This window comes from Paenibacillus sp. MY03, from assembly GCF_002165585.1.
Classification (GTDB): domain Bacteria; phylum Bacillota; class Bacilli; order Paenibacillales; family Paenibacillaceae; genus Pristimantibacillus; species Pristimantibacillus agaridevorans.
Genome location: NZ_MXQD01000010.1, coordinates 115,344 through 173,014, shown reverse-complemented (window position 1 = coordinate 173,014; position 57,671 = coordinate 115,344). Strand labels below are relative to the sequence as shown.

General features: G+C 52.5%; 43 protein-coding genes (2 of these 43 cut by a window edge). 20 read left to right on the top strand and 23 right to left on the bottom strand.

What is annotated here, in order from left to right; genetic code table 11:
- From B1748_RS12345 to B1748_RS12335, 3 genes are all read left to right on the top strand, one after another.
- A protein-coding gene (locus B1748_RS12345; protein WP_087568215.1) for a glycoside hydrolase family 130 protein crosses the window boundary here: on the top strand, nucleotides 1-659 show its 3' portion. It extends 352 nt beyond the left edge of the window; only the last 659 of its 1,011 coding nucleotides appear in the window; the start codon falls outside the window, past its left edge; it ends in the stop codon at nucleotides 657-659.
- Between the two features lie 57 nt (nucleotides 660-716).
- A complete protein-coding gene (locus tag B1748_RS12340) occupies nucleotides 717-2,075 on the top strand; it encodes an FAD-dependent oxidoreductase (protein WP_087568214.1) in 1,359 nt (452 codons plus the stop codon).
- A 171-nt stretch (nucleotides 2,076-2,246) separates the two neighbouring features.
- A complete protein-coding gene (locus B1748_RS12335; protein WP_087568213.1) occupies nucleotides 2,247-3,089 on the top strand; it encodes a helix-turn-helix domain-containing protein in 843 nt (280 codons plus the stop codon).
- On the opposite strand, the gene B1748_RS12330 is transcribed toward B1748_RS12335, so the two are convergent.
- Nucleotides 3,086-4,582 (bottom strand): FAD-dependent oxidoreductase, encoded by a 1,497-nt coding sequence (locus B1748_RS12330; RefSeq protein ID WP_087568212.1) that lies wholly within the window; start codon nucleotides 4,580-4,582, stop codon nucleotides 3,086-3,088. The genes B1748_RS12335 and B1748_RS12330 overlap by 4 nt on opposite strands.
- A gap of 265 nt (nucleotides 4,583-4,847) precedes the next feature.
- Between B1748_RS12330 and pepT the strand changes: the two genes are divergently transcribed.
- Complete coding sequence (gene pepT / locus B1748_RS12325) at nucleotides 4,848-6,080, top strand: peptidase T (protein ID WP_087568288.1); 1,233 nt, start codon at nucleotides 4,848-4,850, stop codon at nucleotides 6,078-6,080.
- Nucleotides 6,081-6,152: 72 nt separating this feature from the next.
- Here the strand turns inward: pepT and B1748_RS12320 are convergent, their stop codons facing one another.
- The 9 genes from B1748_RS12320 to B1748_RS12285 all read right to left on the bottom strand — a co-directional run bounded on the left by B1748_RS12320 (nucleotide 6,153) and on the right by B1748_RS12285 (nucleotide 17,388).
- The gene (locus B1748_RS12320; RefSeq protein WP_087568211.1) at nucleotides 6,153-6,818 is read right to left on the bottom strand and encodes a hypothetical protein; all 666 of its coding nucleotides are present in this window, start codon (nucleotides 6,816-6,818) and stop codon (nucleotides 6,153-6,155) included.
- Nucleotides 6,819-7,061: 243 nt separating this feature from the next.
- The gene (locus B1748_RS12315; protein WP_087568210.1) at nucleotides 7,062-7,802 is read right to left on the bottom strand and encodes a lysoplasmalogenase; all 741 of its coding nucleotides are present in this window, start codon (nucleotides 7,800-7,802) and stop codon (nucleotides 7,062-7,064) included.
- Nucleotides 7,784-8,005, bottom strand: a complete 222-nt coding sequence (locus tag B1748_RS12310) for a hypothetical protein (protein ID WP_143810291.1) — start codon at nucleotides 8,003-8,005, stop codon at nucleotides 7,784-7,786. The genes B1748_RS12315 and B1748_RS12310 overlap by 19 nt, the downstream gene beginning before the upstream one ends.
- Nucleotides 8,006-8,627: 622 nt before the next feature.
- Entirely contained in the window at nucleotides 8,628-10,430 is a 1,803-nt protein-coding gene (locus tag B1748_RS12305) for an ABC transporter ATP-binding protein (protein ID WP_087568208.1), read from the bottom strand.
- Nucleotides 10,431-10,482: 52 nt separating this feature from the next.
- Nucleotides 10,483-11,454, bottom strand: coding sequence for a phosphoenolpyruvate carboxykinase (ATP) (locus B1748_RS12300; RefSeq protein ID WP_087568207.1), 972 nt, complete (start codon nucleotides 11,452-11,454; stop codon nucleotides 10,483-10,485).
- A 133-nt stretch (nucleotides 11,455-11,587) separates the two neighbouring features.
- The gene (locus B1748_RS36400; RefSeq protein ID WP_179215553.1) at nucleotides 11,588-11,743 is read right to left on the bottom strand and encodes a paeninodin family lasso peptide; all 156 of its coding nucleotides are present in this window, start codon (nucleotides 11,741-11,743) and stop codon (nucleotides 11,588-11,590) included.
- A 438-nt stretch (nucleotides 11,744-12,181) separates the two neighbouring features.
- Entirely contained in the window at nucleotides 12,182-16,261 is a 4,080-nt protein-coding gene (locus B1748_RS12295) for an S-layer homology domain-containing protein (protein WP_143810290.1), read from the bottom strand.
- A 303-nt stretch (nucleotides 16,262-16,564) separates the two neighbouring features.
- Entirely contained in the window at nucleotides 16,565-16,942 is a 378-nt protein-coding gene (locus B1748_RS12290; RefSeq protein ID WP_087568205.1) for a DUF4180 domain-containing protein, read from the bottom strand.
- Nucleotides 16,939-17,388: a DUF1284 domain-containing protein gene (locus B1748_RS12285; RefSeq protein WP_087568204.1), complete on the bottom strand. Its 450-nt coding sequence runs from the start codon at nucleotides 17,386-17,388 to the stop codon at nucleotides 16,939-16,941. Before B1748_RS12285 ends, B1748_RS12290 begins: the two co-directional genes overlap by 4 nt.
- Nucleotides 17,389-17,576: 188 nt before the next feature.
- Here B1748_RS12285 and B1748_RS12280 point away from each other — a divergent pair, with 188 nt between their 5' ends.
- Entirely contained in the window at nucleotides 17,577-18,623 is a 1,047-nt protein-coding gene (locus tag B1748_RS12280) for an LLM class flavin-dependent oxidoreductase (RefSeq protein ID WP_087568203.1), read from the top strand.
- Nucleotides 18,624-18,862: 239 nt separating this feature from the next.
- Here B1748_RS12280 and B1748_RS12275 read toward each other — a convergent pair whose 3' ends face one another.
- The 6 genes from B1748_RS12275 to greA form a co-directional block, all read right to left on the bottom strand.
- Complete coding sequence (locus B1748_RS12275) at nucleotides 18,863-19,711, bottom strand: TolB family protein (RefSeq protein WP_087568202.1); 849 nt, start codon at nucleotides 19,709-19,711, stop codon at nucleotides 18,863-18,865.
- Between the two features lie 46 nt (nucleotides 19,712-19,757).
- Nucleotides 19,758-21,035, bottom strand: coding sequence for an MFS transporter (locus B1748_RS12270; protein ID WP_087568201.1), 1,278 nt, complete (start codon nucleotides 21,033-21,035; stop codon nucleotides 19,758-19,760).
- Nucleotides 21,036-21,095: 60 nt separating this feature from the next.
- A complete protein-coding gene (locus tag B1748_RS12265; protein ID WP_179215552.1) occupies nucleotides 21,096-22,259 on the bottom strand; it encodes a winged helix-turn-helix domain-containing protein in 1,164 nt (387 codons plus the stop codon).
- Nucleotides 22,260-22,518: 259 nt separating this feature from the next.
- Nucleotides 22,519-23,574, bottom strand: a complete 1,056-nt coding sequence (locus tag B1748_RS12260) for an NAD(P)/FAD-dependent oxidoreductase (RefSeq protein WP_087568287.1) — start codon at nucleotides 23,572-23,574, stop codon at nucleotides 22,519-22,521.
- Between the two features lie 161 nt (nucleotides 23,575-23,735).
- The gene (locus B1748_RS12255; RefSeq protein ID WP_087568199.1) at nucleotides 23,736-24,017 is read right to left on the bottom strand and encodes an alpha/beta-type small acid-soluble spore protein; all 282 of its coding nucleotides are present in this window, start codon (nucleotides 24,015-24,017) and stop codon (nucleotides 23,736-23,738) included.
- 88 nt (nucleotides 24,018-24,105) lie between these two features.
- Nucleotides 24,106-24,585 (bottom strand): transcription elongation factor GreA, encoded by a 480-nt coding sequence (gene greA, locus B1748_RS12250; protein ID WP_087568198.1) that lies wholly within the window; start codon nucleotides 24,583-24,585, stop codon nucleotides 24,106-24,108.
- Nucleotides 24,586-24,945: 360 nt separating this feature from the next.
- Here greA and B1748_RS12245 point away from each other — a divergent pair, with 360 nt between their 5' ends.
- Nucleotides 24,946-25,617, top strand: a complete 672-nt coding sequence (locus B1748_RS12245; RefSeq protein ID WP_087568197.1) for a DUF559 domain-containing protein — start codon at nucleotides 24,946-24,948, stop codon at nucleotides 25,615-25,617.
- A 1,282-nt stretch (nucleotides 25,618-26,899) separates the two neighbouring features.
- Here the strand turns inward: B1748_RS12245 and B1748_RS36820 are convergent.
- The 3 genes from B1748_RS36820 to B1748_RS12230 form a co-directional block, all read right to left on the bottom strand.
- On the bottom strand, nucleotides 26,900-27,478 hold the full coding sequence (locus B1748_RS36820) for a hypothetical protein (RefSeq protein ID WP_179215551.1): 579 nt from the start codon (nucleotides 27,476-27,478) through the stop codon (nucleotides 26,900-26,902).
- Nucleotides 27,479-27,531: 53 nt separating this feature from the next.
- A complete protein-coding gene (locus B1748_RS12235; protein WP_087568196.1) occupies nucleotides 27,532-28,728 on the bottom strand; it encodes a ParM/StbA family protein in 1,197 nt (398 codons plus the stop codon).
- Nucleotides 28,729-29,201: 473 nt separating this feature from the next.
- Nucleotides 29,202-29,669: an SRPBCC family protein gene (locus tag B1748_RS12230; RefSeq protein WP_087568195.1), complete on the bottom strand. Its 468-nt coding sequence runs from the start codon at nucleotides 29,667-29,669 to the stop codon at nucleotides 29,202-29,204.
- Between the two features lie 364 nt (nucleotides 29,670-30,033).
- On the opposite strand from B1748_RS12230, the gene B1748_RS12225 reads away from it, so the two are divergent.
- The 14 genes from B1748_RS12225 to B1748_RS12160 all read left to right on the top strand — a co-directional run bounded on the left by B1748_RS12225 (nucleotide 30,034) and on the right by B1748_RS12160 (nucleotide 51,543).
- Nucleotides 30,034-31,668 carry a spore germination protein gene (locus tag B1748_RS12225; protein ID WP_087568194.1) on the top strand — a complete coding sequence of 545 codons (1,635 nt, stop codon included), beginning with the start codon at nucleotides 30,034-30,036 and terminating at the stop codon, nucleotides 31,666-31,668.
- Nucleotides 31,669-31,688: 20 nt separating this feature from the next.
- Entirely contained in the window at nucleotides 31,689-32,789 is a 1,101-nt protein-coding gene (locus B1748_RS12220; protein WP_087568193.1) for a GerAB/ArcD/ProY family transporter, read from the top strand.
- Nucleotides 32,782-33,978 (top strand): Ger(x)C family spore germination protein, encoded by a 1,197-nt coding sequence (locus tag B1748_RS12215; protein WP_087568192.1) that lies wholly within the window; start codon nucleotides 32,782-32,784, stop codon nucleotides 33,976-33,978. The genes B1748_RS12220 and B1748_RS12215 overlap by 8 nt, the downstream gene beginning before the upstream one ends.
- Before the next feature lie 104 nt (nucleotides 33,979-34,082).
- A complete protein-coding gene (locus tag B1748_RS12210) occupies nucleotides 34,083-35,840 on the top strand; it encodes a sensor histidine kinase (RefSeq protein ID WP_179215550.1) in 1,758 nt (585 codons plus the stop codon).
- A complete protein-coding gene (locus B1748_RS12205) occupies nucleotides 35,837-37,510 on the top strand; it encodes a response regulator transcription factor (RefSeq protein WP_087568190.1) in 1,674 nt (557 codons plus the stop codon). The genes B1748_RS12210 and B1748_RS12205 overlap by 4 nt, the downstream gene beginning before the upstream one ends.
- 110 nt (nucleotides 37,511-37,620) lie before the next feature.
- A complete protein-coding gene (locus tag B1748_RS12200) occupies nucleotides 37,621-39,321 on the top strand; it encodes an extracellular solute-binding protein (RefSeq protein WP_087568189.1) in 1,701 nt (566 codons plus the stop codon).
- Nucleotides 39,322-39,405: 84 nt separating this feature from the next.
- Complete coding sequence (locus B1748_RS12195; RefSeq protein ID WP_087568188.1) at nucleotides 39,406-40,302, top strand: ABC transporter permease; 897 nt, start codon at nucleotides 39,406-39,408, stop codon at nucleotides 40,300-40,302.
- 12 nt (nucleotides 40,303-40,314) lie between these two features.
- Nucleotides 40,315-41,196: a carbohydrate ABC transporter permease gene (locus tag B1748_RS12190; RefSeq protein ID WP_087568187.1), complete on the top strand. Its 882-nt coding sequence runs from the start codon at nucleotides 40,315-40,317 to the stop codon at nucleotides 41,194-41,196.
- A 326-nt stretch (nucleotides 41,197-41,522) separates the two neighbouring features.
- Nucleotides 41,523-42,698 carry an amidohydrolase/deacetylase family metallohydrolase gene (locus B1748_RS12185; RefSeq protein WP_087568186.1) on the top strand — a complete coding sequence of 392 codons (1,176 nt, stop codon included), beginning with the start codon at nucleotides 41,523-41,525 and terminating at the stop codon, nucleotides 42,696-42,698.
- Entirely contained in the window at nucleotides 42,664-43,764 is a 1,101-nt protein-coding gene (locus B1748_RS12180) for a DgaE family pyridoxal phosphate-dependent ammonia lyase (RefSeq protein ID WP_087568185.1), read from the top strand. Before B1748_RS12185 ends, B1748_RS12180 begins: the two co-directional genes overlap by 35 nt.
- A gap of 150 nt (nucleotides 43,765-43,914) precedes the next feature.
- Nucleotides 43,915-44,670 carry a 2-dehydro-3-deoxy-phosphogluconate aldolase gene (gene dagF, locus B1748_RS12175; RefSeq protein WP_087568184.1) on the top strand — a complete coding sequence of 252 codons (756 nt, stop codon included), beginning with the start codon at nucleotides 43,915-43,917 and terminating at the stop codon, nucleotides 44,668-44,670.
- Nucleotides 44,663-45,679: a sugar kinase gene (locus B1748_RS12170; protein ID WP_087568183.1), complete on the top strand. Its 1,017-nt coding sequence runs from the start codon at nucleotides 44,663-44,665 to the stop codon at nucleotides 45,677-45,679. Before dagF ends, B1748_RS12170 begins: the two co-directional genes overlap by 8 nt.
- On the top strand, nucleotides 45,679-46,404 hold the full coding sequence (locus B1748_RS12165; protein WP_179215549.1) for a GntR family transcriptional regulator: 726 nt from the start codon (nucleotides 45,679-45,681) through the stop codon (nucleotides 46,402-46,404). Before B1748_RS12170 ends, B1748_RS12165 begins: the two co-directional genes overlap by 1 nt.
- Before the next feature lie 273 nt (nucleotides 46,405-46,677).
- Nucleotides 46,678-51,543, top strand: coding sequence for an S-layer homology domain-containing protein (locus B1748_RS12160; protein ID WP_087568181.1), 4,866 nt, complete (start codon nucleotides 46,678-46,680; stop codon nucleotides 51,541-51,543).
- Between the two features lie 75 nt (nucleotides 51,544-51,618).
- Here B1748_RS12160 and B1748_RS12155 read toward each other — a convergent pair whose 3' ends face one another.
- The 4 genes in view from B1748_RS12155 to B1748_RS12140 are tightly spaced (at most 45 nt apart) and all read right to left on the bottom strand, a layout consistent with a single transcriptional unit that may run on beyond the window.
- Nucleotides 51,619-53,976 (bottom strand): alpha-L-rhamnosidase-related protein, encoded by a 2,358-nt coding sequence (locus tag B1748_RS12155; RefSeq protein ID WP_087568180.1) that lies wholly within the window; start codon nucleotides 53,974-53,976, stop codon nucleotides 51,619-51,621.
- Between the two features lie 13 nt (nucleotides 53,977-53,989).
- Nucleotides 53,990-56,140 carry an alpha-galactosidase gene (locus B1748_RS12150; protein WP_179215548.1) on the bottom strand — a complete coding sequence of 717 codons (2,151 nt, stop codon included), beginning with the start codon at nucleotides 56,138-56,140 and terminating at the stop codon, nucleotides 53,990-53,992.
- A 45-nt stretch (nucleotides 56,141-56,185) separates the two neighbouring features.
- Nucleotides 56,186-57,064, bottom strand: coding sequence for a carbohydrate ABC transporter permease (locus B1748_RS12145; RefSeq protein ID WP_087568178.1), 879 nt, complete (start codon nucleotides 57,062-57,064; stop codon nucleotides 56,186-56,188).
- A gap of 17 nt (nucleotides 57,065-57,081) precedes the next feature.
- On the bottom strand, nucleotides 57,082-57,671 hold the 3' portion of the coding sequence (locus tag B1748_RS12140; protein ID WP_087568286.1) for an ABC transporter permease. The gene runs 295 nt beyond the window's last position; only the last 590 of its 885 coding nucleotides appear in the window; the start codon falls outside the window, past its right edge; it ends in the stop codon at nucleotides 57,082-57,084.

The following is a 57,671-nucleotide window of genomic DNA, read 5'->3' as shown; positions in this document are numbered from 1 at the left end:
CGGTCGATACGAAGCATGGCCTGCGAGGCGGCATCGCCGTTACCGAGGACTTCAGCTCCTTCGAGGTGCTTAGTCTGACGTTGCCGGACAACCGCAATATGGTATTGTTCCCGGAGCTGATCGGGGGCAAGTATATCCGTTTGGAACGCCCGATGCCCGTATATAGCCGGGGAGGCATTGACCGCTTCGACATGTGGATGAGCGACTCGCCCGACCTCAAATACTGGGGCAATTCCAAGCTGCTGCTCGCCGTTGAAGATGTAGCCTATGCCAACGACAAGGTAGGTCCGGGCGCTCCGCCCGTGAAGACGGACAAAGGTTGGCTGACCTTGTTTCATGCCGTCGATATCGACCGCAATCGGGGCAAGAATGGCTGGGAGCCGAGTTGGAAAAAAAGATATACTTCCGGCATTATGTTGCTGGATCTGGATGACCCTAGCCGGATCATCGGCAAGGCAGAAGCGCCGTTGCTAGCGCCTGAAGCCGCGTATGAGACAGATGGAGGCTTCCGCAACCATGTTATTTTTCCCGGGGGCATGATTCTGGAAGACTCCGGAGAAGTCAAAATCTACTACGGCGCCGCCGATACCGTAGAATGTTTGGCTACTGCCCACGTCGATGATTTACTGAAGCTTTGTCTGGATGGCGCAAACAAATAGCGCGCACCAATAAACCATAATGATAGGTTATACCTGTACAGAATTGGAGTGGTTGCTATGAACAAACAGATTACGTTGCCGTCCGCCAGCATCCCGGTTTCGAGCGAGGTCGATGTGCTGGTCATCGGCGGAGGCGCCTCCGGAATAGCCGCTGCTATTGCCGCGGCGAAAGGGGGAGCACGCACCATGCTGGTGGAGCAGAGAGGATTTCTTGGCGGCATGGGCACGGTAGCGCTCGTACCGGCGTTCTGCCCCTTCACGGATAAACGGAAGCCGATTATCCGCGGTCTAGGGCTTGCGTTAATGGAGCGGATGAAGCAGGCCTGCGATCCCGAGTTCCGCAAGGAATACGAGGAGATGCTGGATTGGGTGCCGATCGATCCCGAGGTGCTGAAACGCGTCTATGACGATGCCATTCTGGAAAGCGGCGTTATTCCTCTGTTTCACACCTTTGTATACGATGTGGTATTGTCCGAGGACCGGCGGACGGTAGAAGGCGTCATTGTCGTCAACAAAACGGGACGTTCCTTCATCTCCTGCCGGTATATTATAGACTGTTCGGGTGATGGAGACATTGCCGCGCTTTCGGGAGTTCCTTTCCAGAAGGGCGGAGAAGAAGGAGAGCTTCAGCCCGGCAGTATGTGTTATTTGCTTGCGAATGTGGATCGTCCGAGGTTCAACCGGTTTCTGCAGGAGAGCGGGGACACGGGTCAACTGCACAAGACGGTCGAGCGGGCAATCGAGGATGGTACACTGCCGGAAGGGCGCAAGTCGATCTCCGGTCTTGCTTGGGTCAGCGACTACCTGGTTGGCGTTAATTTCGGCCATGTATTCGGGGTAGACGGCACCCTCGCGGAGGATCTGACAAGGGGTGCGATCGAAGGACGGCGTACGGCGGAACGCCAGCTGCGGTTCTTCCGCCGTTATGTGCCGGGCTTTGAGCACGCTCATATGGTGGCAAGCGGAGAGCAGCTTGGTATCCGGGAGACTCGTCGTATACAAGGAGATTATATTCTTACGGTTGATGATTTCCTCGCTGCGCGCTCCTTCCCGGACGACATTGCCCGCAACGCGTACTACATCGATATTCATCTCGCCAACAGCAAGAGCGATATGACCTTCAATCACTTGCCTCCTGGCGTTTCGCACGGGGTACCGTACCGAATCATGCTGCCGGTCGGCATAGACAACCTGTGGGTTGCCGGACGCTGCGTATCCTCGGACCGAGCGGTGCAAGGCTCCCTGCGGGTGATGCCGAATTGTTTCTCTATGGGGCAAGCTGCTGGAACGGCAGCTACACTCGCGCTTCGTGACGGCGCGGGCTCGCGCGGCATTTCCGTGGCCGAGCTTCAACAGCGGCTGCTGGAGCAGGATGTATGGCTAGGAGAAAATGGAGTTGCGGTTGAGAGTCAGTAGGACGGGAAATGACCTGACCTATCACGGTTAAGAGTTAACGGCACGTAGCTAAAGGGATGGCGGTATAGGGGGGATGCCCTATGCCGCCATTTTTTGGTTTCGCCTGTCCATCACCCAGAAGAAAATATATAATCGGAGCAGAACGGTTATCTCCAGGAGGAACGTCCCAATATGACAAAAGCAGTCCAATACGGATCTTCCGTCATCTACGCCAATTATTTCACGCACACGAAGCCGCACTCCGTGAAGTACAAAGACGGGCTGAACTTCTACCTATTTCGGCTCCAGGCAGAGGGAACGTGCCGCGCGCTTGTGGCTGGAAAGTACGAAACCATTATCCCTGGCGACTTGCTTATCTATTCGCCCGATCAGCCGTATGAGCTGGATGTGCAGCCAAGAACCTCTCCGGCATCGGGTGCGATTCAACCCGTCAGGGACTATTTTATGACCGGCAAAGGGGAATGGCTGGATTCGTGGTGGAACTACAAAGACCTGCCAACCAAAACGAACATCGGCTTTGACGATACGGTCATAACCTTATGGAAACATTTGATCAGCGAAAAGAAAAAGGTGACGCAGCACCAGGAAGAGATTATGGATTATCTGCTTAGAACGCTTTGCCTGACATTGGAGCAAGCCATCCAAATCAATCAGCGCTCCAAGGGAGCCGATATCGCATACAAGCTCAAGCAATACATCGACAATCATGCCCATGAACCGCTTAGCTTGGAGAAAATATCGGCATCCGTCGGCCTTAGCGTCTCTCGATGCTCTTACTTGTTCAAGTCCGCTTTTGGCGGGTCGTTATTCGCCTACTGCATAGATGTTAGGCTGAATCTGGCAGAGCAGCAGGTGTTATACAGCAATCTTGCGCTGGAGCAGGTCGCCGACAAAACGGGCTTCCAGAGCTATGCGCATTTCTGCCGAGTGTTCCGGGAACGGTATGGACATCCCCCGGGCGAATACCGGCGCAAATTCGGATTCCGGTTCAATCAGTATGAAGACCTGGATTAGGCGTCCTCGTACAAAACCTGATTATCCCGTGTAAGTACGGTATGCAATTGCTCGACCTGTACATGCTGAACGATGCCGTCCCCATCAAGCGCCAGCGCGGCCGCGGTTGCGGCGGATTGGCCCAGAATCATAAATACGGGCTCCATCCGGATCGAGCCGTAGGCTGCATGGGTAGCGGAAACGCATACCGGTACAAGCAGATTGGTGCACTCCGATTGCTTCGGCACAATCGCCCGGTAGCTGATCGGATAAGGGGCCTTTAATTTAATGTAAAATCCGCCCTCGGTGCTTACATGACCGTCTTCATTGACATAATATTGCGTGTGGTGCGAATCTATGGCGAAGGAGCCCATTCCTATCGAATCCGCTACCGGGTTTTCCAGTCTGACATCATGCTCCGTCACGACATAATCCCCGATCATTCTGCGGGATTCTCTAATGTACAATTGGGGAGTCCAATGGCCGCTTTCGATAAATTCATCGCGCGGCAAGCCCCACGGCTTGTAAACCGCGGAAATTTCCTCCGGCACGCGGTGATGGTTCTGTATCGTCCACACATAACCTTGCTGATAGATACGGTGGGCATTCAAAATCTGTTCCCGAGTATGATAATCCGCTTCCGCATAGATATGGTTCATTCCGTTATAATCCGTAGAAATGCCGCTGTTGTTATTGGAATCCGTCTTATCCGAGGTTACCATGTTCAGCTTGAAAAACTTCGTGTTTTGTCCTTGCTCGATGGCACGGAACAATATTTCATAATCGGCCTCGTTATATCCCTCCGGCTTTTCAATCTCTATGCGGTTGTCCGGATTGTTCGTCAAACACATGCGAAAGTTATAAGCTTGAAGCTTGGTATCCCCGTCGCCTATGTTACCGCCGGGGTTTGGATTGACGCGCTGAATCAAGCCGCTCGAGGGATCCCCTTTAATGACGTAGGGATCGATTCCGCTCGGCAGCTCATTGCCGGGACGGATGCCGTTTAATGTTTCACCATATTGCGAATTCGACTCCCGCCCTACAAAATAAGAGACGCCGGCATTGCCCAACAGATCCCCTTCGTAAGAAGCATCTATAAACATCTTGCCTCTATAAACGTTTCCGGATTCCGCACGAATGGAGGTAATTGTGGAACCTTGTTTGACCACGCCATCCTTTAAATCCAGCCTTTCTCCATAGATAACCTCGATGTTGTGTTCCCGCACCAAATCATGTAAAACCTCGAGCGCCACCTTAGGTTCAAACAGCCAACGGGCATCGTCTTGCGAATATTTGCGGGCTACCCGCTGGTAGAATTCCAAGGACAAGCCGCCGATCGCTTGTTTCATCCCCACATCTGTATCTCCCAGGCCTCCGCTGGTCAAACCCCCAATTCGCTGGCCTTGCTCTATGACTACCGTGCTTTTTCCCATTATCTTCGCTTGAACAGCCGCTGTAATAGCTGCAGCCGTCCCTCCGTAAATTACAATATCATACTGTTTCTCTTGATTCACATGAATCCTCCTCAATATGCTATTTTTCTTACAATAGCCATTATAAACCGCATGCTGCTATGACGAGAATGATGGATCTTCCTCTTACACTTGATGAATCTTACTGTTTTTATGAAATGCTGTTTTTATGGAAAAATCGTTTTGAAAAAACGGAATGACCATGATAAATTGATTTCAGTGCTTCGCCGCAATGCATTTCGGCTTGGATCCATTTTGTATTATACTTGGAGCAAGAACGGTAACAGGAGCTGATTAACGAATGAGCATGAAGCAAGAGCTAATCTCAAGGCTGACTACATACGTGCAAGTAGATACGCAATCCGACGAGAACAGCGAGAGCTGTCCTTCCACGCCGGGACAAATGACGCTGTTGCGCATGCTGGTGGAAGAACTGAAGAGCATCGGCATGGCAGACGTCACGATCGACGATAATGGTTACGTAATGGCGACGCTTCCTGCCAATACCGACAAGGAAGTGCCGACGATCGGCTTTCTCGCGCACGTCGACACGGCCACCGATATGACGGGAGCGAATGTAAACCCGCAGGTCGTCGATGCGTACGACGGCAGCGACATCGTTCTGAACGCTGCACAGGGAATTGTCCTATCGGCGCGCGAGTTCCCGGCGCTTTCCGGCCATATTGGCAGCACGCTGATGACAACGGACGGCACTACGCTGCTGGGAGCGGACGATAAGGCGGGCCTGGCCGAGATCATGACCGCGATGGCTTACCTGATCGCCCATCCCGAGATCAAGCACGGCAAGATTCGCGTCGCCTTTACGCCGGACGAAGAGATCGGCCGGGGCGCGCACAAGTTCGACGTAGCCGCTTTCGGAGCGGAATACGCCTATACGATGGACGGAGGTCCGCTCGGCGAGCTGCAGTACGAGAGCTTCAACGCCGCTTCCGCCAATGTAACGATCAACGGTAAGAACGTACACCCCGGCACCGCCAAGGACAAGATGATCAACGCGACGAAGCTGGCGATGGAGTTCCATGCCATGCTGCCGCCGCAAGAGGTGCCTGAGCATACGGAAGGCTACGAAGGCTTCTATCACCTGAACAATATGGCGGGAGACGTCGAGCAGATGCGCCTGCATTATCTCATCCGCGATCACAACCGCGAGAAATTCGATGCCCGCAAGGCGGAGATGACGCGAGTGGCAGAAGCCATGGCGGCCAAATACGGCGAGCAACGCATCGTGCTGGAACTCAAGGATCGTTACTATAACATGGGAGAGAAAATTGAACCCGTATTCCATATCGTCGAGATTGCCCGGGAAGCGATGGAGAGCCTGGGCGTTAAGCCGCTCGTCGAACCGATCCGCGGGGGCACCGACGGCTCCCAGCTCTCCTTTATGGGACTGCCGACGCCAAACCTGTTTACCGGCGGCGAGAATTACCACGGCCGTTACGAATACGTCTCCGTCGATACGATGGAGCTCGCCGTCAAGACGATCATTGAGATTGTTAAGCGATACGAAGCTCGCGCGTAGCGCTCGTCTTCCACACATGCAACAGACCTCGGGCGGTTTGCGCCGCGAGGTCTGTTGTTTGTTACGAGAGAATCAGGATGCATGTTCGATGATTTCCTCAAGCGAAAGTCCTTCCGTAGATAAGTCGCTATAGCTTTGGCGGTAATCATCCTGTTGCCAGCTACTAAGCACAGATGGATCGATAATCGTTTTATCCTTCAGATTTAAAAACTGAGGATTGTGCTGTTGTATCCACAGCCTTGCTTCCTTAATATCTTTTCCTCCAGGAATAACGATGGACTGCGGAATCACATCGAATAAATTGTTGTAGGATTCGCGTTTTTCATACAATCGCGTAAAAACAGCGGTGCGATCATCGTACACGTCAATCGATTCATCCACCAGCCTATAATAAAAGTCTTGCACTTTGGCGTTTTGATCGACCGGAAACGGTCTCTCGAATCGAAGTAACTTAAGGCTGCGCCGATCGTTCTTGAACCATTTATTTTGCTCGTAAACGACCGCATACGAAATATTAATGGCCGAATCGTCACTTACCTCGTTATATTGTTCCTGCGTGCTGGGGATCATATTTTCACCCGCCGGGCTAATGGAAAGGCTGTATTCGTTCATGTTTATACCCGATCCGTAAACTCTGTCCACCTTGATTTCTTTAGGTTGTAAAAAAACAATGATACAGGCACCAATCAAAAGGGTGGCGCAGCCCAGTCCGACAGACCACAACACAGACTTTTTCACCGATCCCCCTCCTCGTATAATCATATTTGCAAGTCTCTTGTTATTAAACGAATATCAAAGCCATTGGTTGCGTTAGCGTGCGTCGTGCAAGGTGAAACGGTTACGCCTTCCTTTGGAGGCGGGGCGCGTTTCGTTCCGAGAATTATAGGGAAAGTACGGCGAAATCATATTATTTCCTATAAATTAAAAAGGACGCTCCCAAACCTTCGGTTTGGTTACGTCCTTCTCATTTTCTTGTGACACCTATCCATTATGCGACGCGGCGGAAGCATCCTTCTGCAACATCCGCCTCTCCCCCCCACGCTCGATACTGGAAGCAATAAGCAGCTGCGCCGCGAAATACGTAGCCATGATCAGTACACCTGCGAACTGCAATTCGCCAACGAATTTATTCCAGGCCAGCAAGGAATCCGATGCGATAAACAGCAGCGCTCCGCCCGCGGCCAACACGCTTCGGCTCATTATGGCCGACCAGCCCATGGCCCCGATGACGACGATATAAACCACAACGGGGATCCAGAGACCCTTCTGGCTGTCGTCGGCCATCATGCTGTCGTAAAATCGGCTTCCTAACGCAAGGGAATAGCCGACGATCAGAATGCCGGACGTAAATCCGATTGCCATGCCATGCCGCTTCCCTTCCTTGTTCTTCAGCTCGCTGCGCCCCCGCCAGCGCGTCATCATCGCCGCTACGTAAAACAGGTGTCCCACCAGGAAAGAGCCCAGACCATATACGAACCACGGATCGTTCGGCAGCAGCAGGAACGTATCTCCGCCGATGCTAAAGACCAGACCTGCCAGGACTAGCTTTCGATAGACCGAACCGTGTCTCCCGTCTCCCGAAGATGCCGCCGCAAGCACGATGATAAGCGCCATGGGCAGCAGCTTAAATAACCAATGCAGCCATTGCTGGTCCACCGATAACGTCGCCAGATGGACCATCGCCGTGAGGACGATAAGCGTGATCAGACGTTTTTTATCCATTTCGTTCTATCCCCCTTATGTTGCTGCAGTGTTTTCATCGCTGCAGGATCAGCCCGAATGCTCCCTGCCCCCCAGTCCCTGACGAGCGCGCTTGTCGGAGCCGCCCATTGATGGAGCAGCATGACCATCAGCCATGCGGCGGATGCGTCAGGCAGACCGGTTATAAAATAGAATACGCCCACGAACGCGATAACGTTCGGCAAGCATGCCAAAGCGGCAGAAACAGTAGATTCTAGTCGTTCGGCCGCGAGTGATGAATGGAATGTAAGCGCTTAAAAAATGGGGTCAACTTAAGCCTCGCTCGCCCGCTATCCGCTAATATTGACTACACTACCTACGATTGCAACACAGCGGAGCCCGACTGTCAACGAAAAGATGCACACCCTTGTCCAAGGACGTTCAAAAGCCAAGAAAAACATCTTCTTATAGAAGGTGGCCACCATTCCTCATGAATAAAGGGAAAACCGCCCTCTAATTGCTCCATTCTCGCCGCCTCCTGGGTTTTAGAGGGATTTTCGCCCTCAAATTCCGAATGTAACCCTACATTCATTCAAAACCTATACGATTATTGGGCACTTTTCCCATTAATTCGTGCAAATAGCTCGATTCATTTACGATTTAAAGGAGCTTTTCCCGTTATTTATTTCTGGATTAAGCATACGATCGGCCCCCACCAGTGCTCGAGAATGTGCCCTGCGTTTAATCGGAAGTTTTTATCTCCAATAGGAGCGGTCAAAAAAGAAGACTCCTTATCCGCCGTAAACGGATAAAAAGTCGTCATATTGCATTCAAACCTGTTCCTCGTGCCGGAAACGGACTCGCCGCTCAGCCTTGCGCAACCAATTCCTGTTGGCCCAGCAAACGGCCGAACAAGCTGCGGCGGTCGTTCGCGAGCTCCGCATAACGGCCTCTCTGGACGATCGCTCCTTGGTCCACGACGATAACTTGATCCGCTTTCCGAATGGTCGATAGCCTGTGCGCGATAACGATGACAGCTATTCGTTCTCGCAGTCGCTCCAGCGTCTCCTGCACCCTCCGCTCCGTCTCCGTGTCCAGCGCGCTTGTCGCCTCGTCGAGAATCAAAACAGACGGTTCCCGCAGCAGAGCCCGCGCCAGCACCAGACGCTGCTTCTCGCCACCGGAGAGCCGAACGCCTTTATCTCCGATCTCCGTATCCAGCCCCTGCGGCAGCCTGCGAACTACATCGGCGGCGCAGGCAAGCTCCAGCGCGTTCCAAAGCTTGTCGTCCGAAGCGTCCGGCTCCATCAACAACAAGTTCTCGCGAATACTGGCGCTAAAGAGAAAGGGCTCTTGCGACACATAGCTGACGGAACGCCGCAATGACAGCAGATTATCCTCCGTCAGCGGCTTCCCGTCCAACTGCACCGCCCCCCTCTCCGGACGGTTTAGCCCCATGAGCACGTCGACCATCGTCGTTTTGCCTGCGCCCGAAGGACCCACGATAGCTGTCATGCCCTGCGCCGGAATGACAATGTCCACGTTTCGCAGCGCATACGCTTCCTTGCGAAGGTCGTAACGAAACCAGACTCCGTTCAGCTCTATTGCCTCATTCAGCCTGATGGGACGTACATTGCTAAAGCTCTCGATTTGCAATTCCCGCGAACGCTCGCATTCGTTCTGAAGCTCCACCAGCGCTTCGAATGACGGAATCATGTTCGACAGGTTCTCCAATCGGGATTGCATGCGGACAACGACTGGCCACAACCGCGAAAACAACAACACGACAAGAAGCAGCTGGGCGGGCTGCGACTGGAACAAGTGGACAAGAAGATAAACCGCGCCGGCGAGCAGCACCGAGGACACGACGCTATAAAGCATCTGCGAGTTCGTCTTAAGCCGCGTAAATGCCACTGCGTTATCTTCAGCTTGACGACATACGTCGCCCATCCAGTCCGCATGCGCCTGCTCCAGCGTATTGCTTTTGATATCCTTGATTCCGTTCAGATGATCCGTAATACCGGCGACGTACACCCTCGACAGCTGTAAATTTTGCTCCCCGAACTCCTCCGATCTTCGCGTAAAATAACGCGAGCAGACCAGCAAAACCAGGCCCGCGGTCAGGATGCCCGCCGTTAGCCACGGAGAAAGCAGAAACGCAAGAACGATTTTAACCGCAGCAAAGATTAGCGAAGACGCGAATTGAAAATAAGCGCTTAAGCCGTTTTTTACCTGGGCGATCTCCGTCGTCATGATTTTGACGATGTCCGACTTCCGGTGCCGAATAAAGAAATCCCAGTTTGCACGAAGCAGCCCCTTGTAAGTATCTTCCCGGAGCTTGCGAACGAAGCCCTGCTGTATTTTTTTGTTCAGTATCGTCTGATGACGGTTGAATAGACTTTGGCAGACGGTGATCAATACATAAATCGCAAGAATAAGCGTCAAGCTTTGCGTCCTGGGCACATCCTCGAACCATTGGAACAGCCATCCAACATATGGCATGCTGCCGGTATCGAATTCGACAAGCCCTGTAATGGCGATCAGCGGAAGAATGAGCAGAAGTCCTACCGATTGCAGCAGGCCGACTAGCAGCAGCGCGACCGAATTGAGCCAAAGCACAGGCCCCGCAAAACGATAGACTTGCCTTGCAAAACCGAAAATATGGCTCATAGGCGAAGACAATCGATAACGGGGGAGTTTACAACTCGCGCAGCACCGCCGCTCATGACGCGTTCTCCCGATTTATAAGGAGATTTTCGAGCACTAGCTGGACAAGTGCCGGCGCAGAGTATTGATCCCGCTGCCTGCCTAGCAGCATCATGTCCGTCCGGATTGCCAATCCCGCGATTGTCCGGAAATGCCACTCCAGCAAGCCCATAGGTTCGATCAGAGAGCGATGGAAGGTGTGGAGAGCAAGTGTGCGCAGTCGCTCCGCTCCTTCTATAGGAACAAGCTTAGTGGCGTCTTCCCGCTTCGCCAGCTCGAATATGCCGGCAAGAGGCATCGGGGCATGGCTAAACCTCGCAACCGGAACCGCATATTTCGTACGAATTTCTTCCGTCAATTCGCTCGAATGCGTCTGCCGCTCGTAGACGACACGAAGTCCCTCCCGGCTGACCCCTAATTCGCTCAGGCTCTCCTGCCACAGCTTCTGCTCGGGGAGCGCGGGCCAGACGATCGCCAACTCATTATCCGCATCCGACAGGGCGACGGGAATAATGTCATCACTGACGAAAGAGAACCCCTGATCGAGCAAAGCCTTCGTCAGCGTCGACTTGCCTGCGCCCGAACTGCCGACAATCGCATACGCCAGGCCGTTTTTGGCGATCGCGCTGCCGTGCAACGGGAGAATATTTCGCTGCAGCAGCAGAATCGCCATGCAATAACCGTCGAGAAACAGGCGAATACGCTCCAAGTGCGCGCCTTCTTCGGGGCTAACGATGACCCGGGTACCCGCTTCCACCGAATAGACGGCCGTCTGCCCAATCCGAAACAGCACTTTGTCATCCAGTACGACGAACGCGTCGTCCGGATTAGATACCTCCTCCCATAGAGCGGTCAAATCTCCCCATTCGACCCAAACATCGGTGTTATGAGATCGGTCCTCCGCCGGCTTGGCGCCTAGAAACGGGATTTCTGTGGCAATATGTAATCCGAAAGCTTTATAGGTGTATCCCTTCCACTGCTCGATCATGGCAGGCCTCCGATTTTCCTCTATAATTGTTCATTATTAAGAATTCCAAAATGCATCTATCTGTTCGAATAAGCCCAAACCCCTTACAGATAGGGATAAGGACTTATCGAATCATATGGCCTTTACGTCTGTCCTAGCTGCCGAAGCCGATGCTCGACGATCCCGAGCCTGAGCCTGAACCGGAGCCCGATCCGGAGCCGCCTTTCCCTTTGCCTTTTCCTTTTCCCGTCGCAGTCATCTTAATGTCGAGTGTTTCCAACTTTGGCGTTACCCACTGTTTTTTCCCCAAACACAACACCTCCACTCGGGTATGAGATGCTAAACCAGGTGAACCGACTGCGCCGACCTTTTACGGCGAAGCGCGTTTCGTTACGAGAAACATAGAGAAAGTATGGCAAGATGATATACTTTCCTATATTTCAAGAACACAACGATAGCCTGTAAAAAGAATCCTATTCTGCGTGGTTGTTCTTAATTAAGAACAACTCTACCTCATCTTACTGCCATCTTTACAAATTGTCAATCATGGATTGAAGGCGCCTCTCCTTCACTTTCTTTTTGCAAAACAACGGGCTGCAAGCGAACGGCAATAGTGCCGCTCGGCTAGTACTTCCGCCACATTACGGCAAGCGGAGGCTCCCACGCTTTGCCGATTACGCTGCCAAAAAACGCAAAAAAGCGAGACAAACGGTCAATACCGCTGCCTCGCCATAGCTATTTCCGTTCGTTACGTAAATAAGATATCATTCAGCATGCGATGAAGGAGCAACGCACACTGCTGTCTAGTCGCTTCTGCCTTAGCGGAGAAAACAAACGGGTCACCTGAACCTTTCAGCAGTCCTACTCCTTGAGCACTCGAATAGGATGGCTCAAACCAGTCCTCCAGTTGCTCCTGAATCGCCACGTCCAACGGAGAGGAAGCCGGAAGGGAATGGCCGGCATAGTTCAGAGCTCTGACAAGCATGGTAAGCATCTCTTGATGATTAATGGTATCAGCGGGCCTGAAGCTGCCATCTTCATAACCCAGAATTAGACCAGCTTCAACCGCTGAGTTCACGTTCCCGGCGAACCAGTCTTGCCTCTTGACATCATGGAAGCCGGTCTCAACTGGGTCCGTCGATGGCAGAAGCCCCAAAGCGCGGTTCAGCATGGCTGCGAATTCAGCGCGCGTAACGGACTGGTCCGGCTTGAACGAGCCGTCAGGGAAGCCGTTTACCACCATTTTGTTGGCCAGAAACTGAATGCCTTTTTTGTACGCCGCAGCATTAGGCAAATCGTTGAAAGAGACGTTGTTCTTTGCAACGGCGTAGATGGAGTTCCCTTTCCGGAACAGACTTGCCTTTAACACGCCGTCCGCATACTCGAACTTGACCGGTACGGGTACGTACGACTTTCCGTCTTGGGCAAGCATGAGACCCGCCAGCGAGTCATAAGACGGTTTAGCCATTTTAAAAGTAAGCACATGCTCCACATAGGAAGCAAAGTCATTTAACTCTTGTTTTTTACCGCTCACTACAGCATAAGCCTCGAAGGCGACCGGCACTCCGAGGAGTTCGGTTCCTAGCGTTAACGCCTCCTCCAATTCATTCTTGGATTCCACACGCTCCAGCCTAATCTCGAAGCGCTCCGCTTGGCCGGCTCCCTCTACCGCATCCTGCAATTCCTCTGCGCGAATGATGATGGAGCCCGAGGGCGTCGTAAACTCGAGACGCGTGTCCCGACTTGTCTTTAACAGATTCCGAACGCCGCTGCCCGTAAGCTCGAATACGATAATCGGCTCGATGCTGCCGGTCTCCAAACGAAGCGTACGATCCTCAGCGAAGGAATCCGTATCTGCTTGGGACGTCAGTTCATCATTCGCGATTGCAACTCTCCCAATCCGTTCGCCATTAATCTGCTCAATCTTCGCCTCCAGTAAAGTTTGCTCCGCCTCGTCTGTCGGCTCTTTAGGAGACGGCAGGCCCGAACCTCCCGAAGGAGGAAGAATCCCCCCGTTGCCGCCACCGCCTGGATTCGGATTCGGGTTCGGGTTCCCTCCACCTGGATTCGGGATCACTCCGCCGCCTCCATTCAACTGCGGAACAGTTACAGCGGTACCGTCGCTTTCATATTTCCCGGGAGATGTTTTAGTGACGATCAATTTTTGTCCGGGATTACCGATATCGTAAATCTTCAAAGTTACCGTGTGGCTCCCAGTTGGGACATCCAACGCTCCAAGTAAATATCCTCCGTCCGTGTATACGCTGATCTTGTCGCCGGGACTAACATTAGTGACCCGCACTACATCATCAGAGCTGGAATTTTTCGTAATCATGATATCCCTTGCTTCGATATTCGGCGTCATATAGCCGTCGAAAATGATAATCTGATAATAATAAGCGCTGGACCCCTCGCGTTCTTGCGTTAAAGCCAGGCCCATGGCGCCGTCAGGGAGAGCGGTTAACGGGAGTTCGTAGACATACGAAGTTTGGCCGCCTGCCCTTGTGGCCAGACTATCTCCAATCGTCCCCTCGTTGCCATAGAACCAAAGCTTGTAGGTTGTATTGGAATATTCCGTGCCAGGCTTCCAGCTAACCGTGCCCTTCACACTTCCACTGATGGCAGAGCCCGCTGCGAACGAAAATTCGCTAGCGAAATAGGCCGGGACGTCCCAAATCAATGCAGTTGCTGGCGGAATATCCGTCAGAGACTGGTTTTTGGGATTAGAGAAAGCTCCAATATATACAGCATTCCCAGGAATATTCGGGATGTTGAGATTATACACGTAGTAGTTGTAGTCCGGATCGTATTCTCCCCATGCTTGGACTGGGGAGATTTTGATTTTGTCAGCATCCAGGTAAAACAGGCTGTAGCCGTTAAGATGATCATCATCCTCTGCCGGATGGAGGATCGCGATTCCCTTAACCTGATTCGGCAAATGGCCAAGATCAACGACTTCGAGCTGGGCCGGAGTCATCTTCGACCGAATATATTCGTTCATGCCTTCTACACCCTGGAACTTGTACAGCTGTTTCTCGTTGGATACGTACAACATCTCGTCGCTATCTTGAAATACTTCCCTCATAGCAAACGGCAGTCCTGTCGTCTTGGTGAAGGTTTCCTTATCGTAAATAGCAGTCGCACTGAAAACATAATCTCCGAATACATGGGTGATCGAATCCGGGTATGTGCCCGCAATCGAGTTTAGATCGGAAAGACTTGCCTTTTTATTGCAGTAGTACATGCTGTCGCCACTTATAAGCATGCGGGAGCTGCACTTCAGCCCGGGTACGGTTACCGGCGGTAACACGGTCAACGTATAGGGATTTATTTTTTGGATCACACCGTTCCTCGCCATATATAGCACATCTGAAACTGCATCGTAATAAGCAGAACCAAAATAAGCCAGTTGATCGCCTACCGCCACATCGCTGGTGCCGTTTGTTGCACGGAAATTCCAGCTTGCATGCTGTCCCCAGTAAAAAATATTTCCTTTGGATGGAATGACCTGCTCCGGGTTGGAGTTGATTAAAACTCGCTTTATATCACCTTGGATATCATTTACGTTGATGATGCCAATATGGGTTTCCCCTCGTAACGCGATATACAGCTTTCCATCCAGCAATGAAATATCGGTTGGTTTGGATCCCACATAACGCTTGTGCTGGAGCGAAAAGTCCGCTTTACTCAAGACAGCCAGCTCATTCGTGTAAGAAGAAACCAGATAAATGTTCGGATCCGAATCGCTTGTTGTCCAGCTATCGATGGTATAATTACTGACTACGGATCCTCCCGGCCCTGCGGTGAACTCTAATGTGGGCTTCATGCCAAGCACATTAAAGTCATAAGCCTCGATTATGTTGGAGGAATGAACATCCGGTTGCAGAAAGGTACGGCCGCCTGTGCCCAAAAGTACCTTAAGCGCCTCATATGGGAAAGTAATCAAAGGCGTATATTGATGCTTGTCGATTATGCCCTCACTAGTCGCTACAACGGAGGCGTTCATATCCATCAGCTTGGAATCGAGGTATAAATAATCCGTAAATCTGGGATATGCCCCATGAATCTGAGCCAAGCTAGTCCCGTTCAACCGAGATCCCCCAAAGAAGACATCCGTTCCATCGAAGCCGATGTAAGGCGAAGGAAACCCGAAGCCGTAACCTCCATCATAAGTGCTGTTGTCCACTAATTGATTAGTCTCATAGTGGATTGCGTAAAGATCCGATCCGCTTGAGCCTTGTTCGCCTACATAAACAAGCTTTGCAGCCTCATTGGCTTTTAATACAGCTCTGCCGATAAAGGTTCTGGAATAAACCAGATTGCTGGCTCTAGTGTTTTGATCCAGACGGTACAACTTGTCATCCGCCGTCGAATACAGTACCAGGTCTTTCGTAACCGTCAGTCGTTTGGGTTGACCTGTTGTCGCTAACAGTTCCTTCTTCTCGCCGGTACTTGCTTGAACGACTTGGATGCCAGTTGCCCCTGATAGGGCGATAAACAATTGATCGCCGTATTGCTCGATGTCGGATGGCATGCTTCCAATAGACACTGTATTCGCAATGGTTAGCGTGTCCGCATGGATGAAGTACAGCTTGTTGGTCTCCGAGGAAATCGCATAGATGGCACTTGCTTGTTCATCATATACCCAGTCCGTCAAGCTACCATCCAACGTTAAGGTATACGTTGGAGTTGCAGCCGGTTGCGGCAGCTCTGTCTGCAGTGTGCCTGCCCCTTGAATCGTCTCTTGGTAAGCATGCGCTATGCCGGTGCTTCCCATATTTCCAATCAATGACAATCCCATGGCCATAATTAAAAATAAGATCCTCATCCTTTGCATTCTTCGAATTAGCACGGGCTGCATTCATCCTCCACAATTTTATAATTTGGAACTATCACCATTTAGTCCCATGGATACTTGATATTCTCTATTACGAACACTTTTCCCTTCTTCACCTTGCTGTTTACGATAAAATAATTCAGCCGCTCCGCTCTTTACCTTATACCTTCGGCAAAAGATAGGAAATCATGTTAGATAATTGTGCCGTCGTAGAAAAAAAGAACCTTCCGGCCCGCTGCGGATGGTTCATAATTTTAAAAAATTCCCGCCTTTACAAAATTCCTGCCTGATTAATCATTTGACCTGCATCCCATGAAGCGCATCCAATCCAGCCTGCTCGTCCGGCAAAAAGAACACCTGCTTGCCTTGGTTCGATTCGTAGATGAAGTCCTTCAAGCTCTTGCTGTCGTAACCGCCGTATTCGCCGATAATGGCAAGCTTGACCCCGTAATTCACGTATTTCTGGAGGATGTCGCCCGCCAGCTTCGTCTTCAGCTCAAAAAAGCGTTCGTTCACGGCCTCCTTGCGGATCAACAGCTTGTTGCAGCCGTCCGTATCGTAGCTCACTGTAGCCATCAAGTCCAGCGCGTCCTGCACGTCGCTCACGATTACTCCTTCGCTCTCGATAATCGCGACGCGGGAATCACCCCGCACATCTAATCGTATGTTCATTTTGACCCTCCTTTATTTTCGCCCTCCGGCAGCGGACGCAGCTCTTGCACACCCTGGATATGCGCCACGCCCTCCTTGCACAGTCCATATGGCTCCCAGCGGCAGTCCGAACATAATGTCCGGATATCGTCCGGCCCTACGTTGCTCGCCACCCTTGATAAAACGCCGCTCCAACTGGAGCGGCTGCCGATCGCAAGCCCCACCTGCGCCAAAATATCGCGATCCTTGCGGTACACGGAATCATTACGGCAATGGGAAGGCTGGTCGCTCGGGAACGCCCGGCATATATCGTCGGGACCGTCGATCACTTCAATCACGGTCTCCGGATGGAGCCGCAGCGTCTCGTAAATCCCGGTCATGTTGGCGCAGAATCCGTCCGAATAGCCTTTACCCCGATAACCCAGCAGGCAGAGCAAATGATGACCCCTTAACGCGATCGCACCCATGCCGGCACCCCCTTACCTTTCAGTCATAGTCAAATAAATATTGATCAAAATATAGCAGAGGGATCCGCATCCCGCAATACAAAAACCGAACTTAGGCTGTTTTACTTACTATTGTTGAGAAACATTATATTTTATAGTAAACTGATAAATAAGTAATATTACTACAACACAACAAGGAGGCTTATCCAATGACTATAGAAAAAAAAATGGAGATCGGCATCAGCACGTTCCTGGAAGCAACAAATGGCCCGGATAGCCATGCCGAACGACTGCGCAATGCAGTGGAGGAAATCGTGCTTGCCGATCAGGTCGGTCTCGACGTATACGGCATAGGCGAACATCATAGATCCGATTATGCAGCCTCTGCCCCCGCCGTCACGTTGGCGGCAGCTGCCGCTGCGACCAAGCATATCCGCCTGACAAGCGCTGTCACCGTCCTCTCCTCGGACGACCCCGTGCGGGTCTATCAAGACTTCGCCACGCTTGACAGCTTGTCGAACGGCAGAGCCGAAATCATGGCGGGCCGCGGTTCATTTATCGAGTCGTTCCCTCTCTTTGGATACAGCTTGGACGACTACGACTCCCTGTTCGAAGAGAACCTGGAGCTGCTGCTCGCGATTCGCAAGTCCGAAAAGGTAAGCTGGCGCGGAGGCCACCGTCCCGCATTTGACAACCTGGGCATCTATCCGCGAGCCGTCCAGGATCCGCTTCCCGTCTGGATCGCCACCGGCGGCAGCCCGGAATCTGCCGTGCGCGCGGGCATGCTGGGGCTGCCGGTCGTCTTCGCCATTATCGGCGGTATGCCGGAGCGCTTCGCTCCGCTTGTTGATCTGTATAAGCGCGCCGCCATACAGGCCGGACATGATCCGCGCAAGCTGCAGATCGCGTCGCATTCCCATGGCTTTATTGGCGATACGACAGATGGGGCGGCCGACCTGTACTACCCTCCCACACAAGCGCAGATGAATAAACTTGGACGCGAGCGCGGCTGGCCGGCTTATGACCGATCGGCGTTTGATGCCGCTCGTACGCTGCGCGGAGCGCTGTATGTCGGCGATCCTGAATTCGTGGCCGAAAAAATCGTCTTGCTTCGCAAGAACCTCGGTCTCACGCGGTTCTTCCTTCACCTCGACGTGGGAGTGATGCCGCATCGCGAGATTCTTCACTCCATTGAGCTGCTTGGCACCAAGGTAGCACCCATCGTTCATAAAGAGCTGGCTCGCATCGAAGGGTAATCTGTCGATCTGTCGTTGCATGCGCCATCGAGCAAGCACGGGATGTGCCTGTCGCCGCAAACGAAACGTGTGAGGCGTAACGACCCCGTGGAATCGGATTTGTTACAGAACCAGCACGCCGTTGGCCGTCCTCGACCACAAGACAAGCCTCCAATTCTGCGGACTTTTGCAGAATCGGAGGCTTTGTTTGCGATTATGGCATATAACGCCAGCGGCATCTTGTCCAGCTCGGCTATCGTCTATTCGTCGACAAGCTCATAGCTGACAAATGCAAAACGGGTACTGTCCGGCGACCAAGAGTTGACGTTGATCGTTCCCTGTCCGCCAAAGAGCTCCGCCAGCACGCGATAGGTTCCGCCTTCGCTGGACATGGAGCGCAGCTCCACGTGTTTGTTCGCGGGATGGTCGCCGGGGTCCACATCTCCCTTGCGGTAGGCGATGTAGACGACCGTATCGCCGTCCGGCGGTACATGCGGGAACCAACTGTTGCTCTCGTCGAACGTCATCTGCGTTTGCTCGGAACCGTCGGACCTCATGCGCCAGATTTGCATCAGACCGCTGCGAACGGAGTTAAACCAGATGTGTCGGCCGTCCGGCGAATATTCCGGCCCGTCGTTTAATCCCGGCGAGTCGGTCAATTGCTTCTCCCGGCCGCCCGATACCGGAATGGTATAGATATCGTATTGCCCGTTACGCTCGGCACAGTAGGCCAGCGTGCTTCCGTCCGGCGACCAGCCATGCAGATAGCTGGGCCCCTCCTCTGTCACCAGGACCGGCTCTCCTCCTGCCAAAGTAAATACATAAATTCGGGACTTCCCGTCCTCCGCCGTATGGTGGCTGACCGCGATCTCCGTATGATCCGGAGAGAGCACGTGATCGTTATTGCACCGGTTGGCGAAGCCGGACGGTATCTCTTCGCTGACGCCCGTCTCCGGATCGAAGGCATAAAGCTTCCCTCCGCTGTTATAGATCAGCTTTCCTTCTCTCGTCCAATTCGGCGCCTCAATGCGCCTATCGAACGTGGCCAGCACGGTACGCTGCCCGGTATGCACATCCAATGTTTCTAGATAACTTCTGACCTTCCTCATTTTCGCCCAGTCCCTTCCCTTGGCCTTGACCTTGCCGATATGCTTGCTACAACGTTAAACGCTTTTCCCGTGCTTCCGTTGCGGAAAAAGCCGCCTTTCCCCCGGGAGCGGCGCCCCTTGTCCAGACGATTCCGCCAACGGTCAGCATAACGAAGCCGGCCGCAAGGAATACGCCTCCCGGACTCCAGTATGTCGCTGCCGCGGCGCCGATGAAGGGAGCGATCAGCATGGAACTCGTCTGCACGGCTGATGCCAGCGACGACATGGGAGCAATGGTGTCCTCCGTCGTCTCCGTCTGCATGAGATAGCCGAACGGAACGGCGGCTTGCGATCCGCAGTAGCCGATGAGCGCGGCCCCCAGCAGCCAGCCCGGGAGATTCGCGGGCAGCCAGCCCAGTCCCGACAAGCCCGCCAACGCGAGCACCAAACCGGATAGCAGGCCAGCCTGCGCCATTCGGACGATGGGCCGATGGCGCCAGCCGTCCCAATAACCGGCGGCGATTGCCCCCGCGACGCTTCCGGCGCCCACGCAGCCGATCAGCAGCGCGAAGCCTTCCTCCCGCAGCCCGGCGTCCTTCGCAAGCACGGCGAACAGATTGTCGTACACGAAGATGAGCGCATACGTCAGCCCCATATAGACCATGCCGGCCCGGAGCAGAGGTCTTCCCTTCAAATGGGCTATCGCTTGACGCAGTGCCCCGCCTCTGCCGCGTTCCGCCCTTCGCGCTTCCGTTCCCCACCGCGGCAATCCTGCAAGCATGGCGGCAGATAAAGCATACAAGGAGGCGCCTATAACGAACGGCGCGGCTTGCCCCAGCCACAGCGCGGATATCCCGCCCAGCATCGGTCCGACGATCTTGGTCAAATTCGCCGAAATGCCGCTAAGCGAAGTCGCCTGCGCCAGCCGTTCGGCTCCTACCAGCCCTTTCACGGCTTGCTGCCGGACGGGATCGAAGACGGAGCTGACGCTCATCTTGAGGAACACTAGCGCAAGCAATACGGGCAGCGAATCGGCCCATACCATCACGAATACGATGACGGCGCGCAGCGCGTCGCATAGGATCAGTATCGTTTTGCCGCGGAATCTTCGAACCCTGACGCTGGCCCATGGGCCGATGACGACCCACGGAAGCCCGACGCATGCCGAGTAGAGCGCCATCTCCGCGGGGCCGTGCCCCCATGCATACACGATCAGCGTACTGATCGCGACAAAATCCAGCCAATTCGCCAAGTCGGACAGGGTTTGGCCCGTCCATAACCTGCGAAACCCTCGTTCTCTCAACGGCTGCCAAATACGTGCAGCTCCCGGAGCGGAAACTTTCATGACGAAATTCCTCCATCCATATCGTTTCCACTACCGTAACCGTCTATTGTCAGAAGGAGATCAGAGGACCGCCTCTTCGTCAAAAAATTCGCCCAACTGGCGCCTCATCTCGTCTTGGATCTCGTCGAGCCCAATCGAGCGTATGAGCCGCTGCCAATCCCCCTCGAAACGACGGCGCACTCCGTCCCAGCCTCTCTGTCTGGCGAATTCTAGAATCGTGTGCAGCCCGTGCAGAAGGTGTAGGACGAATTGCGACTGTCCCAGCACGGCTACGCCTTGTTCCATGTTTGCCAGGCCGCCGGCGGGATCGGTAGAATAGACGAACAGTCCTTTGAGCAAAAGAAACTGCCCTTCCTCCCTTCTGTACGGGTACCTGCGCAGCTCCTCCTGGGCCTGTTGAAGAGCAAGCCGGCAATCCTCATCCCCTTCCGCATGCAGAGCGTGCGCCAACCTCAGATTGGCATAATAGGGAAACAATCCTTCCCAGCCGCGCTCGCGCGCCTCCGAGATCCGGTCCTCCAGACGCAGCAGCGCTTCCTCGTAATCCTCCCATTCCAGCAGCAGATGAATGATCGTCATCGTCTCCAACTCGTTCTGCCATACCGGCGGCAGCGTTCGATCGCGCAGCGCCGCTTCGATGAAGGGACGATTGCCCCCGGGATCGAGGTATTGATACAGATACAGAAGCAGGAACGCCCGATCCTTCAGCGAAGCGGCCTCGGGATCCACAGCGAACCGGACATCGCCCTCCATCGCGCGGATCAGCAAGCCGAAGCCGGGGTCTACGTCGAAGCCGAACATCTCCCTGTTCTTGTATAGCGCAAGCAGCGCGTCCCCGCGACCATATCGCAGATATGTATCGGCGACGCCGCGCATGTCTTCGTTGAATGCGGGAAGCCCCAGCAGCGGATTGGCCGATGCCTCCCGCTTCTTGTAGACGAACTTGTAACCTACGCTGCGCAACGTCTCGATGCCGAGCTCCGTCTCCCAGAGCGCAAGCTTCTTCCGCAGCCTGTAAATATGGTCGTCGACCGTTCGGTCCACGGGCGCTTCCATCGTCCACACCGCGTCCAGCAGCTGTTCACGGCTGAAAGACCGGCTTTCGTGGCGGCATAGGAAGTCCAGCAGCGCGAACTCCTTGGGCAGCAGCGCCACGCTTCTTCCGCGGAAGGACGCTTCCAGCGTGTCTCGATCTAGTTGCAGCGGTTGCCGCACGGGTCCCATGGAACGCCCTCCTTCTTGCGCAGATAAGTACATCCATTATAGAAAAGGGGCACCCTGGGAGCAACCGATCCGCTTATCCTTTCTAACGGACAGGTGAGACGCTAATCCTCAATGTATAGGTATAGCCCTCATTTCCGTTCGCAATCCCCATCTGACACGTTGCAGTTGCATCATTTCCCAAGCAATAAAAAGAAGCGCACCGCCCGGCACGGATACGCTTCTTCTATATGGGGTTTCCCGTCCACGGGGATGGTTTCGATTACTTGGCCGCGTACATGGCTTTCTTTAATTCTTGATTGCGCTCGGCGAAAACATCGTTATGGGAAGACACCATGCCGTAGGCGTTGGCTTCCGGCGTGATGAACTGCTTTGCCTTGTTAACGGCATTGGCCGCATCGTGGAACGCTCCCGCGATCAGGTGAAGCTTGCCGTCGTGCGCCAGGATGTCGCCCGCGGCATATAGACCAGGCACGGACGTTTCGCTGGAAGAGGAACCCGCGATGCCCCACGCCTCGTGCATTTTGATTTTCACTTCGCTCTTCTCCAGCAGGTCGGAGTCGCGCTCGAAGCCGTGGTTGATAATGACCTCGTCGACCGCGAGTTCCATCTCGGAGTCGTCTTCGTGGTTTTTGATCATGACCGAGCCTATGGCTTCCTGACCCGGCACCGCGATCAGCTTGCCGATCGACGAGTTGAGCAGAACCTCGGCAGAGCTTCTCTTGAGCTTCGACACTTCCGCCTCATGGCCCTTCAGAACTTCCTTCCGGTACGTCAAATACACCTTCTTGGCTATCGGCTCCAGCTCGTTGGCCCAATCGATCGCCGCGTTGCCGCCACCGGAGATAAGAACAACCTTGTCTCTAAACCGTCCGAGCGACTTGACCGTGTAATGCAGATTGGTGACCTCGAAGCGGTCCGCGCCTTCAATGTCCAGCTTGGTCGGCTTAAGGATGCCGCCCCCCACAGCCAGAATGACCGTTCGCGAATAGTGCTCGGCGCCGGAGGAAGTATGCAGAACGAACAGTTCTTCTTCGTTCTTGCTGATGGTCGTTACTTTCTCCCCGGTTACGACTGCCGGCGAGAACGTCAGGCCTTGCTGGACGAGCTGGTCAATCAGCTGCTCGCCGGTAACAGGCGTCAGACCGCCGATGTCCCAGATCATTTTCTCCGGGTAGACATGAACCTTGCCGCCCAGGAATGGCTGGAACTCGATAATTTTCACTTTCATCTCGCGCAGTCCCGCGTAGAACGAGGCATACAAGCCGGCCGGCCCGCCGCCGATCACGGTTACGTCGTATACCGCTTCTGCATCTATTGTCATTGGGCATAACTCCTTAATTAGGATTTCTCTTAAAAGAATCGTACCACAAATATATGAGAATGAAAATCATTACTGAACTTTGGACACAAAAAAGCCGGAAATCGTCCGAGACGACTCCGGCTGCTTCGTGTACCATGTATGTGCTGTTGGCTCTTCTAATGGGGATCTCCCTTAGCTAACTGATCCTGGGCGAGGCGTATAAGCTCTTTCACCATGGAGCCCCCGATCCGCCCGCCGATATGTCCGGCTTCTTCGGTCGTCAAATTTCCGTTGCCGTTCGGTTTGAGCGGGACGCCTAGCTCCTTGGCCACCTCGAACTTCACGCTGTCCGGCCGATTCGGGTCCACCTGGTAGCCTTCCCGCTTCATCACTTCCGCCTTGAACGCCGCCATTCCTTGCTCGGCTCCGGGCACGGCATACTTTCTTCTTCTCGCCATTGTTTATCGCTCCTTCGCTGGGTACTGTCGATTAGCTATAACATGCCCAGAAAGCGATAAATTAAGCGTTGGCTGTACATTCGAAAAATTAGTTAACTTTGATCTCCAGCAGCTCATACCGAATAATGCCCACCGGCGCGTTGACGTCTATGATATCGCCGACCTTCTTGCCCATCAGCTCTTGTCCCAGCGGACTTTCGTACGAAATTTTGTTGTCCGCGACATCCGCTTCCGCAGGCCCCACCACTTGGTAATCAATCTTCTCGTTGAATTCGATATCGTTTAACGTAACGATCGAACCTACGCCGACTTTATCCAGCGCGATGCTTCCCGCATCGACTACCCGCGCAATTTTCAGCATTCTCTCGAGCTGCAGGATGCGCGTCTCCATAAACGCCTGATCGTCCTTGGCGGAATGGTACTCGCTGTTCTCCTTCAGATCGCCGTAGCTGATGGCTACCTTTAGACGCTGTGCCAGTTCCTTGCGTTTGACCGTCTTAAGCTCCTCTAGCTCGTCTTCGATCTTCTTTAAGCCTTCCGCCGTCAGAATCAATTCTTCTTTGGTCATTGCCGCGATCTCCTCTTTCTACTCTATAATCACGCCCGACTAGCCGGCTGTGTCCTCTCTGTACTGCTTTACAAACTGCTCCCGGCCATTTCGGCCGACGCACTCCTAGTAGTGTACCACATTTCTACTTGGGTGCGGTTATGCTCGCTCGCTTTCTGGCGCTGACCCTAACCCAGTTTCTTGTCTTGGGTATTATAAGCGCAAAGTTCTCAACCTTTCTCAGGTCGATAAAAACATTTTGCCCTCTAGACATCGGGAGCTAATTGTTTTACGATGCTGTGTAGAGACGAAGAACGTCCCGTACCAGCCTTAGACGGCTTACGGGGCGTTTTTTTATTTTCCACGGGAGGCGGTGCGCCTATGAATTTCGACCAAGCACATACACAATTTGTCAAGCAGCACCTGTCGGCTAGGTCCGGCGAAAGACGTGACAGACTAGAAAGGGGGCATCGGCATGCCGAGACCTTGTTTCTGCGTCAAATTTGGTGGCTGCTTCGCGGCCATTTCGAACATCTGCATCCTGAGTACGAGGTTCCGGATTGGCGAGGGCGCTCCTATTTTGCCGATTTTGCCTGGCTGCCCGGCTTCATCAAACTAATCATTGAAATTAAGGGATACGCCACCCATGTCCAAGATATGGACCGGAGGAAATTCTGCAACGAACTGAATCGCGAAACGTTCTTAAGAGCCATGGGCTATCAGGTTATCTCGTTCTCATACGACGATGTGGAGCAGCGGCCGGACTTATGCCTGACTTTGCTGCGTTTGCTTATCGGCCAATATGAGACTGGACAAGTCCCGGTCTCCCGAACGCTGCTGGCGGAGAAGGAGGTCCTGCGATTGGCTATGCAGTCGTCGGCACCAATCAGGCTTATTGATGTCGCTCGACACTTTGACATCGATAACAAGTCGGCGATGCGAATGCTGCGAAGTCTTTCAGCCGACGGCTGGCTGATCCCAGCGTATAGCGGGGCTAAGCAGCGAATCGTTCGATATGAGCTTGCGCCTCATGCTGTAAATTATTTTTTGTAGGCGTGCGGCTGGTGTATGGGTGCCCCAATTTGGGCTTACTGAGGGACTTGGGGAGGTAATTGAGAAGCTAATTGGGATGGTGCTTGGGTTGGTGCTTGGGTTGGTGCTTTGGGAGATGAGATGTAAATTACAAATGTACGGTTCCGCTTCCGGCCGCGCTCGTGCAACGGTTAACACGAGGAAATAGGAGGATTTCCTCCCTCTAATTCGCCAGATTTCGTAATATTTTGTAGTTTAAAAGGATTTCCTCCCATTAATCAACATCTTTCAACTCACATTTTGTCTATTCACCTTATTTATAGGGAGGTTTTCCTATTAATTACTTTAATCAGAATTATGAATCAGTATTAGAGGGCGTTTTTCCCATTAAACCATAATGATTGGCTGTTTCGGAAATGAGGTTATATGATTCTTCAGACGTCAGACCGCTGGCCACGAATAACGGGTTCATCTGAGGGTATTATGGGGACCTTCATCATGTAAAAGCAGTGCATACCCAACTGCTCTTTCTATGCCTAGCGTCTAGCCAACTAGTTGTCATCCTTGAAGTAAAATATTGTTACGAGCTCTTACATGGGTCAGCGGGTATGATGCAATATTATGAAATGTTGTGGAATATCACCAAGTAGTGCAATAAACAAATTTCATTGTTTCCCACATAACTTTGTAGTACTTCATAATACGAACTATTTTTGTTGATAATTTAAGGACACATGAGGCTCCCCGATGAATTTCGGATGAAAATGTCGAGTATTACAAAGAGCCTCCTAATATGACCAAGTGTTATCCCGTAACACTAAATCGTTATGATTATACAAGGTTTTTAGTGTTACTAAGTACTGCAATAGGGTGCGTTGAGGCGCGAAGCAATGTGAAGCCATCCAAGCTATGCAAGCTACGCGAAGCAATGCAAGGCTATGCGATGCAAGCTATGCGAAGCAATGCAAGGCTATGCGATGCAAGCTACGCGAAGCAATGCAAGGCTATGCGAATGTTTCGAGCTGCTGGCTTCTGCTTGCTCTATGTTTCTCAGAGTCCGTACGGGCAGGGTGACCTTCTCTCTACCGCCCCTCGCTCCCGATTCACTACGTCCCGTTTTCCAGCACAGGCGAGTCAAATTTCTTCTGCCGACCCTATCCTAAGGTGGATCGAGTTGTTCAATAAGTCCCCAAAATAAAAAGGTTGGACGAGAAAACGCAAGGTTTTTCGTCCAACCTTTTTGAGCATCAGCTATTGCAGGAATGCATCGAGGCGGAGGCCCGCCAAGCGCTACCGTTCTCCCTCAGCTCCAAGCCTCGACATCTTCTTCGTCCACTTCTTCGTCCGCAGCATTAGTCGACAATTCATCCACTTCGTCGTCTACTGCACTTGCAGTTGCCGGCGATTCATCCGCTGCCGACGAGGCGGCCAACTGACGCGCTGCGATGAAGGCGGCCTGAATGGCCTCGTCGCTGGCACCCGACATTGCGAGGTACCGCATAATCGCGGCTTCGCCGGAATCAGACTCTATCGGCCAACGTATACGATCTGCCTGTTCGCCGGCGTTTGGCGCAGCATGTTTCTGCGCCTCATCTACCGCGCTTTCATCCATCATTGCACGCGCCGTCGATGTTTCCCGCCATGCCGCGTTATGCCGGGTATCATGTGCCGCCCCTGACTCCAAGCCTTGCAATCCCTTCCGTTCCACAGGGACGCAGGTCTGCAGGTTGCGAACGCCGTTCGCTGCGACCTCCCTCTCTACCAGATAACGCAGCGAGTCCATCAGATTGCTCTGCGCGTTGATCCATGCCATGACGAATGCATTTTCGTTTTTGCGCGTTTTCAAGCTAATATTGTCGCCCGGCTGTTTGGTTTTCTTCATCATGCTGCACCTGCCTGTCCCTTATGTTGGCGTCGCCCGCCTTTCCTCCCCGCCTATGCCGGCTGGACCATCTTCTGCTTAAGCGCCTCGTAGATCTTGCCCCGGACAAAAGCGTCGAGACCCATCGCGTTCATTTTGACCGCGTAGTCGGATGGCACGTACAGCAGCAGAATTTCCCGTTCGTCGCACAGCTCCTTCAGATACGGATACAGCACGGTCCGCATCAATATGCTGCCGCCGCCGTAGACGCAGATCAGATCAACCTCGTTGCGCGCCTTGGTCAGCTGGCGTTTTGCCTGCTGCACGATTTGTTTCACCTGGCTTTCCAGCGACCGCTTCAGCGTGTTCAAGGCTCTTGCATGGTACTTATGCTTCGGATTTTTGAGCACGTCGCTGAAAAATTGACGCGGACTATCGGGCAGATAGATCTGCCGGTTAAACTCCGGCAGCGCCTCCTCGATGGCATATCCGGCGCCGTGATGGCTGCCATGCACGAATTGACGAAGGAACTTGTTCCCTTCGGTGATGGGGTATTCCGTGGATCCGTCCCCGATATCGATGTGCAGTATTTTTTTGTCCTTGAAGTAGCTCCCGTTAAACTTGTTTTCCATCCCGTACGATTCCGAGAAGTGGTCAAACAGTTCTCCCTGCCGCCAATTCCCCTCCGCATCCTTCTGCAGCGTAAAGATGACCGGCGTCGCCTCCGGCACCACCTTTACAAACGGGAAACTTAGCTTGACCGATACGCGGTGAGTGCCGAGATGCACCGTTACATGATGGACCCCCGACATGAACCGCCGCTCGAATCTCGCCGCAGACTCATCCGTATGCTGCGTCACCGGCAGCGCCGTCGCCATATCGACCTCCACCTCAAGAGGCTCCATAATGGAGCCGCTCTCCTCATAAGCCTTTTGCACGGCAACCGCGGCGATTTGAGCGAGCGTATTGACAATGGGCAGGTCCATGTCGCTTTTCATATCGATGCCGATCTGAATATTGTCGATCACCTCGCCGCTCTCCAGCGCAAACTTGCCGATATAATACATGCCGGGCCTGACGGCCGGCGAATCGATCGTCACCACAAGCTGCTCCTGCAGCCCCTTCACGAAGCTCTCCGGCGCTTGCTCCTCCCGCCATGGCAGCCCGTCCACTCTGCAATTGACGTTCGGCTGCATGATCAAGCGCCCGTCCACGATCAGATCATGCTCGCTGTTCCCATTATCGTTGCCTACGAAGAAATGATAGTTCATGACCGTTTTCCTCCTCAGGAATAAATATCGCGCCCATTTGGCGCTTCCGCGTACAATTGTCCATTGGCCTGGCTGCCGCCGTTCGGCAATCCTTAGTCATACTTTGCCATACTGGGCCCTCGCCTTACATCTAGCGGAGGTCATGTAGGTCCATTAATGTTTTTTCATGAAAAAATGTCGATACAGAACGTTTGTAGGAAGGATTTCTCCAATCGGCGGTTTCTGCAAGGCCGCACTTGCTTCGCAGGCCCTATCGGTTCGGACGAGCACCTGACCAGGGGCCTAAGACAGTCGAATCCGGCTGTCCTAATGTGGCAGCTCTCTAAGAGCAACTACACCATTTGACGCCTGCTCCAGTCGTACTCGATCATGTCCAGCATCACTTCCACCCTTTCCTATCATTGAAAAAAAGCCCCCTCCCTCCGAGCAGCTCGGAGAGAGAAGGGGCATCAGGACGCCTGTCGCATCCAGCGTCATTCTTTGATGATATTCGCGTCGGGCGACTTATCGGCTACTAGATTGAGCTTTATGCCATGCTCGAGATACGCCTTCAATCCCGACAATACGAACGTAAAGCCTTGCGTAGCATCCATCGCCTGCTCCAGCAGCTCGTCCGCCGTCCCTTCGAAACCGTCGTTGACGATCGTGACAAACGTCTCGTTCTCGCCCCGCGCAACGAACGTCCACTCCACGCGGGTTCCCCAATCGATGACGATGCGGCTGTTCTGCTCAACGGCAAGGACGTCGATATCCGCCCCTACGCCATACATCTCCCAATCCCAGCGCACCTTGGCGCCGCTTTCCAGCTTGCCGCTGCCTTTCGTGAACCAGAACTTGGTCGTCACTTCGGGATCGACGAAAGCCCGAAACACCTCTTGCACAGGTCTGCGAATCAACATCTCCGCGCGAACGACGGGCGGCTTACCAAGCGAATTCGACATGCTGCTTCCTCCTTGGACAAGACGAGAATATAATCATTGCCTAGATAATATCATACCCGCTCCCCGCGCCAAAAGAGTTTTCCTCATCGCATTCACGCCTAAAGCGGGACCAGCTTGTCGGCGCCCTCCCCATAACGATAAGTACGCACCGCCAGCCGCCATCTTGCAGAGTCAAGACCAGAATCAGCGCGGCGCCATATACCGGAGATCCATGTTCATACTCGCCCCCTCTACTCTATTAGACAAGAAAATGCCTATCCTGGTTCCCCTCTCGACAAAATAATCGGCAAGGGATGACTAAAACTATCCCAATTATGGAAAACTCCATATACTTCGACTTCCAGACCCGGCAAAGGAGGCCTACATGCTATCATCCGTCATTTCTTATATCCCCACATGGGAAGTATGGCTCCAGGCCGCCATCGCGTGCCTCGTACCTATCGCGGCCAGTTTCGTGTACAAGAAAACTTACTCTCTTGCAGGCAAAGGACGAAATCCCAACACCGCGGAGAACAAAAAAGATCCCGATCTCCCGACACCCGACAACTCGCCATTTAGCGGCGACTACGCAACCGATCTCGCTACCATTCGCGAGCGTATCGGGGGCAACAGCGATCTATGCTCTCGAGAGTTCCGTATGGCGAAGCTTAACGTCCGCGCAACGCTGTTCTTCGTGACTGGCATGCAGAACGACCGGGTGCTCGACCTTCAGTTGATGGAGTTTCTTATGTTCGAAGCCGGCGCGGACGTGCATGCCGAACCGGAGCGGCTGCAAGATCAACTTCCCTTTAACAATCTCCTCGAAGCTCCCAGCCTCGACAGCTTTAATCGATCGGTGCTTTTCGGATATACCGGACTGCTGATCGAGGGCCAGCCGAGCGGCTTGCTGATCGAATGCCCGGACGGAACCAATCGCGCAGTTCAGGAGCCCTTGTCCGAGGGGCTGTTGCGGGGGCCCCGGCTTAGCTTCACCGAGATGCTGAGCGTGAATACGTCGATGCTGCGTCGGCAAGGCCTCAGCGACCAGTTGGAAATCAAGACCTTTCGGGTGGGCACGCGGCTGCAGAAGGATCTCGCCCTGGCCTACATCAAGGATATCGTCAATCAGGATCTGCTGGAGGAGGTTAAGGCCCGCATTCAGAAGATAGACTTCGACTTTATCGCGGAGTCGGGTTATATCGAGGAGCTGATCGAGGATAACTATCTAAGTCCCTTCCAACAGCTCCAAAATACCGAAAGGCCTGACCGGGTTATCGCCGCCATGCTGGAGGGACGGATCGCGATACTGCTGGACGGAACGCCGTTCGTCCTCATCGCGCCCGCTACGTTTAGCATGCTGCTGCAGTCTCCAGAGGACTACTACGAGCGCTGGCTGCCCAGCTCCCTGCTGCGAATGCTGCGTTTTGCCGCCGCGTTTATGGCGCTGATGGCCCCGTCGCTCTACATCTCGTTTATCTCGTTCCACCCGGGCCTGATCCCCACGGAGCTGGCATTGTCCATCATCGAGGCGCGGCAAGGAGTACCCTTCCCGTCTCTAATCGAAGTGCTTATCCTGGAAGTCTCCATCGAGATTCTTCGGGAAGCCGGCATCCGATTGCCCAAACCCGTCGGCCCGGCGATGGGCATCGTCGGCGGTCTTATTATCGGAGACGCGGCCGTGCAAGCAGGCCTCGTCAGCCCGTTCCTGGTCATTGTCGTAGCCGTCACGGCCATCTCATCCTTCTCCATTCCGAGCTACAGCGCAGGCATAACGCTGCGGCTGCTGCGTTTCGTCGGTATGATATTTGCGGCGTTTCTGGGCATGTTCGGTACGATTCTGTTCTTCCTGCTGCTCTGCAGTCATCTGACGAAATTAAAAAGCTTCGGCGTTCCTTATCTGACTCCGGTATCGCCATTCCGGCCCCGGGACTGGAAGGATCTCTTCTTCCGCGCGCCGCGCGCCTTGATGAAGCAAAGACCGGCCATGATGAAGACGCAAGACGATAAACGCAAATCGTAACTCTGGGAGGAGGTCTCTACTTGTTCATTCGTACCGACGATCGAATAACCACCTCGCAAGCCATTGTCTTTCTGATAAATACCATATTGGGCGCAGGCATATTGACCATGCCGCGAAGCGTCACGCACGCGACCAAGTCACCGGATGCTTGGGTGGCCGTTCTCTTGGGAGGGATCATCGTCATTCCCGCTATTCTGCTTATGGTCAAGCTGTCCCAACAGTTCCCCGGACAGACGATCTTCCAGTACGCCAGCCGAATCGTAGGCAGGCTGCCGGGCAAGGCGTTCTGCCTGCTTTTCGTCTGTTACTTCCTGATTATTGCCGGCTTCGAAATTCGTTCCCTGGCCGAGGTCACGCTGTTCTTCCTGCTTGAAGGAACGCCTATTTGGGCAATCGTGGTGCCCTTTATCTGGGTAGGCGCCTATCTGGTCAACGGGGGCATCAATGCCATTGCGAGGGTGTATCAGATCGTCTTCCCCATCTCTATGTTCGTATTGCTCATCTCCTTTGCGGTCAGTTCCCGCGTGTTCGACATCGATAATCTGCGTCCGGTTTTCGGAGACGGCTTTGCTCCCATCCTTGCAGGCTTGAGGGCATCTATTCCGGTCTTTGTGGGCTACGAAGTTATCCTAACGCTGGTCGCCTTTATGGAGCATCCGCGTCAAGCCGCCAAAGCGATGATCGGGGGGTTTGCCATTCTGCTTGCCGTCTATCTGATAACCGTGATCTTCGTAGTGGGCGGCATATCCATCGATTCTGCCATGACCAGCACCTGGCCGACCCTCGATCTCATTCGCAGCTTCGAGATAAGCGGATTTTTTGTGGAACGGCTGGAATTTCCGTTAATGGTTATCTGGCTTATGCAGTTGTTCTGCAATTTCTGCAGTTTCTTTTTCCAATCTTCCCTGGGTTTATCCCAAATTTTTAATCTGTCCTACCAACCGGTCATCTTTGCCATGGTTCCGATCGTCCTGTTGTCCACCATGGTTCCCAAAAGTCTGCAAGACTTGCTGCTCCTTGGAGATATGATCGGCATAATGAGCATCAGCTTGTTCCTTCTGCTGGTGCTGCTCACGGTGGTCTGGCTAATCCGCACGAAGGGATTGAAACAGCATGTCTAGCCTGCGCAAGCGCGTCCTCCCCACTTTGGTTCTCTCCGCCGTTCTTGTCTTGCCGACCGGGTGCTGGAGCAGCAAGGAAATCGAGGATGTGGCCCTGTTTACCGGCATTGCCCTGGACAAAGGACAACCCGCGCCGGTCGAGAAGGAATTCGAATCCAAGGGCGCAACCTATTCGAAACGGAATAAATTAATGGCTACCCTACAGTTGGTGCCCTTTAAATCCCAAAAAAACCAGGGCAAAAAACAGGATGGCAAGCAACCTACTTTTCTGAATATATCGGGAAGCGGAGACTCTGTCCTGGAGATTCTTCGTCAATTTTCCATTCGTTTGGACCGGCCCCTTATGGGACATCATCTCAAGGTAATCATCATCTCCGTCGATCTGCTGCGCAAACAGTCGATCGAGCAGTTGACGGATTTCTTGCTGCGCGATAACGAAATTCGTCCCAGCACTCTTGTTTATGTAAGCCAAGGACCAGCCAGGGATACCTTAATGTCCAAAAAGCTAAATGAAGTTCCTTCGTTCCATATTTCCAAAGCAGTGAGAAATCGGGCACGGACCAGCAAAGTACTGAAGCCGGTCACATTGAGCCGATTGGATTCGTTGACACACTCCAAAAAAAGCTTTGTCCTGCAGACGCTCGTAACGGGCGGCGACGAACTGGAGCTGTCTGGCGCTAGCATCATTAACGCCACCGGGCATTGGATCGGTTCCTTAAATCAAGAGAACACGGAATGTCTGGCCTGGCTGTCCGGCGATCGTAATGCGGGAGTGATCAAGACCGATGATTGGAACGGAGAGACGATTACTTACGAAATAAAGTCCTTGCGCAGCAAGATCACGCCCCAAGTAAAAGGAGACCAAATCTCATTTCAGGTCGAAATCCATACGCTAGGGCGACTCATCGAAACATGGGACGAGCAGTCTCATCCGACAACAAATGATTACGCAAACGCGCTCGACAAGCGGCTCGAGGACAAACTCGCTTCAATGATGGAGGATCTGCTGGTTAAGCTGCAATCGAAATACAAGAGCGACGTCGCCGGCTTCGGTCGAAGATTGGCGATCAAGCATCCCGCCGCTTGGAAGAAAGTAAAAGAGGACTGGGAGAACGTGTTCAGCCGTTCGGAGATCACGTTCGCCATTAAGGTAAGGATCAACGATTTCGGTTCTTTTACAGAGGATTGACAGGATGCTGCGACCCTCTGTTCCTCTTCGCCCCCCTCCCTGTTGCCCCTCTCTCAAATATTGATATAATGACAGAAAATACAGGTAAGGAGGTAGGTAATACCTTGTTTCGGGTTCTGTGGAGAAATTCGATTTTCAGCAAACTGCTCCTTATTTTCCTGCTTATACTCATTCCGTTGTTCTCGCTTGGGATCGTGTTGTACAACTGGGGCATCGGCGCGGTCAAGACTCAACTTTCCGGTACGATTCGCGTTTCTCTCGAATCGGTGCTCGACAACTTCGATCAGGACGTTCAGCGAACGCAGGCCCTTTTGTTCGAAATGCTGATGGGCGATGAGGAATTGGCTATGCTATCACTGTTTCCCCAATCTACGGCTCAATATTCGGAGTACGAGAAATTCCAAATGATTGGACGGTTGAAAAAGCAGCTTCTCGCCCTCAAAAACAGTAATCGTTATATCTCGGACGTCCGCATTCACATTCCCTTGCTTGGCCGAACGTTGTCCTCGTCGGCTTGGCCGGAGAACTTCCGCCAGCAAGAGTACGATGCTTTCCTCGGCCACGACGATCGGTCGCGAATGTTCTACTTTGACAATCGCCCCTATGTCGTTTTGAAGGCGCTTAACCGGCAGACGGACAATATCCGTCCGTACTTCATGATCGTCGTCGAGTTCTCCGAGAAGGAGCTGCGGGATTCTCTGCTCCCCCTCCTGCAGTACAAGAATAGCGGCATTTTTCTTCGCGACTCGTCATCCCATTTCTTCTTAAGCGCCAAGAGCTCCGATATAGATAGTACGGTCGAAGAAACCCTTCGCAACCAAAAAAGCCTTCTGGATGGAGAGTCCGATATTCACGTTGCGGGCAGCGAATACCAGACGTTTCAGGTCCGTTCCTCCTCCCTTGGACTGGAGGCCATACAATATGTGAGAAATTCGGAGCTTTTAAAAACAATCCAAATTTATCATATCTGGATTTGGTGTTATTCCATTGTCGGCATCCTGATTCTTTTTCTGTTCTCGCTATATGCTTATCGGTACATTCACCAGCCGCTCGTAAAGATGGTACGGTCCTTCTCCCGAATAGAGAACGGCGACTTCGACGTCTTTATAAAGCACCATCGCAAAGACGAGTTTCAATATTTATTTACGCAGTTCAACGACATGGTCAAAAACCTGAATACGCTCATTGACCAGTCGTATCGGCAAAAGCTGCTCGTTCAAAACGCGGAGCTTAAGCAGCTCCAGTCGCAAATCAACCCTCATTTTCTATATAACAGCTTGTTTATTCTAAATACGATGACCCGAACGGGCGACTACGATAATCTCGAGTATTTTACCATTCAACTCGGCGAGTATTTCCGATTTATGACGAAGAGCAATCGGAACGAAATCCCGCTCTCAGAAGAAATTCGTCATGCGCGCACTTACGCTGACATCCAGAGCTTGCGCTTCGGCAACCGGATCAAGGTCGAATTTGACGAACTCCCCCCGGATTATGCACACATCAGCGTTCCAAGGCTGATCGTGCAACCCGTTATCGAGAATGCGTTCATTCACGGGCTTGAAGAAATGCCCGACAAAGGCTGGATATCCATTACCTTTGAGGAATCAGACGATCGTCTAGCCATCGTTGTAGAAGACAACGGACAGTCGCTGTTGGACCAGCAACTGCTCGGCGTGCAAGCTATGCTGGCAGGTGAAGCCGAACCAGCGGAGGAAGTCGGGCTGCTAAACATTCACCGAAGGCTGCAGCTCAAGTTTGGCCAGCGTGGGGAGCTTACTCTTTCCCGCAGTCCGCATGGCGGCCTGAAGGCCGTTATACTCATACCCATTCATACAACTACGGGGGGAACGGAATCATGATACGTTTATTAATCGTAGACGACGAACCGATTATCGCGGACGGCTTGTTCGAAACGTTGCTGCATTTAACCCACCTTGAATTGGATCTTTATAAAGCTTATTCCGGAATGGATGCACTGCGCCAATTAAAAAATAACAGGTTTGACATCGTCCTCTCCGACATTCGTATGCCAGGCATGAACGGCCTGGAACTACTTCGGCATATTCGGTCGGCCTGGGCGGATTGCAGGGTTGTCTTCCTGACCGGCTTCAACGATTTTGACTATGTGTACGAGGCCATTCAGAATCAAGGCGTGCATTACTTGTTGAAAACGGAAGGCTATCCAAAGGTCATCTCCGTCGTCGAAAGCGTCATTGATGATATTCGGACATCGAGGCAATGGAGCGAATTGGTCTCCGGAGTGAACGAGCGGATGGAAGCGGCCAATCAGGTGCTGCAGAAGGAATACCTTCTCCATCTATTAAACGGGGCATCGACTGCAGACCGCGAGGAGCAATTCGAGCAATTAAAGCTCCCCTTGGATCCAACGCTATCGATACTGCTCATGGTAGGCAGGATCACGACCGTTCGATCCGATGGGCCAACGTATACGGAGCGAACCCGAGCAGACTATTCGATTCAGCTCATAGTCGAACATCACCTCTCTTCCGCCATGAGAATGAAATGCGCGATCGATGACCGCGGTCGATTGGTCTGTTTTTTACAGCCACTAGCCTCATCCATCGAACCTGATACATTGGAACAAGCATTTGCCAATGTTTTAACGTTCGCGACGGGTATGCTGGACGTTATTCAGCAATCGATCCAACTATCGGTCCAGGTTCCGATCTCCTTTGCCATCAGTAATCGGCATACCTCATGGGAGGAATCCGGCAGAACTTTCGCCAGGCTGCAGTATGCGCTGGATTACCAGTCCTCTATCGATTCCGAGACGATCGTAACGGTCGGGGAGTCCGACGAGGATGACAAACACGGAACCGACGATGAAGAGATTCGTCTCCTCCTGAACAAAATCGGCATGATGGACGCCCTCTTGGATGACGGGAGAGCGGATGACCTGCTCCCCTTGCTCGGGCAAGCGAAAACGCTCCTCTCCCGGTTGACGTCAGGCGATACGGGCGTAGGAATGGAACTTCATTATCGGATCGCGGTATCCCTTTTGTCTTATATCAATCGTAGCGGAATCGCCAGCCGTCATGAGGACGAGATCGACTTATCCAAGCTGTTGCGTGCAGACCATCCGGATTCTTTGCCTTTTGCCATTGATTACGCTATCGGATTGATTCCATTGCTGCTGGAGCTGAGGCAGAGCGAACGTAATCGAAAAGCCACCAAGGTCATCGACCGGATCAAAGATTACATCGCGGACAACCTGGCCGGAGACGTCTCCCTGACTCGATTGGCGGACATCGTATACTTTAACTCCGCATACCTGTCCCGGCTGTTCAAAAAAACGACGGGAATGACAATTATCGATTACATCCACGAGATCCGCATGAAGGAAGCGCTCTCATTGTTGGAAAACAGCGATATGAAAATTCAGGACATCTCGGAGGCGGTTGGTTTTACCTCTGCCACGAACTTCACGAGATTTTTCCGGAAATATACCCGATCAACGCCTAACGAGTATCGCGAACTCATCCGCGTGAAAAAGTCAAAATTGGATTAGTTCCCTCCTCCGGAGGTGCGATTTTGAATATTGTGAGCACATGAAAGGATGCCTTATCCTTAATACAGAGGCAGCGCGCGCCTACTAGTTATCAGTTCGGGGGATAGAGAATGACTAACATTTTTGCAAAAAAAAGAATGATAACTTTCGCAAGTCTCGCCTTATCCATATCGCTCGTTTTTGTATCCGCTTGCAGCAACGGCAATAACAGCAATAGCGGCAATGGTGGCGCATTGGAAGCAAGCTCTTCCGCGGTTTCTCCTTCTTCGTCGCCCGCTTCCGTCGAAGCCAATCCGTTCGAGAAATACGAACCGGCTATCGAGATCACCACTGTCAGAAGCACGAGCGCCCGCTTCAAGTTCTTGGACGGGGAATCACTCGACAATAATGCTTGGACGAGAGCTTACGAGAACGAACTCGGAATTAAAGTAAAGAACGTCTGGACCACTGACGAAGCTCAGTATCAGAATAAAATGAACGTGACGATTGCTTCCGGCGACTTGCCTGACCTCATGTTCGTCTCGCCCGCGCAATTCCAGCAGTTGCTCGAGAGCGATCAAATCGAGGATCTGACGACCGCCTATGACCAATATGCTTCCCCTTTCCTGAGAAAAATTATGGAGCAAGATGCAAACGGACTGATGAAAAAGGCGGCAACCGTCGATGGCAAAATGATGGGAATCACGGGCTTTGGCAGCATAGAGCAAGGGACGCCGGTAATCTGGTTGCGAACGGATTGGCTGGAGCAAGCGGATCTGCCTGAGCCAACAAGCTTCGATGACATCTTAAACATCGCGGAAGCCTTTAAAAAGGACCATTCCGGGGCCTATGGCATCGGGTTAAACAAGGATCTGTTCGGCGGCTTGGCAACCATCGAAGGAATCGCCAACGCCTATCACGCTTATCCCAAGATCTGGTTGAAGGACGATTCCGGCAAACTGGTATATGGCAGTGTTCAGCCTGAAATGAAGCAAACACTCGCGACCCTTCAGGATATGTATAAACGCGGTCTAATCGATAAAGAATTCGGTGTCAAAGACGGCAACAAAATCGCCGAAGACATCATGAATAACAAGATCGGCTTGATTTACGCCAATTTCTGGCATCCGCTGTGGCCTTTACAGGAAGCCATGAACATGAACGCGGCGGACGGCATGAGGTGGAAGCCGTACCCTGTTTTGTCCGCGGACGATCAAGTCGCTTCTCCGTCCACCACTATTCCGGTGACCGGATATTACGTCATCAAAAAAGGATATAAACATCCGGAAGCCGCAATTAAATTAGCGAATCTGCAGCTAAAGAACGCTTGGAGCGACGAGGCTCAAGCCGAGCTCTACAATACGGATAAAGACCAAACGCCGTTCTACTTGTATCCAACCATCAGCATGGAACCGCCAAGCAAAAACCTGGAGGCCGGCATCGCCGTTACGGAAGCTTACCGGGCCAAGGATTTCTCCAAGCTGAATGAAGAACAGAAGGGCTATTACGACAACGTCTTGGCTTATCTGGATAACAATGACATCAAAAGCTTCGGCAACGCCTTGATCTTCGGGCCAGGCGGCTCCGAGATGGAAGTGCTGAAGAAATACGTCGAAGAAAATAGGATGAAAATCGGAGAATTTTACGGCGCGCCCGTACCCACGCAGCAGATGAAGCAAGCGACGCTCGACAAACTTGAATTGGAAACGTTTACTAAAATTATCGTAGGGGAAAGCTCCGTAGACGAATTCGATAGTTTCGTGGAGAAGTGGCACAAGCTCGGCGGGGATGAGATTACAAACGAGATCAACGAGTGGAATGCCGCTCAATAACTTAACGATAATGAGAAGGGGGGAAGCCGTGGTCATCGCGGCGATCCCCATCTCGTTGACTGACATCGCTAGGAGGAATGCGACATGAAAGGCTTATTTCGCCGCGAGTTGCCTTTCCACATCATGGTCTGGCCAGGCTTGCTGGCAGTTCTTATCTTCAGTTATGTGCCCATGGCGGGCGTCGTGATCGCGTTCCAGAAGTTTATTCCGGCCAAGGGGGTCTTTGATTCCCAGTGGATCGGCTTTGATAATTTTCGTTTTCTATTTCAGCAGCCGGATTTTACGCAGATCCTCCGAAACACGCTCGTCATCGCCATCGCGAAAATCGTCGCTGGATTGATCGCCTCAATTGGCTTCGCGCTTTTGCTAAACGAATTAGGCAAAGCTTTCTTCAAGAGAACAATCCAGACGCTTGTCTACTTGCCTCATTTTTTATCGTGGATCATTCTGGGCGGCGTTCTGATAGATATATTATCTCCTTCGGAGGGGATCGTCAGTTGGGCGCTTGGTTTTCTCGGTATCAACTCCCCCTTCTTCCTGGGCAGTTCCTCGTGGTTTCCTTTCACGCTGGTCTTGTCCGATGTCTGGAAGGAGTTCGGCTTCGGAGCGATCGTTTATTTGGCAGCTCTGACCTCTATCGATCCGACCCATTACGAAGCGGCGGTCATCGATGGAGCCAACCGCTGGCGCCAAACCTGGCACGTCACTCTTCCGGGAATCGCCCCGATCGTCGTGCTGATGGTAACCTTGAGCCTGGGGAATGTTCTCAACGCGGGATTCGATCAAGTCTTTATCCTGCTCAGCCCAAGCGTCATGGACACCGGGGACATTATCGACACCTGGGTATACCGTATGGGACTCGTCAACGCCCAATACGGTCTGGCGACCGCGGTCGGCTTGTTCAAGTCGGTAATCTCCAGCATCCTAATCATTACATCATTCGTCATGGCGTCGAAATTCGCCAATTACCGGGTTTTCTAAGGGGGAATGCAAATGACGCGCTTGTCGTTTGGAAGAAAGTTTTTTTTGACATTTGACTACATTCTCCTATCGATTCTTGCCTTACTCTGCCTGTTGCCGCTTGTCAACGTTCTGGCGATCTCCTTCAGCTCCAGCACGGCGGCGACCGCCAACATCGTAAAATTCTGGCCGGTCGACTTTAACTTGAAGTCCTACACTTATGCCTTGAGCAAACCGGAGTTCTCCGACGCTTATTGGGTAACCATTAAACGAGTATTAATCGGGACTCCGATCAACGTTATTTTGACTATGCTCGTCGCCTATCCGCTGTCCAAGGATGATCGTCTGTTTCGGTGGCGCAAATATTACTCCTGGGTATTCATTTTCACGATGCTGTTCAACGGCGGGCTCATTCCGTGGTACATGACCATCAAAACGCTTGGACTGATCGATACATTCTGGGCGCTCGTCCTGCCAGGAGCGGTACCTGTGTTCAGCGTCATCCTACTGCTCAATTTCTTCCGCGGCATTCCGAAGGAGATCGAGGAAGCGGCGCTGATCGACGGTTGCACCCATTGGAGGATTTTATGGCGGATATTCCTCCCCTTGTCCGCTCCGGCTATCGCTACGATTACGCTATTTGCGCTCGTAGGGCATTGGAACTCTTGGTTCGACGGCTTGATCCTCATGAACAAGACCGAGCATTATCCTCTGCAAAGCTACTTGCAAACACTGGTCATCAGCTTCGATCTTAAAATTATGAATGTTAAGGAAGCGGAGCTGCTATCCCAGATTAACAACCGGACGCTGAAGGCCTCGCAAATATTCCTCGCGGCCCTCCCGATTATGCTTACCTATCCGTTCTTGCAGAAGTATTTCATGAAAGGGATCGTAATGGGGAGCGTGAAAGGATAATCCATTAGATTCAGAGTCCCAGACACCCCCGGTACTGTAAAGAGTCCGCTACCGCTTGTCGGAGTAGGGCTCTTTCTTCGTTTTAGAGATGTTTAAAAACTTCGGGAGCTACCTCCACTTCATGACTGACCTTTTGGACCATGGGATTAACGAGACAACCTTCAGCGCTGCACCCCATCCGCTTTATCTCAATAAACATTATAACGTTATATTGTAATTTACGATTTTTATGCTATTCTATGGTTAGGGTTGTTAGCTTGGAATAGACTATTGCCTATGCGGGAATGCAGTGAGCAGAACGCGGGCAACGGAAATGTGGTGAAAACATGCAAGAGCAGGAACGTTACATCTTGCGCGATTTGCGACTCTTGGATGGACAGCCGGTAGATATCGCTATACAGGACGGGCGTATTGCGGGTGTGTGGACGGCAGATGCCGCTATACAGGACGGACGATTTGCGGGTGTCTGGACGGCCGGGCAAACTGCCCAGCAATGGGAGGATGCCGCCTCCATCGACTGCTCCGGGCAATACGTGTCCAGCGGATGGATCGACATGCACGTGCATGCTTTCCCCGAGCTTGATCCGTACGGCGACGAGATCGACGCCATCGGCGTGGAGCAAGGCGTGGCGACGATCGTTGACGCAGGCAGCTGCGGCGCGGACCGGATCGGCGAGCTGCTGGCGAACGGGCAGAAGGCACGAACGAATCTGCTCGCTTTTCTCAACATCGCTCATATCGGCCTACATCGCATCGATGAGCTGTCGGACCTCGCATGGATCGACGGGAGCAAGTTGCGTAAAGCGTTAGAGGCCCATCAGAGCTCTATCGTTGGACTCAAAGCTCGCATTAGCAAAAGCGTCGTAAAAGACAGCGGCATTGAGCCGCTCCGTCTGGCACGCCGATTCTCCGAGGAAACCGGGTTGCCGCTTATGGTGCATATCGGCTCCGGGCCTCCCGCCATCGAGGATGTCGTCCGGTTGCTGGCGGACAGGGACATCATTACGCATTATTTAAATGGCAAGGCGAACAATCTGTTCGATGGCGAAGGCAGGCCGCTGCAAGTGTTGGCAGACGCCTTGGCGCGCGGAGTTCGGTTGGACGTCGGGCATGGCACGGCCAGCTTCTCGTTCCGGGTTGCGGACACTGCCAAGCGGCATGGCATCCCGCTGCACACGATCAGCTCCGACATTTACCGCGGCAACCGGAAGAACGGACCCGTGTATAGCTTGGCTAACGTGATGACGAAGTTCCTGCATCTGGGATACACGCTGGAAGAAGTCGTCGCGGCAGTCACGTCGAACGCGGCGGAGTGGCTCGGCAAGCCTGAACTTGGACGAATCGTTGCCGGCGACACCGCCAATCTGACGTTGTTCGAGGTGCGGCAAGAGCGTACGGAGCTGGTCGATTCGGAAGGTGAACGGCGAATGGCGGATCAACTTATACAAGCCAAAGGAGTTGTGGTGGATGGCAAGTTCATTAAATGCGAAGTACGGCCTTAAGAGGGTTATTAACGCCAGCGGACGAATGAGTATTCTGGGCGTGTCCGCTCCGACGGACACCGTCATGGACGCCATGAAGCATGGCGGGCAAAACTACGTCGAGATCGCCGATCTCGTCGGCAAGGCCGGCGACTATATCGCCCGCATTTTGGGCTCGGAAGCGGCCGTCGTCGTGAACTCGGCTTCGAGCGGCATCGCCTTGTCCGTCGCGGCCATCGTGACGGGCGGCAACAAGCGGGCCAGCTTGCGCCTGCATATGGAGCCGATCGCGAAAAACGAAATCATCATGCTCAAAGGCCACAACGTGCAATACGGCGCGCCGGTCGACACGATGGTATACCTGGGCGGCGGCAAAGTCGTCGAGGTCGGCTACGCCAACGAAGGCAAAGCCGAGCATATCGAAGATGCAATCGGCCCGAACACGGCGGCTATCCTTTACGTGAAATCGCATCATACCGTGCAGAAAAATATGATCTCCGTCGAAGAAGCCTGGGAAGTCGCTCAGCGCAATAGCGTGCCTCTTATCGTGGACGCAGCAGCAGAGGAAGACTTGCAGAAGTATGTGATGGTGTCGGATCTTGCCATTTACAGCGGCTCCAAAGCGATTGAAGGCCCGACCTCCGGCATCGTGGGCGGCAAACGCCAGTACATCGAATCCGTGAAGACGCAGCTTCATGGCATCGGCCGCAGCATGAAGGTCGGCAAAGAAACGACATTTGGCCTGCTGCAAGCCTTGGACGAGTACAGCGTAAAAGAAGATAAAAGCGAGCAGGAAAAGGAATCGTTGAACCTGCTTATGGGACTGAACGAGCTAAACGGCGTCAACGTTACGGTCGTGCAGGACGAGGCCGGACGAGCGATCTTCCGCGCTCGCATCGCAATCGACGCGGCAGTGTCGGGCACGACAGCCAAAGCGGTGGTTGATGGCCTGCAAAACGGCGACATCGCCATCTATACTCGCGACTACGGCGTGCGCCAAGGCTACTTCGACATCGATCCTCGCCCGCTTATGGGCGACGACATGGAAGTTATCGCGACGCGGGTTCGCGAGCTGGTGACTGGTTAGGGTCCAAGTCGTAACAACGCCTACTCGCTTTTTCATACTCATGAGGCACTCCGAGCCTCGGATGTGCCGGTTGTACCGGCACACGCTCGCCAAGCACAATCATGACAGCCGATGTTTCGGCGAATACTTGAATATCGGGAGGATACCAACATGACAACCATCGCAAAACGATTCTACAAAGGGCGCGTGGCCCTCAACGTGCTGACAAACAGCATCGACAACGCTAAAGAAATTTTCGACGCAGCCGAAGGCTACGTGCTCGTCGGCGTATTGTCCAAGAACTACCCTACGGTCGCCGAAGGCGTAGCCGCCATGAAAGCCTACGGCGAAGCCATCGAAGACGCCGTCTCCATCGGACTCGGCGCGGGCGATAACCGCCAAGCGGCTGTTGTGGCCGAGATCGCCAGGCACTACGGCGGCACGCACATCAACCAAGTGTTCCCGGCTGTCGGCGCCACCCGCGCGAATCTGGGCGAGAGGGACAGCTGGATCAACAGCCTCGTGTCGCCAACGGGCAAAGTCGGATACGTCAACATATCCACGGGTCCCGTAAGCGCAGCGCAGGACGAGCTTGCCATCGTGCCGGTAAAGACGGCAATCGCGCTGGTTCGCGACATGGGCGGCAACGCGCTCAAGTTTTTCCCGATGAACGGACTTAACGCCGAAGACGAACTCCGCGCCGTTGCGGCGGCTTGCGCCGAGGCCGGTTTAGCGCTTGAGCCGACAGGCGGCATCGACAAGGAGAACTTCGAAGCCATCCTTCGCATTTGTCTGGAAGCCGGCGTGCAGCAGGTCATCCCTCACGTTTATTCGTCGATCATCGATAAAGCCACTGGCGCAACAATCGTAGAAGACGTGCGCGAGCTTCTCGCCATAACCAAACGTCTGGTAGACGAACATGCCTAAGCGGATCGCGGCATTTGGGGAAGTCATGATGCGCCTGCAGGTGCCGGGCTACGAGCTGCTGTCGCAGTCGAACACCTTGCAATACTCGTTCTCCGGCACCGGCGTTAACGTCTCCGCCGCGCTGACCCGCTTCGGGCACACGGGATATCTCGTCTCCACCCTGCCGGATCACTCCGTCGGCGACGCGGCAATCGCGTACTTGCGGAAGCTGGGCATTACGGCGTCGTTTATCAGGCGCGACGGCAAATATGTCGGCATGTACTTTCTGGAGAACGGCTTCGGCGCAAGAGCGAGCCGGGTAACGTACACAAACCGTCTGGAGAGCAGCTTCAACACGGCGGCGGCGGACGCATACGACTTCGCGGCGATTGCCCAAGAAATCGACGTCGTCCACTTCTGCGGCATTACACTGGCCATGAACGATACCGTACGCAGCCAGATGAAGACGTTCGCTCAAGCCGTCAAGTCCGCTGGCGGCACGGTCGTCTTCGACTGCAACTACCGTCCGAGCCTGTGGGGCGAAGGAGCTTATGAGATGGCGCGGCCTTACTACGAGGATATGCTGGGACTGGCGGACATCGTTATGATGAACGAGAAGGATGCGTTGCTGACGCTGGGCATGTCGACCGACAAGCAATCGCGCCGCGAACAGCTCGTAGATTTAATCCCCGCAGTTGCGGTAAAATATAACATACGCGCAATCGCGGGTACGCATCGCTCCATTAACGGCGACAATACGCATGCGCTGCAGGGCTTCTTGTACAAGGACGGCCGCTTCGCGTTCGCGGAGCCGCTCTCGTTTGCGGTCCATGACCGGATCGGCGCGGGCGACGCGTATACGAGCGGCATTATCCATGGCGAGACCGCCGGCTGGGCGCCCGAGGAGACCGTGGCGTTCGCTGCGGCGGCTGGCATGCTCGCCCACACGGTCGTGGGCGATACGCCGATGTCTTCCGAGAGCGATATTCGCAAAGCGATGGCGGCAACCGTCAGCGACGTAGAAAGGTAGTGCAACCCACCGTGAACTTATCCAGGAAATCGAAACCGTTGTATATGCAGATTAAGAGCATCGTGAAAGACCGGATTTTGCACGGGGTATATCCCTTGGGCAGCATCATTCCTTCCGAGCCCCAGCTCGAGAGCGAATTCGGCGTCAGCAAAATCACTGTCCGCAACGCCATCAGCGAGCTCGTGCAGGAAGGTTATCTGGAGAAGGGCAGCGGCAAAGGCACGAAAGTTATCCGCAATACGTCCACGTCGAAGCTGTCCAAGCAGAAACGGTTTACCGAGGTGCTCGTCGAAGGCGGTCATCGCATCCGCAAGGAGTTGCTCATCGCCGAAGTTGTCGTCAACGAGCCCGGCACCTTGCCGCATGCCCTGTTCGGCGACCAAGCTTACCGCATCGAACGGCTGTACCATCTGAACGACGAACCTTACATTTACTATATGCATTACCTCACCATGCGGGCGGGGGGCATCGAGCTCTCCGATCTCACTTCGCAGTCGCTGTACGATATGCTCGAGGAGCATGAAGTCGCTCCGGAGAAGTTCCGCGACGAGTTCGCGGTGACGCTCGCCCCCGCTCACGTCGAGCAGAGACTGGGCGTTGCTGCGGGCACTCCGCTGCTTAAGCGCTCCCGCTACTCCTACGACGGGGCAGGCCATTTGATCGAATATAGCGAAGGGCTGTACCACACGGCATTGCATAGCTATGTGGTAAACTATGATGTTTGAGGGCTGAAAATTAAAACATATTCTCAGTTATCCTTTTTAATAGATGATGGACAGGTCTACCTTTCCTATCTATTGAAAAGGATATTTTTGTGTTCAGGCGATTAGTTAATGAATTGATGTTTTTATTTATTTATTTTTCTATAAACGAGATGTAAGTTTGTTTATGCTTGTGATGTGTTAAGGAACGAAACGAGATAGAGTGTGATTTAATCTTAAATGGAAGGAGCTTATGAGGTTTTAAGATGACTTCAGACAACTAAGGAGAGTGAAAAAATGAGCCTAACCAGAATTGTAAGCGCTATACTTATGCCTATTCTCATGTTCAGCTTGCTGGTGACACCTTTTCCTGCAAAAGCAGAAGCCGCTGCCGGCGTACAGTTGACGTTTGATCTTGGCGCCCGGGGACAGACGATCACCAATAAATTCAATCAACTGAATATGTGGGATAAGGATGCTTATTGGACAAGCATGGCAGATAATCAGGAAACGGATTATTTTGCAACGAAGTACCCGTTTGTTAAAACGATGAAGCTGATGCAAGCGACGGGCGGCTGTTATGTTGGATTTGATCGCTGCACGACGAATCGTGATTTGTTCATCGATCCATCGGATCGGTCCAATTTGACCGACTACAAATTTGATACGCTTATTCACGCAACCCGCAATATTGTTAATCAAGGGCTGACGCCTTATATCGTTACAGGAAATGTACCGATCAAATACAGTTCTAATCCTGTATTAGGCGTATTCGAGCTAAACGTCAGTCCTCCGGATGATTATAATGTCTACTACGATTATATGTTAGCAATGGCAGATGCATTAGTGGATGAATTTGGCGTAAATGAGATGAAGAGCTGGAAGTGGGGCGTCCTCACGGAGTTTGAAAACGGAGATATGTTCAAAGCCGGGAGCGTAAATGCTCAGCAGACAAAAGAGGCCTATCTCAAGCTTTATGATTACACGGTCGATGCTCTCCAAGAAGCCATTGGCGAGGACAACTTGATCGTTGGAGCACATGCGATGGCGGTCTCTGCCGGGTTATGGAGTCATCTGGAATTTATTGACCATGTGGCGAAGGGCGTCAATAAGAAAACGGGAGAAATAGGCACGCAACTAAATTTTATTACCGGGTCCTATTACGATGAACAGCCTGGAGAGCCCAATCCCAGCTACAAATCGCTTAAGGATACCTTAAACTCTCTCCGCGCACGAGCTGTTGAAAACGGGCTAATGAATCTGGAAATCGGTATCGACGAGGGGCGTATTCTGGCAGGAATGGACGGGGTGGCGCTTGCCCCGCGTGCGGTTGGCCACAGCTTCCAGGCAGCAGCGGACGCTAGACTATTCCGCCAATTGCATGATTGGAATATCGATTTTTTCTCCTTGTGGTCGTTGACGACAGACGGCATTTGGAGCGGTGTTGATTCAGTAAGCACCAATATTTTCAATCTCTCCTATCGCATGGTCGGAGACCAACAAATTACTCCGCAGGTCGCGGGATCGCCCAATGATCCGGGTAATGAGATTGGAGGCATCGGAGGGTATAACGAAGCGGAGAACAAGCTTCATCTTATGGTCTACAATTATAATGCGGATATTGAAGCCACAATGGAAGAGACGCCTACGCTTGTCGTGGAGAACATCGCTCCAGTAGAAGGCAATACTGTAACCATAAAGCAATGGTACGTCGATGACGACAACGCCAATTTCTGGCCGACGTGGTGGGAGGACCAGGCAGCACAGGGCATTTACGAGAATTCGATCCCGTATTGGTCCAGATATTCTGCCGAGGTGATGTTCACGCTCTATAATCAGGCGGATAAAGACTATTGGTATTCCAGAGAAGAGGCCTATAAAAAGCTGGCTGAGCTGAAATCTACAACGGGTACGGCTGTTATCAACAACGGCAAGCTCATTCTGGAGCCCTCGCTCGGCCATCACGGAGTCGTTTTTTATGAGATCACGAATGCCGATCCTACCTCTGCGCCGAAAGTCGCAATCGATGATTTGGACGATTGGAGCAAGGCCGACACCTACAGCGATACTTTGATGATTGATAGGAGCAATGCTGCGTTGCTCGGAGATCCAAGTCGAGTCATGCGCAAGGGCGCTTCCTATGATGCATCCGAAAAGGATTATATAACTTACTACTATCCCGGAATCGTCAGCCTGGGCCTTACGGCCTTGTACGCTACTACGGCTGAAAGCATTGGCGATTTCAAGTTTTATACCTCGGCGGATGGGTTATCATGGGAGAAGCAGTATGGCTGGACCACTGAGGACAGCTTGATTAATGAAGACCTGTGGACCAAACGCGAATATAATCTTCCGTCCGTGCCGGCGGGTACTAATTATTTTAAGCTTGAATTTCCTGTGGAGGAAGCTTTCTTTTATAATCCGCAGCTGTCCAGTGTAAAAATCGTTTATGCCGGAGAATGTGGCTGCTCGGATCCCTTGACTTATTCGGATGAGCTCAATGATTGGTCAATTGCTTTCTCAAATAGCAATGGCTTGCAATTCGACACAGGCAACAGTGAATTAGTGAGCGATTCCAGCAGAGTCATTCGGTCAGATGTTAGTGGGACATTACCCGAATCTATCGTTTATCATTTTCAGGATAAGGGAATCACCGGCGCAACCGCGTCCGCCCTTTTCTCCGAAGAAATCGAAGCGATCCGGGATTTTAAATTCTACACTTCGAAAGACGGAAGTTTATGGAGTGAACATACTAGAACAGGTTTAATCGATACGCATCTGGAGGCTCTTCCATGGACCAATCGCCAATATAGACTGACCGATATAGCTGCGGGTACAACTTATTTAAAAATCGAATTCCCGCTAGGCGGAATTAATTACTGGCTGCCGCAGCTAAGCCGCGTATCGATCCAGACCACACCTTCAGCGCCTGCTAATGTGACCGCGACCGCAACGGGAATGACAGAGGTTCAACTGGGCTGGTCCGCTTCCGCGGGAGCTGTATCGTACAACGTCTATCGCGCTCTCAGCGCTGAAGGTGCGTATGAAAAAATCAATCCATCCCCAATAACAGCAACGGCCTACGTCGACTCCGGTCTAACTGCCGGCTCAACCTACTATTACAAAATCTCTGCTGTCGGAAACACGGGGGAATCCGGCGCAAGCGATGTTGTCAGCGCCACAACGCCATTAACGCGCACCGTCGTTTATAAGGATGAACTTGATGATTGGAGCATCGCACATTCTCATAGCCCGGGCCTGTCATTCGACACCCAAAACGGAGCTTATGTCGACGATAACAGTCGTGTGATGAGAGCGGATACTACATCTGTCGAATCAATCGTTTACCAATTTGACGGTATGCTGCGTGCGGATGTAAACGGACTCTTCTCCCATACTCAGGAGGAGATTAACGATTTTAAATTTTACCTGTCACAGGATGGTACCAATTGGACCCCCTATATCGGCGCAACGATCCACGACACGCCGATCACTACGATAGTGTGGACCAATCGAAAATATACGTTGGACAATATCCCGCAGGGTACTGCCTATTTGAAGATCGAATTCCCGCAGGGGGGCTTATATTTTTGGAACCCGCAGTTGAGCCGAGTGGAAATTCATGCGCCGGAGAATGAGGAGCCTGAGGAGCCAGAAGCCCCAACAGGCTTGGCGGCAAGCTCATCCGGCACGTCCTCTATTGAGCTGGGCTGGACGGCTGTGACTGGGGCAAGCTCGTATCATATCTACAGGGCTTCGGCATCAGGCGGTCCTTTCACAAAGGTGAACACCGAACCCGTGACCGCTACTTCTTACATCGATACCGGCTTGACGGCAGGAACTACTTATTATTATCAGGTGACGGCGGTTCAAGGAGGAGTAGAATCTACGCATTCGGCAACAGCTAGCGCTGCGACAGCCTCCCTCCCTCCGAATCCACCATTAGACCAGCCTATTGGTTCCGGGCCACAAAAGGATACGACATCGAATGAGCCGAAGATCATCGTATCGGACGGCAAGCTGCAAGTCGATGCAGCAGCTAGCAATAGCGGGATGGTAAGTCTGGATCTGCCAGATGGGCAAATCAAACAGGCGATAAAAACGACCATGGAAGGCATACTCACGATTGAAGTCATTACAGGGAAAAAACGGCAGACAAAAGATATTGCGCTCTCGATCCCGCTTCAGTCGTTGTCAGGCTCATCCGGTACGATCCACACCATTCGGGTTCGTACAGGATCCGCCACCATGGAGATCAAAGTCGATCCATCAGCAGGTATCGTAGGGGCTGATTCTTCCAAGCTATCGCTCCATATATCGTTAGTCGATCCGTCCTCGCTGACTAAGGAGGCAAGACAACGAATCGGCAGCCAGACGGTTTACGATTTTTCTCTATCCGTCGATGATCGCGAAGTGAACCGGTTTGATTATCCAGGCGCTATTGTCCTGTCGTTAGCCTATACGCTTGGCGACGGAGAGCATCCGGATCAGATCGTAAGCTATTTCATTCGGGAAGACGGAGCTTTGGAGGTCGTACAGAACTCCAAGTATAAGGCGGCGACCGGCGAGGTGACCTTTCAACCCGCTCACTTCAGTCTGTATGCAGCTGCGCATGTCGATGTGTCGTTTATCGATCTGCATCAAGCCGCCTGGGCGGAATCTGTTATTCGCTCGCTTGCGGCTAGAGAGATTGTAAATGGCAAGGGTGATGGAAGCTTTCAGCCGAACCAATCCGTCACACGTGCAGAGTTCTTGCAGATGCTGATGAAAGGGCTGAACCTTGTTGATGTCACCGCATCAAGCCAGTTTAGCGATTTGAAGGAAGGCATGTGGTATTATCAAGCCGTTGCAAGCGCAGAGGCGCTGGGCATAACGCAGGGGCGTGGCAACGGAACCTTCGATGCAACGGCCACGATTACTCGCGAGGAGATGGCTGTCATCGCTTATCGTGCAGTACGGATGACACAGTTGCTTAAATTGTCCGCAACGGACAATAGCAAGCCGTTCACCGATGGCACGCAAATATCCGCATATGCGGAGCAGGCAGTCAGCAGCATGCAGCAGGCAGGTATCATCAACGGGTTCGAGGATGGATCGTATAGGCCGAAGGCAACCGCAACACGCGCCGAATCGGCATCCATTCTTTACAAATTGCTTTTCTAAGACAAAAACTTATACTTTCGTATATTTAAGTAAAGATGGCCGGCCAGGAGTAGATCCTGACCGGCCATTCTTTATTCAAGGAATCGCTGCTATAAGTTCCTTTCCGCTGTTGTTCACAATTCGAATCTCATAATCAGACGGAGTATGGAGCGAGTAGTAAATGCGCTCTCCTTCCAACCGCCATTGCAGCTTAATGAGCTCTGTACCTGCGGGAATTGCTCCTTCACACCAATGCAAACCATTATCCTCAAACTGAACAATCAGTTTCTTGGCAATAGGGTTAATCCCCTTCAGGCCCAGGGCATCCTGGTATAGCCAATAGACGACGTGGGATGCGAACCCATGATTGCAGCTGGCCAGATTGCCTGCATGTTCCCATAGGGTTCCAGTTCTTTCTGCCATATGAATGAAGTATCCTTCCATCTGCTCAAGCAGCTGCCGGCTTCTACCATAAAGCGATAGCAGATCCAGGCGCAAATAATTCCCAATGAAAGCATTGGCCTCCGGAACATCCGGATAGACCTGCCTCGCGTCACGCGATGGGCCGAACTGATCCACAATAATCGTCCATAATTCCGGATGCGAGTCCGGCGTTGCAATGCCGAAATAAAAGGCGTAATATTGGCACACCTCGGTTGTATGGTTCGTTAGCTGCAGCTTGCCGTCGATCCTAACCGCATTATCAATAAAAAATGAGCCATTATAAGACTGTTCCGCAATAGTATGACGAATTCCCGAAGCCTGTTCTGTGAGCCGGAAATCGTCGTATATACTGCCGGCTGCCTGTAACGCTGCCGCATACAGCATGTTGCTGGGATAATTAACATCCTGCACATAGTCATTTGCCTTAGACCACTCGATAAAGACCCACTGCTCCAGCTTTTCCAACAAGTTATCCTCGTTTAAAAATGGACGGAAGTAATCAAATAAAGCATAGACCTTAGGCTTCAAAGCCTGAACTAGCTGGAGATCCCCCGTTCTAGCCAAGTACTCTTTAAGCTCCAGAATGAACCACAACGCCCAATTCGGAATAAAATTACCATCATCGTGGTCGGCAGGATAACACATCGGCAGCATGCCGGCTGGAAGGGGATCGAAGCGCTCTGGAAGCATGTAGTTCTCCAAAAAGCTACGCTCCATTTTGGAGCCCCCCGTCAGAACATGCTCCACCCTGGCCGTAAAAAAGCTGTCGCAAAGCCAGCCAGCCCGTTCACGCGATGGGCAGTCCATCAATAAATCCGAAGCATTTTGCCGGAAGGTTTCCGCTCCAGCGGCATAAATGGCGTTTAACTCCGCACGGTCGCATTGAAAAACCGCTCTTTCGGTATCGGGATTGTTGTATTCCCTGATATATAACGCCTCGACTTCACAATGTCCGTCCATCACCAGCAGCTTTACATAACGCATCGTATAAGGCTCGAAGCTTTCCAGATCATAGCTCCCAGCCTCCAGTTCGCAGCCTATGACGTTGGCGCAATCCATACGTGTAAAGTCGATGTCCCCATCGGTTACAAGCTCATCGAAAATGAGATACAGCTTGGTTCTTTCCCTGCATGTAAACTTGCCTCCAAGGAAGCCGGTTCGATTAAGGCCCCAATCTATGATTTGACACGAAAGGGCTGGAAGCCGCAAAGCTTCCTCCGCCTTATAGGGGGAGGAAGTCAGCGATGTTTTTATGGTCCTTACTTCTTGCATTTCCAAGGTAGGGACAACCTCAAGCTCGCCTTCGGCGTACCCCCCAAGTGTAGGTCCGATATCGGTTAACGATCGGTCCATCCAATAAACCTCCGGTACATTTCCAATCGTAAAACGCTCTCTTTCCTGCTTGGCTACGGGACTTCTTTTTTGAAAGGTCGAATAAGATATCCCGCGGGCAATGACGGCTTTATGCTCTGCTTCTGCACAGGTCTCGACTGCGAGCGCAATGGTATCGTCGGTGCGCCAGGCGTGGCTGCTTTCTCGCCATCTGTAGTACTCGATAAAGGGTCTCTGGAAGCTGTATCGTTGTACCTTTTGTATCCGTTCCGACAATAGTGCGGCTTGAAAGTCGTCCGAGTCCTCGGAGGTTGCGCGAAGAACCGTCCCATCCACCCGGATTTCGGCTTGCAGAAAGGCAGGCTGGTTGGGCAAATAATAGCTGTTAACGTTATAGCCGACCACTTCGATAGCGACCATATTTTTCCCTATCTTAAGATAAGGGGATAATTGCCACTCGTCCATGCGGTAAAATCCGTGCGGTCCTCTCGCCGGTCCGTGGCCTGCGAATTCTCCGTTGACATAAACGCGATACAGGCTTGATCCCGTCATACAAAGCAGAGCATTCTGCGCAGCATCCCAATCAAAAACCGCTCTAAAGCCTACGGTCACGTTCATTTCCTTATCCTTGCCGCGAGGCCAAACGGGCTTCGCCTTAATAAAACCAATTTCGGACATAAAGGATACCACCCTATTTTTGATCTATTTCAACTGCTTCAGCCAGCAGCCTTTGTATCTGCAGCACGAGTACGCCAGGTTGCTCGGCGATATGCAGCTCCAGACCTTCCTGCAGCGCTTTCCCGTTAAAATAGCCTACCAAGGAACCCCTCAAAACATCATAAACGGCATACCGTTCCTCGGCCTTCATCCAGGGAAGCGCATAGGATCGGTTTGGCTGCTCGGAGTGCTCTGGACGAAAGACCACAATCAGTCCTTCGCCATCTTCTTTCAGCTTGGCGAAGCCGTCCCACTCCTTGGCCGTTGATTTGACCCGGGCAGCCTCATAGAAGGAGTACGGATGGAAACGGCGGTCGACATGATCGGGCGCATCCGATGCGGGGAATGTATCGGAAACCTGGTGATACGCCAGGAAATCGAATTCCGTCCGGTAATCCTTGACCCACTTGATCCACTTTCCATAGTGTTCCCGGTCTGCGCCTGACAGCTTTCGCAAATCGCCGTAATATAAACCGTGCGCGGCTAATGCAGACCAAAATCCGACATGGCGGGACAACGGATCCGTCAGATGGCAGGAGCCGAAGTTTAACGTATAGCTCGGAACGACTCGGCTTCTTGTATGGATCATCCGGCGCAAATTGTCCAGCCACGCTGTATCCGAGTTGACAATCCAATTTTGATGGGCGTGCTGGATGAGCGCCAAATCCATGTTATGCAACACGCCGTAAAGCTCAAACGTCAAATCCAGCAGGCAGTCCGGATTTCGGTTTCTCAGTTCGTCCATGATCCAAAACATGCTGCGGTATATCCGAAGATTGGACGACTTCTGCGTTCCATGATGATGGTCCCTGCTATGGCAGCCAATCGACTTATGGGGATTGTAAGGGTCGCGAACGGCAGCAAGATCCAGCTTCAACAGCTTTACATCGTATTTCTTTACCGTCCGGTCGATCTCATCCAGGATCCACCCCTTAAAGTCCGAATCCAGACACATGATGGCCGTGTCCTTCCACCCGACCATAAAGCCATGCTGCTCGTTCTCATCCGTCAGAAACCATTCGGGATGCTCCTTGGCGATGGAGGAATCGATATGCATATTGCTGACCGACATCCAAAGCCCCAGCTTGATGTTAGATGCCCGGCACGCTTCCACGATAGGATCCAGCCCGCGAGGGAATTTAACGGGATCGGGCTCAAAATCGCCATGGAGGAAATACCATCCGCAATCCAACTGATAAGCTTCAATGCCCATTTCCGCAGCTATTTTAATATTTTCCAGTACAATTTCCTCGTTGATATCCGAATAGAAGGTTTCCCAGGTATTGACGGTGAACGTCGGCACCTGCTCGGGGCGACAGACGGACAAACTATTTTTTACGAAGCTTCCAAGCTGCCGATCCACGACATCCTGCCATTTCTCATGACAGAAAGATAAAAAGAAGGAACAGTCGGATTCAAACGTCTCGCCGGGCTCCAACTGCCATTCGAAGATGGTTTCTTCCTTGTCGTTATAGCCGATATGAAGATGGTCTCCGTTCGCGAACAGCTCCATATGCTTCATGGACCCAGGCGCTTCCGTCGCGACAAGCAAACCTTCGTTTGCATCCGGCCATTCGATCGCCATCACACTATCGTCCATACAATTGGATACGGCAGCGGATGTTTGGGTGAAGAAAGAGTGGTGCACCTGTCTTCCTTCTCCTGGAGACAGTGCGAGCTGCTCCCAGCCCAAATATTGAATTCTGACCGGATAGTCCGCTTTGCTGCTAATCGTCATCCTTTTGCGGATGACGGGATGCTGATGATAAGCCTGGTAAATAAGCTCCACCGCAAGGAGGGAACCCGCAGACCCCCAACCTCCGATCGCAAAGGGGTGATAGCCGGCGTCTCCTCCCGATCTCAGCGCCAGACGAACCGTTAACGTCTCCGATTCTTCCGATGAGATAAAGCGATGCGACTCGTAGCTGAAGTCTCTCGTCTTCAGCACCATCATGGCCTCACCATAATAGCAAATGAACGAAAATTCCTCTTCCGTATCCCTTGCAGGCTTTACGTACTCGAATCCTGTTGTTTTGTTTTGAAGCGATACCGTACGAAACAGTCCCTCTTTGTTAACCTCAAACCCGCGTGAAAGCCACTCATTTTCGATCGAAATTTTTGTCATCTCATACATTCCTTTGTTATGGACTAGGCTTGCCCTATCATCCCACTATCCTTTTACCGATCCCAGAACCATGCCTTTAACGAAGTATTTTTGCAGAAACGGGTACACAAGCAGAATCGGAATTGCTCCGATAAAAATTTGGGAAGCCTTGACTGTCGCATTCGAAATTAATTTGACATCCTCCGGCTGCAAATTGATTTTGCTGAAATCTTGTGTGACGACGATGGTCTGCAGCAGGGTGCTTAATGGCCATTTTGGGGCATCCGTCAGATAAATCATCCCGTCAAACCAGGAATTCCAATGAGCGACCATCGTAAATAACGAAAGGGTAGCAAGGGACGGCAGAGAAAGGGGCAAATAGATGCTGAGCAGCGTTCGGAAGTGATTGGCTCCATCTATCGTTGCGGCCTCTTCGATTTCTCTTGGCACGTTTCGAAAGAAATTCATCATGAGCACCATATTCCAAGCGGATACCGCCCCCGGCAACACCAGCGCCCAGATGGAATTCATCAGCCCCATTTTTTGCACGACGATATAAGTGGGAATCAGGCCTCCGTTAAATAACATGGTAAATACAAAAAACCAGGTATACAGCGCTCTGCCTCGAAACCTCAAGTGCATCTTGGAAAGCGGATACGCCGTCAAGACGGTAACCGCCATCCCAATTCCCGTTCCCAGAACGACTCGTTCAATCGAAACCCCTATGGAGCGCATGAAGTTGGGGTTGGAGAAGGTTTGTTTGTAGGCCTCGATATTGAAGCCTTTTGGCCACAGTCCGACAAGATTGGCGTTGGCAGGCGCTTGGGCGCTTAACGATACAGCGAAAATATGGACTAACGGCAGAATGCAGGTAACCGACATAATCAGCAGAAACGCGAAGTTGAACGCATAAAAGATTTTATATGATCGAGCTTTGTAATACATGCAGCAGCCTCCTTGATTTAGAATATACGGTAGTTGGCAAATTTGTAGGCCATGCGATAAGCGACAACGATAAGGACGAAGCTGATCAAGGCTTTAAACATGCCAATGGCTGTCCCGAAGCCGAACTGGGTTTGGAGCAAGGCAACCCGGTAGGCAAAGGTATCGATAATGTCTCCTTTATCGTAAACAAGCGCATTGTACAAGTTGAATATCTGATCGAAGCCGGCATTGAGAATGCTGCCGAGCGACAATGTGCCAAGCACGACGACAATTGGAGTGACGGCCGGGATCGTAACATGCATCGTTTGTTGCCAGCGCCCGGCTCCGTCCATTTCCGCCGCTTCGTATAGAGCCGGATTGACGGCAGTCAGCGCCGCAAGGAACAGAATGGTGCCAAAGCCGAACTCCTTCCAAATATCGCTGGCGATTACCGTAAACCGGAACCAGTCCCCTTGGACTAAAAAAGGAATGGGATCCAAGCCAAACCATGCGCCCAGCAGTTGATTGACGGGCCCGCTAGTGCCGAGCATATTAATCAAAATGCCCCCAAGGATAACCCACGACATGAAGTGAGGAAGATACACAAGCGTTTGCACCATACGTTTGA

Coding starts and splice junctions, on each gene's coding strand:
- B1748_RS12200 (WP_087568189.1), top strand. CDS start 37,621: ATGACTAACATTTTTGCAAAAAAAAGAATGATAACTTTCGCAAGTCTC.
- B1748_RS12185 (WP_087568186.1), top strand. CDS start 41,523: ATGCAAGAGCAGGAACGTTACATCTTGCGCGATTTGCGACTCTTGGAT.
- B1748_RS12295 (WP_143810290.1), bottom strand. CDS start 16,261: ATGAGGATCTTATTTTTAATTATGGCCATGGGATTGTCATTGATTGGA.
- B1748_RS12205 (WP_087568190.1), top strand. CDS start 35,837: ATGATACGTTTATTAATCGTAGACGACGAACCGATTATCGCGGACGGC.
- B1748_RS12235 (WP_087568196.1), bottom strand. CDS start 28,728: ATGAACTATCATTTCTTCGTAGGCAACGATAATGGGAACAGCGAGCAT.
- dagF (WP_087568184.1), top strand. CDS start 43,915: ATGACAACCATCGCAAAACGATTCTACAAAGGGCGCGTGGCCCTCAAC.
- B1748_RS12270 (WP_087568201.1), bottom strand. CDS start 21,035: ATGAAAGTTTCCGCTCCGGGAGCTGCACGTATTTGGCAGCCGTTGAGA.
- B1748_RS12160 (WP_087568181.1), top strand. CDS start 46,678: ATGAGCCTAACCAGAATTGTAAGCGCTATACTTATGCCTATTCTCATG.
- B1748_RS12190 (WP_087568187.1), top strand. CDS start 40,315: ATGACGCGCTTGTCGTTTGGAAGAAAGTTTTTTTTGACATTTGACTAC.
- B1748_RS12245 (WP_087568197.1), top strand. CDS start 24,946: ATGAATTTCGACCAAGCACATACACAATTTGTCAAGCAGCACCTGTCG.
- B1748_RS12335 (WP_087568213.1), top strand. CDS start 2,247: ATGACAAAAGCAGTCCAATACGGATCTTCCGTCATCTACGCCAATTAT.
- pepT (WP_087568288.1), top strand. CDS start 4,848: ATGAAGCAAGAGCTAATCTCAAGGCTGACTACATACGTGCAAGTAGAT.
- B1748_RS12215 (WP_087568192.1), top strand. CDS start 32,782: ATGTCTAGCCTGCGCAAGCGCGTCCTCCCCACTTTGGTTCTCTCCGCC.
- B1748_RS12170 (WP_087568183.1), top strand. CDS start 44,663: ATGCCTAAGCGGATCGCGGCATTTGGGGAAGTCATGATGCGCCTGCAG.
- B1748_RS12195 (WP_087568188.1), top strand. CDS start 39,406: ATGAAAGGCTTATTTCGCCGCGAGTTGCCTTTCCACATCATGGTCTGG.
- B1748_RS12285 (WP_087568204.1), bottom strand. CDS start 17,388: ATGGGTGCGATCGCGTTAAGGGGTCATCATTTGCTCTGCCTGCTGGGT.
- B1748_RS12180 (WP_087568185.1), top strand. CDS start 42,664: ATGGCAAGTTCATTAAATGCGAAGTACGGCCTTAAGAGGGTTATTAAC.
- B1748_RS12255 (WP_087568199.1), bottom strand. CDS start 24,017: ATGGCGAGAAGAAGAAAGTATGCCGTGCCCGGAGCCGAGCAAGGAATG.
- B1748_RS12230 (WP_087568195.1), bottom strand. CDS start 29,669: ATGTCGAATTCGCTTGGTAAGCCGCCCGTCGTTCGCGCGGAGATGTTG.
- B1748_RS12305 (WP_087568208.1), bottom strand. CDS start 10,430: ATGAGCCATATTTTCGGTTTTGCAAGGCAAGTCTATCGTTTTGCGGGG.
- B1748_RS12265 (WP_179215552.1), bottom strand. CDS start 22,259: ATGGGACCCGTGCGGCAACCGCTGCAACTAGATCGAGACACGCTGGAA.
- B1748_RS12300 (WP_087568207.1), bottom strand. CDS start 11,454: ATGATCGAGCAGTGGAAGGGATACACCTATAAAGCTTTCGGATTACAT.
- B1748_RS36820 (WP_179215551.1), bottom strand. CDS start 27,478: ATGAAGAAAACCAAACAGCCGGGCGACAATATTAGCTTGAAAACGCGC.
- B1748_RS12290 (WP_087568205.1), bottom strand. CDS start 16,942: ATGAACATACGATTAGATGTGCGGGGTGATTCCCGCGTCGCGATTATC.
- B1748_RS12315 (WP_087568210.1), bottom strand. CDS start 7,802: ATGGATAAAAAACGTCTGATCACGCTTATCGTCCTCACGGCGATGGTC.
- B1748_RS12155 (WP_087568180.1), bottom strand. CDS start 53,976: ATGTCCGAAATTGGTTTTATTAAGGCGAAGCCCGTTTGGCCTCGCGGC.
- B1748_RS12280 (WP_087568203.1), top strand. CDS start 17,577: ATGACTATAGAAAAAAAAATGGAGATCGGCATCAGCACGTTCCTGGAA.
- greA (WP_087568198.1), bottom strand. CDS start 24,585: ATGACCAAAGAAGAATTGATTCTGACGGCGGAAGGCTTAAAGAAGATC.
- B1748_RS12150 (WP_179215548.1), bottom strand. CDS start 56,140: ATGACAAAAATTTCGATCGAAAATGAGTGGCTTTCACGCGGGTTTGAG.
- B1748_RS12275 (WP_087568202.1), bottom strand. CDS start 19,711: ATGAGGAAGGTCAGAAGTTATCTAGAAACATTGGATGTGCATACCGGG.
- B1748_RS12145 (WP_087568178.1), bottom strand. CDS start 57,064: ATGTATTACAAAGCTCGATCATATAAAATCTTTTATGCGTTCAACTTC.
- B1748_RS12225 (WP_087568194.1), top strand. CDS start 30,034: ATGCTATCATCCGTCATTTCTTATATCCCCACATGGGAAGTATGGCTC.
- B1748_RS12340 (WP_087568214.1), top strand. CDS start 717: ATGAACAAACAGATTACGTTGCCGTCCGCCAGCATCCCGGTTTCGAGC.